The organism is Micromonospora sp. LOL_025 (assembly GCF_048060285.1).
GTDB lineage: Bacteria > Actinomycetota > Actinomycetes > Mycobacteriales > Micromonosporaceae > Micromonospora.
The window spans coordinates 1-43,171 of sequence record NZ_JBHMIR010000038.1; the positions used below are offsets into that span (position 1 = coordinate 1).

The window sequence follows — 43,171 nt, forward strand, 5'->3', positions numbered from 1 at the left end:
ACCACTACGCCCAGTGGGAGCAGCAGGCCGCCGACCTCGTCACCGAGCACTGGAACAGCTGACAGCAACACGTGAACAAGGCTGGCCGGCACCCCCACCCGGGGTGCCGGCCAGCGGCGTCTGCGTCGGTGGGCGCCTGTCAGCGGGGAGTCGTGGCGTGGACCCGGACGACCACGGCGGTGGCGTTGTCGTCGCCGCCGGCCTCCAGGGTGTCGTCGAGCAGGTCCCGCACCGCCTCGTCCGGTCGCGGCGCCGCCAGGAGTTCCCGCATCAGGTGATAGTCGACCTGGTCGCTGACGCCGTCGGTGCAGAGCAGCCAGACGTCGCCGGGGCGCAGCGACACCGCGAGCAGGTCCGCCTCCGGCTCGTCCGGATGGCCGGCGTAGCGGGTGAGCTGGTAGCGGGCGCGACGGGCGGCGGGGGAGTCGACCGGGTACCAGCCGTGCAGCACGCCCAGCCAGGCCGCCGTGTGGTCGACGGTGACGAGTTCCAGCAGGCCGTCGCGCAGCCGGTAGGCGCGGGAGTCGCCGAGCTGGACGAGCCAGCCCTGCCCTCCGTCGGGCTCCACGAGCAGGGCGGTCAGGGTGCAGCCGGTCAGCTCCGCCAGCTGCGCGCCGGCGGCGCGTACGGCTGACTGGACGTGGGCCACGGCGGCGCGCAACCGGCGCGCGTCGACCGCGGGCCAGGCGGCCGCGACCCGCGCGACGAGGGTGCCCATGGCCGTCGTGCCGGCGCGGCGGCTGCCCTCGCCGGCGCCCATGCCGTCGGCCACCGCGACGAACGGCAGTGCGGGGTCGATGTGCAGCACGTCGAAGTTGGCCGGGTAGCGGTTGCCGACCACGCTGCCGCCGGCGAACTCCAGCGTGACCTCGCCGAGCGGGAGACGGCGCACGTCACCGGGCACGGTTACCTCGGCGCGGCGGCCGGCGGAGGGGCACCGGCGGATCGTACTGCGGGTGCTCGGCGAAGGTGTTCCGGATTGCCACGCTCGCGGCCACTCAGTCGAGACAGAAGTCGTTGCCCTCGATGTCCTGCATCACGAGGCACGACTCGTTGTGGTCGTCGGCGAGCAGTAGTCGCACGCGTACCGCGCCGAGCGCGACCAGCCGTGCGCATTCGGTCTCGAGCGCGGCCAGGCGCTCCTCGCCCACGAGCCCGGTGCCGACCCGTACGTCAAGATGCAGTCGATTCTTGACGACCTTGCCTTCGGGTACGCGCTGGAAGAACAGTCGTGGCCCCGCACCTGTGGGATCGACGCAGGCGAACGCTGACCCCTGTCGCTCGGGCGGCAGCGCGCGGTCGAAATCGTCCCAGGTCGCGAACCCCTCCGGTGGCGGCGGTACGACGTATCCCAACACCTCGCACCAGAAGCGGGCGACGCGCTCGGGTTCTGCGCAGTCGAAGGTGACCTGGACCTGCCTGACCGACGCCATCGGCCCACCATAGCGGTGGGCCTTGATCGGGGGGTGTCAACATGGGTTGACACGGCGGCGATGTCAACGTAAGTTGACGACATGAGTCAGGCAACGGAACTCGCGGCGGCAGCCGGCAGCACCGACCCCCGGGTCGGGCTGCGCGCCGTCCGCGCGCTGCGCCGGTTGCTCGAACGGCTCGAGGTGGTCCAGGTGGACAACGCCCGTCGACAGGGCTGGTCCTGGCAGGAGATCGCCGACGAGCTCGAGGTCAGCCGGCAGGCCGTCCACAAGAAGCACGCCGGTCGTCCGGCCGTCGGATCCTCCTGGGAGGCGTGATGTTCGAACGGTTCACCGACCGGGCCCGCACGGTCGTGCGGCACGCCCGGGACGAGGCCCGGACCGAGGGCCGGCGGCCCGTCGGCACCGAGCACCTGCTGCTCGCCCTGCTCTCCGACGGCGACAGCCTCGCCGCCCGGGTGCTCGCCGAGGCCGGCCTGCGCGCCGACGACCTGCGGGCCCGCGTCCGCCGGCACACCGAGCGGGGAGCCACCGGCCTCGCCGACGCCGACGCCGCGGCCCTGCGCGAGATCGGCATCGACCTGGCGGCCATCGTGGCCCGGATCGAGGAGTCCTTCGGCCCGGACGCGCTGCGCGAGGCCGCGCCGGAGCCGCGCCGCCGCTGGGGTCGTCGGCGGTACGCGGGCGGCCCCTTCTCCCCGCGCGCCAAGAAGGTGCTGGAGCTGGCGCTGCGGGAGGCGTTGCGACTGCGCCACCGCCACATCGGCACGGAGCACATCCTGCTCGGCGTGCTCCGCGAGGGGCGAGGGCTGGGCGCCCTGGTGCTCACCGAGGCCGGAGCCGACCTCGACGACCTGCGCCACCGCGTGGAGACCGCCCTCCGTACCCCCGCCTGACCACCCACCCCGCCCCCGGGACCCGCCCGTCGATGATGAGGTTGGCGGTGTTGTCGATCTCCAGGACCGCGGTCAACTTCATGATCGACGGGTCGCTGGCGGGGCGAGGCGGGGCCGGGTGGGCGGGGGACAGCGCGGGGGGACAGCGCGGGGCGGGGGCAAACGTGTTTCCGCTGCGCGTAAGGTCACCGTCCGCCGGGTCGCTGCCGTGCCGGATCTGCTGCACACTGGCGCCGTGGATCCTCGACAGGACAAGCGACGCGCGGCGCACGACGGCGGTCTGCGCTCCGCCGTGGTGGTCAACCCGGTGAAGGTGGCCGATCTCGACGAGCTGCGGCGGACGGTCCACGACGCCCTCGCCGCGGCCGGCTGGCCCGAGCCGCTGTGGTTCGAGACCACGGTCGAGGACCCGGGCCGCGGCCAGACGCAGGAGGCGGTCGAGGCCGGCGTGGACGTCGTCTTCGCCTGCGGCGGCGACGGCACCGTGATGGCCTGCGTCAGCGGCCTGGTCGGCACCGACGTGGCGCTCGCCGTGCTGCCCCAGGGCACCGGCAACCTCCTCGCGGCCAACCTGGGCCTCTCGGGTGACCTGGCCGCCGGGCTGGAGGTCGCCGTCGAGCGGGGCCGCCGGCTGCTCGACGTCGGCGCGGTCGAGGACCACTACTTCACCGTGATGGCCGGTATGGGCTTCGACGCCCAGATGCTCGCCGACACCTCCGAGACCACCAAGAAGCGGATCGGCTGGCCGGCGTACGTGGTGGGGGCCGCCCGGCACCTGCGCGACCGGCCGATGAAGGTCTCCATCCGCATCGACGACCAGCAGCCGATCCGCCGCCGGGCCCGCTCCGTGCTCGTCGCCAACGTCGGTCGCCTCCAGGGCGGCGTGCGGCTGCTCACCGACGCCGAACCGGACGACGGCTACCTCGACGTCGCGGTGCTCACCCCGCGTACGCTGCGGCACTGGCTCGCGCTCGGCTGGGCGGTCGTCCGCAAGCAGGACCGCGTGCCCCGGATGGAGGTCTTCCGGGCCCGACGGGTGGAGATCACCAGCAACCGGGCCCAGCCGCGGGAGCTCGACGGCGACCTCATCGAGCCGGGTCGCACCCTCAAGGCCGAGATCCGGCGGCGGGCGCTGTGGCTCTGCGTGCCGCAGCCGGCGCAGGATCCCGACCTCGCCGAGGACGCGCAGGCGGCCGCCGAGCGTGGTGAGCAGCTCATCGAGGACGCGCGCCGTGAGTAGCACCCGGATGGTGCCGGAGACCCGGCTGATGCCCGACGAGGAACTCAACGCCGACGACGCCTGGCACACACTGCGCCGGCAGGGCGGCTGGCACCTGCTGCGTGACGCGTTCATCCGGTTCCGCTACGGCGACGGGTTCAGCCACTCGCGCGCCTTCGCGCTGCAACTCTGCCTCGCCGTGGTGCCGTTCCTGATCGCGCTGACCGGCCTGATCAGCGAACTCGGCGTGGAGGAGGGCGGCCGGGTGGTCGCCGACACGGTGCTCGCGCTCACCCCCGGGGCCAGCGAACCGATGGTGGCCGAGCTGCTCGGCGAGGGGGACCGCACCGAACGCGCCGGGGAGCTGGCGCTCAGCCTGGGCATGCTCACCGGCCTGGTCGCGCTGACCACCACCATGGCCCAGATCGAGCGCGGCGCCAACCGGATCTACGGCGTGGAACGCGACCGGCCCGCGCTGTGGAAGTACGTCCGCGCCAGCGTCCTCGCCCTCACCGCCGGCGTACCGGCGCTCACCGGGTTCCTGATCCTCGTCGGCGGCGGCCCGATGGGCGACTCGGTGCAGCGGCACTACGCGTGGGGCGAACTCGCCAACGGCCTCTGGAACGTGGTGCGCTGGCCGCTCAGCCTGGGCCTGACCGTCCTCGCCGTCGCGGTGATCTTCCGGCACGCCCCCCGCCGCAAGCAGCCCGGCCTGTCCTGGCTCTTCTTCGGCGCCGGCATCGCCACCGCGCTGTGGTGGTTGGCCAGCCTGCTGCTCGCCGCGTACGTGCGGTTCAGCGGCGGGTTCGGCCAGACGTACGGGGCGCTGACCGGGATGATGGCGCTGCTGCTCTGGGCCAACCTGACCGGCATGGCGCTCTTCGGTGGACTGTCCTTCGCCGCCCAGCTGGAGGCGCTGCGCATCGGGGTGCGCGAGCCCGCCCAGCCCGACCTCTGGGAGCCCGAGGCCCAGCGCCAGGAGATCCACGACACCGGCGAGATGAGCTCCCTGTAGCTCCGCATCGGACACCCCTCGGTGTACGCGGAGCGCCGATCGGGTAATGCGGCACGCCAGAAGCGAGAGGGAGGCTGCCGTGGGCGCGGTCAAAGAGGCGTTACGACGACCCTTGGGTCACTTCACCGAGCGGACCCTCGCCGGCCTGGCGATCGTGCTCGGTGCCGGGGTCGGTTTCGGGGTGCTCCTCGTCCTGGTCCGGACCCGGTGGTCCCCGCTCTACGACGTCGACCACGGCGTGGCCGCCTGGCTCAACGACCTGGTCGCCCCGCACGGGCCGCTGGTGACCGTGCTCAACGCGCTCACCGACCTGGGCGGGCGGGCGATCATCATCTGGCTGGTGTCGGTCGCCGTGGTCGGCCTGCTGATCCGCAAGCAGGGCCGGCTCGCGGTGTTCCTGATCGTCACCGGCGTCGGCGCCCTCGTCCTCGACCCGGCGCTCAAGACGCTGGTGGACCGGCTGCGCCCCGAGGTAGAGGTGCCGATCGGCACGTACGCCGGGGACAGCTTCCCCAGCGGACACGCGCTGGGCTCGATGGTCGCGTACGGGGCGCTGCTGCTGGTCTTCCTGCCGGCCATGTCGCGCCGCTGGCGCAAGCCCGCGATCGCCCTGGTCGCCCTCGTCGTGTTCCTCATCGGCCTGACCCGGATCGCGCTGGGCGTGCACTTCGTCTCGGACGTGCTCGGGGCCTGGCTGCTCGGCGCCGCCTGGCTCGGCGTCACCGCGTACGCCTTCCGGCTCTGGCGGCTGGAGCGCGGCCGGCCGGTCCCGGCGCTCAGCGACGGTCTGGAGCCGGAGGCCGCGCACGACGTGGCGCCCGCCCCCGACGAGGCGCACCTGCTGCCGCACCCCCGGGCCGCCGTGTTCGAGCTGATCGTCGGCTGGGTGCTGATCCTCGGCGCGCTCTACGGCTTCGGCATGTTCGTCAGCTACCACGCCGGCGGCACCTTCTTCGCCACCCTGGACACGGACGTGCCGAGGTGGTTCGCCGAGCACCGCACCCCCGGCCGGGACGACTTCAGCTACTGGTGGAGCAAGGTCGGCGACACCCATGCCATCCTGCTCATCTCGCTGGTCTTCTGCCCGCTCGTGCTCGCGGTGTGGCGGCGCTGGCGGCCGGTGCTGTTCGTGGCGCTGACCATGTTCGGCGAGCTGACCCTCTTCCTCGCCTCCGCCGCCGCGGTCGACCGGCCGCGCCCACCCGTCGGCAACCTCGACGGGCCGATGCCGACGTCCTCCTTCCCGTCCGGCCACATCGCCGCCACGCTCTGCGTCTGGGTGGCGATCGCGGTGATCGTCTTTCCGCGTACCGACCGGTGGTGGCGGTGGCTCTTCGTGGCGCTGGCGGTCGTGATGCCGGCCGGCGTGGCGATCAGCCGGATGTACCGGGGGATGCACCACCCCACCGACTTCATGGGCGCGATCATCCTCACCACCCTCTGGATCGGGCTGCTCTACTGGGTGGTCCGCCCCAACGAGGACCTGCGCGAGGGCAACCGGCCGAGCATCGAGTCCGAGGACGTGCACACCCTCGACGACGAGCTGGCCAAGGCCGCCCGGGCGGACTGACGCCGCCGATGCTGCGGGCGATGACCTGGAACATCCGGACCGGCGGACGGGACTCCGGCGGCGCCGACCGCCGGGACCGGCTGGTCCGGGTCGTCGCCGACGAGCGGCCGGACGTGCTGGCGTTGCAGGAGCTGCGGGGCTTCGACGCAGGCGGCGTGCTCGCCGACTTCGCGGGCCGGGTGGGGATGCGTCCCCACCTGGCCCGTTCCTGCTTCGGCCAGCCGGTGGCGGTGCTGCTGCGCCCGCCGCTGCGCGCCCTCGCCGCGACCCGGGTGCGCCGACCGTTCCACCACGCCGCGCAGCGGGTCACCGTGGCGACCAGCGCCGGCCCGCTGACGGTGCTGAGCGTCCACCTCGACCCGTACTTCGGGCTGCGGCGGCGCGTCGAGGCGGGCTGGGCCGCCGCCGCGCTGCGCCGCGCGCCGCGGGAACTGGGGCTGTTGGCCGGCGACCTCAACACCCTCGACCCGGTCGCCGACCACACCGAGCGCATCGCCCGGCTCCCGGCCGCGTACCGCCGCCGTCACCTGCGCCGGGACGGGCGGACGGTGGAGACCCGGGCGGTGGCCCGGTTGCTCGCCGCCGGCCTGGTCGACCTGTACGCGGCGGCGGGAGCACCCGACGGCGGGCTGACCGCGCCCACCCGGCACGGCGGCGGGGCGGAGTTCTCCGGGATGCGGCTGGACTACCTGCTCGGCACGGCGGCGCTCGCCGGCCGGGTGCGGGACTGCCGAGTGCTCCGGGGCGGCGAGACCGAGTACGCCTCCGACCACTATCCGGTCGTGGCGGACCTGGACCTCGACCCGGCCTGACGGCCTGACCGCCCGCCCTGTCGCTCCGCCCGCCTTGCCGGTCCGCCCGCCTTGCCGGTCCACCTGCCTTGCCGGTCCGGTCACCCGGCCGGCCCCAGTCCGTCCGGCGGGCCGCGACGGTGGGGCGTTGCCGGTGCGGACTACCGTGAGCCGGTGATCAACTCGCCGAGCCCGGAGCCGGGACGCTTCGGGTCGCCACCCGCTCCGCTGCTGGTCGCCGTCGCCCGGGGGATCGCGCTGGTCGTGGTGGTGCCCCTGCGGTTGGTCTGGGAGCTGGTCGTCGCCGTCGGTCGTTGGCTGCACCGCTGGCTGCTCGCGCCGGTCGGCCGGTTCCTGGACCGCTGGCTGCTGCGCCCGCTGGGCTGGCTGCTGCGGATCCTGGTGTGGGTGCCCCTGGTGTGGCTCGGCCGTGGCCTGGGCTGGCTGTCGCGGACGCTGATCTGGGTGCCGACGGTGTGGCTCGCCCGTGGGCTGGCCTGGCTGGCCCGGACGGTGGTGTGGGTGCCGCTGGCCTGGCTGGCGTACCACCTGATCTGGCTTCCGGCGCGCTGGCTGGCCCGGCTCCTCGCGCCGCTCGGCCGCCTGCTCGTGGCGGGGCTGGCGGCGGTGGGCCAGTGGCTGGCGGCGGCGGGCCGGGTGCTGCTGGCCGCGCTCGCGTGGGCCTGGTGGGCGGCCGGCCGGCTGCTCTGGTGGTGCTACGCGCTCACCCTGCGGCCGTTCGTGCTCGGGGCGGGCTGGCTGTGGCGGCACGCCGTCCGCCCGGTGGGGCGGGCGGTGGCCGCCGCGTGGCGGGCGACGGTGTCACCGGCCGTCCGTTGGGTGCGCCGCGCCGTCGTCGACCCGGTCCGCCAGGCGACCCGGGAAGCGCTGACCGCCCTCGGCCTGCGTGGCTGACCCACGCCGCCGGGGTTGAGCGGTGTCCGAGCGGGATCTCGGCGCGAAGCGCCCCGCCAGGGGCACTCCCGCGCCAAGATCGCCGGAACCGGAGCCCGGGCCGGAGCCGGAGTGCTACAGGAGCAGGTTGAGCAGGACGGTCAGGACGACCGACGCGACGATCGAGAAGAGGATCATCAGCAGGCAGCCCAGGCCGCCGCCGGCCGGACGGATCTCCGTGTTGCCGATACGCATGTCGTCACCTGTTCGTCAGCGAGGGGGCGAGAAGGGCGCGCACCGCGCCGGCGACCTGCGCCGGGGCGGTGGTCACGACGTTGTGCGCGGCACCCGGCACGGTGACCGTCCGGGCGTGCGGGACCAGCCGGCCGACCTGCGCGCGCCAGGACGGCGGCACGACCGGGTCCCGGGAGCCGGCCACCACCAGGGTGGGCGCGGCGATGCGGACCAGGTCCGCCTCGATCCCGTTGCGCACCGAGTGCGACAGCGTCGCGTGGACCCGCCAGGGGCGGGCGTCGAGGACGTCCCGGAGCAGGATCGGCGCCTGCAACGGCGCCTCCCGCAGGGTGTCCACCAGCCAGCGCCCGAACTGTCCCCGCCGGGAGCGGGCGGCGGGATCGCTGGTCGGGCCGGCGAGCACCACGGCCGCGACCGCGTCGGGGTGCCGGGCGGCCAGCGCCGCGACGACCTCCGCGCCGAACGAGTGCCCGAGCAGGCAGACGGGCGGCATCCGGTACGCGGCCAGCCAGGCGGCCAGGTGCGCGGCGTGCTCGCGGACGTCGTACGCGCGGCCGGGGCGCTCGGTCAGCCCGAAGCCGGGCAGGTCGGGCGCGTACACCGGGTGGGTGTCGGCCAGCGCGAGGGCGAGCGGGGTCAGGTAGCGGTGGGACACGGCCAGCCCGTGCACCAGCACGACCGGGGTGGCGGCGGTGCCGGGGTCGCCGGCGCGGCGGGTGTGCGTACGGAGCCCGTCGACCAGCCGCCACTCGCTGGTCAGGCCGGCGGCCGGCTTCGGGGCGGCCAGCGCGAGGCGCAGCTCCGCCGGACCGAACCGGCCCGGCGGGGTCACTTGGGGTCGCCTGCCCGGTGTCGCCCTCACAGCTCGCGCAGCCTCGGCAGGAGCTGCTCCTGCGCCCAGTCCAGGAACATCGGCTGCGTCTCGCCGCCCACCTGCACGATCGCCACGTGGGTGAAGCCGGCGTCGACGAACTTCCGGAACGCCTCGACGTGCCGCTCCACGTCGGGTCCGCAGGAGACTCCCTCGGCCACGTCCTCCTCGCGGACGAACTGGGTGGCGGCGGCGAACGAGTCCGGCCCGGGCAGGTCGGCGTTGACCTTCCAGCCCATCCCGAACCAGCGGAACTGGTCGTGCACGATCTTGCGGCACTCCGCCTCGTCCGGCCCGTAGCAGATGGCCACCTGCCCGTAGCGGGGCTGCCCGGCGCCGCCGGCCTCGTCGTACATCTCGATGATGTGCGGGTCCGGTTCGGTGGCGACGAGGCCGTTGCCGTACTCGGCGGCGAGGGTGACCGACTGGCGGCCGGAGGCGGCGACGGCCATCGGCACCGGGCGGGCCGGCCGGTCCCACACGTAGGCGTCGGGCACGTCGTAGTGGTTGCCCGAGAAGGTCAGCGTCTCCCCGTTGAGCAGGGGCCGGATGATCTGGAGGGCCTCCTCGAACATCTCGTGCCGCTGCTGCACGTGCGGCCAGCCGCCGACCACGTGCTCGTTGAGGTTCTCGCCCGCGCCCAGGCCGAGGGTGAACCGGCCGTCCGAGAGCACCCCGATCGTGCTGGCCTTCTGCGCCACGACCGCCGGGTGGTAGCGGCGGATCGGGCAGGTGACGAAGGACATCAGCTCCGCCCGGCTGGTGGCGTGCGCGACCGCGCCGAGCACCGACCAGGCGTACGGGGAGTGGCCCTGGGAGTCGAGCCACGGGTAGTAGTGGTCGGAGATGACGAGCTGGTCGAAGCCGGCCGCCTCCGCCCGCACCGCGTAGTCGACCAGTTGCTTCGGACCGGCCTGCTCGCACATCAGGGTGTAGCCGACGTTGACCATGGGTGTCTCCTTCCGACCCGGGCGGATCATCCCCGGATACCCCTGCCAGGTCGGGTCAACCCTCGCGTCCGGTGCCGGCAGCCCGCCGCTTAACCGGTTCATTGCGTGACCGGCCCGACGGGCCTACGCTGATCCCTGCGCCGCCGGGAGCCGGGCGGCGGCTGTCGGGCTGCAGCCGCCATCCCCTGTGACGTCCCACCCCCACCTGGGCAGCGGGGGTCCTCCCTCTGAGGAAGGCCATGAAGAAGAGACTCACCGCCGCCGGTGCGGCCCTGCTCGCGTTGCTGGTCGCCGTGCTGGCGTTCGGTCAGCCCGCGCGGGCCGCGACCGGCTTCTCCGTCGCCGACGGCAAGCTCTACGACGCCAACGGCAGCGAGTTCGTCATGCGTGGCGTGAACCACGCGCACACCTGGTACCAGCAGCAGACCAGTTCCTTCGCCAACATCAAGGCGCTCGGGGCGAACACCGTGCGGGTGGTGCTGGCCAGCGGCCAGCGGTGGGCGAAGAACGACACCGCCGACGTCGCCAACGTCATCTCGCTGTGCAAGGCCAACCGGCTGATCTGCGTGCTGGAGGTGCACGACACCACCGGCTATGGCGAGCAGAGCGGGGCGGCCACCCTCGACCAGGCGGTCGACTACTGGCTGAGCATCTCCGGCGCCCTCGCCGGCCAGGAGAAGTACGTCATCGTCAACATCGGCAACGAGCCGTACGGCAACCAGGGCTACGGCACCTGGGCGACCGACACCGCCAACGCGGTCAAGCGGCTGCGGGCCGGCGGCCTGACGCACACCATCATGGTCGACGCCCCCAACTGGGGTCAGGACTGGTCGTTCACCATGCGCGACAACGCCGCGTCGGTCTTCGCGGCCGACCCGCAGAAGAACACGGTCTTCTCCATCCACATGTACGGCGTCTTCGACACCGCCGCCGAGATCAGCGACTACCTCGGCCGGTTCCGGGCCGCCAAGCTGCCGATCGTGGTCGGCGAGTTCGGCTTCGACCACTCCGACGGCAACCCCGACGAGGACACCATCCTCTCCTACAGCCAGGCCAACGGGATCGGTTACCTGGGCTGGTCCTGGAGCGGCAACGGCGGTGGCGTCGAGTACCTCGACATGGTCACCAACTTCAACCCCGCCGCGCTGACCACGTGGGGCCAGCGCCTCTTCAACGGGGCCAACGGGATCAAGGCCACCGCGAAGGAGGCGACGGTCTTCGGCAGCACCCCGCCGCCGACCACCCCGCCGCCCACGACGCCCCCGCCCACCACCCCGCCGCCCACGACGCCCCCGCCCACCACCCCGCCGCCGTCCACCCCGCCGCCGGGCGGCTGCACCGCGACGTACACGGTGACCAACCAGTGGCAGGGCGGCTTCCAGGGCGAGGTGAAGGTGACCGCCGGCGCGGCGGCGATCACCGGCTGGACGACGAAGTGGACGTTCGCCAACGGCCAGACCGTCAGCCAGTCCTGGAGCACCGTCCTGAGCAGCAGCGGGGCGACCGTCACGGCCCGCAACGCCGACTGGAACGGCCGGCTGGGCGCCGGTGCCAGCACCAGCTTCGGCTTCATCGCCAGCTTCAACGGCACCAACGCCACGCCCGCGGTGACCTGCACCGCGAGCTGAGGTACCTCGTACGACCGGTGGCCGGGCCCGCACGGGCCCGGCCACCTCTCCCGCGGCGTCGTCGGGAGGTCGCGGGTTCCGGACGGGCGGCGTAGGGGACGGCGGGCGGGTGCCGCCCGGCGCTGATGACCGGCCACCGCAGGGCGAAGTGACCGGCCGCGGGCGGTCCCTGTGCGCGCTGTCGAGCTGCCCCCTTCATGAGACCGCCGGCCACCACGGACCCGGGACTCCCTGCCCCATCCGTGGGGGCAGCTCGACAGCGTCCGCACACGTACGCCGCGTCGTGCCCGTCAGTGCCCGGTCGGTCCGGTCGCCAGCCGGGCGGCGCGCACCAGCAGGTACCGCTGCTCGGGCAGGCTCGTGGTCAGGGCGGCGGCGGCCCGGTAGGCGGCCACCGCCCGTTCCCGCTCACCGGCCATCTCGTGCAGGTGGGCGCGGGCGGCGGGCAGCCGGTGGTGCCCGGCGAGCCGGGGGTCGGCGTCGAGGGCGTCCAGCGCCGCCAGGCCGGCGGCCGGGCCGCGCACCATGGCGGTCGCCACGGCGCGGTTGAGGGAGACGACGGGGTTGCCGGAGGCGCGCTCCAGCACCTCGTACAGGGCGAGGATCTGCGGCCAGTCGGTCTCGGCGGTGCTGGGCGCCTCGTCGTGCAGCGCGGCGATGGCCGCCTGGAGCTGGTACGGCCCGACCGGACCGCGCGGCAGCGCCCAGGTGACCAGGGCGACCCCCTCGTCGATGGCCGCGGCGTCCCACCGGCCGCGGTCCTGGTCGGCCAGCGAGATCAGCTCACCCGAGGGCCCGGTCCGCGCGGCGGCGCGGGCGTCGGTGAGCAGCATCAACGCGAGCAGCCCGGCGACCTCGGCGTCGTCGGGCAGGAGCGCGCGCAGGGCCCGGGTCAGCCGGATCGCCTCCTCCGACAGGTCCACCCGGCGCAGGTCGGCGCCCAGGCTGGCGGTGTGCCCCTCGGTGAAGATCAGGTAGAGCACGTGCCGCACGGCGGCCAGCCGGGCCTCCCGGTCGGCGGGCTCGGGCATCCGGAACGGGACGCCCGAGGCGCGGATGCGCTGCTTGGCGCGGCTGATCCGCTGGGCCATGGTGGCCTCGGGCACGAGGAAGGCGCGGGCGATCTCGGCCGTGCCGAGGCCGCCGACGGCGCGCAGGGTCAGCGCGATCGCCGACGCCGGCGTGAGCGTCGGGTGGCAGCAGAGGAAGAGCAGCGTCAGGGTGTCGTCCCGGTCGGCGGTCAGCTCCTCGTCCGGCGGCGGCGCAACGCGCCGGTCGTCCGGCTCGCGGCGGGCGACGAGGTCCTCACGCCGCCGCCGGGCCGTCTCGCCGCGGACCAGTTCGACCATCCGCCGGTACGCGACCTGGATCAGCCAGCCGCGCGGGTTGTCGGGCGTCCCCTCGACCGGCCACTGGGTGGCCGCCGCCAGCAACGCCTCCTGCACGGCGTCCTCGGCGGTGGCGAAGTCGCCGAACCGGCGGGTGAGCACGCCGAGGACCTGCGGCGCCAGCTCGCGCAGCAGGTCCTCGACGGGTGGGTCGGCGGCGGCCAGTCGTCACATCTCCTGCGGCGGCGCCGACATCACGGGGCGCACCTCGATCGGCATGTTCAGCGGCCGGCCGCCCGGGCCGGGCGCGGTGGAGATGTGCGCGGCGAGCGCGACGGCCCGCTCGGGGCTGTCGCAGTCCACGATCCAGAAGCCGGCGAGGAACTCCTTGGTCTCGGCGAACGGCCCCTCGGTGACCACGGGGGCACCGCCGGCACCCGCCCGGACGATCTTCGCCTGGGCCGGGGCGGCGAGCCCTTCGCCGCCGACCAACTCGCCGTCGGCGACCAGCTTCTCGTTGACCTCGCCCATGAACGCGACGTGCGCCCGGATCTCCTCGGGCGCCCACGTCTCGATCGGGGGGAAGTCCGTGCCGGCGGCGCTGAACTGCATGAGCAACATGTACTTCACGGCTGGCTCCTCACGACTGCGCACCATCATCGGTGCTCTCACCCGTCGGTAGAAGCCGGCACCCCGGTTCTCGACATCCCCGCCGGAGATTCTCCGAGAAATCTGCCCGCCCCTCAGCCGACGGCGGTGACCTCCAGCAGCACGGTCTGCTCGGGGTGCAGCGCGGGCATCTGGAGCCCGACGGTCGCCAGTACCGCGCCGCTCAGGGTGACGCCGCCGTCGGCCAGCCAGCCCGGGGCGGTCCGCTGGAGGGTCGCCGGCTCCGGCACTCCCGGAACGGGCCGCACCGCGTACCGCCGGCGGGGGGCGAGGCCGGGAACCCGGACGGGCCCGGGCGTCTGGGTCACCGAGGTGGCCAGCCGGGCCACGGCGTACACCGCGTGGGAACCGTCGTGGGCGACCACGCCGTGCGCCCAGACGGCCGGGTCGGGGTGGTCGACGCGGACCACCCGGCCGGCGTGCAGCAGCGGGCGGAGCCGCTTGTGCAGCGCGACCCAGGCGGCCAGCTCGCGGCGCCGCGCGGCGCCGATCGCGCCGATGTCCCACTCGATGCCGTGGTGGCCGAAGAGCGCGGTCGCCGCCCGGAAGCCCAGGTCGTGCACGCGGTGGGTGGTGTGCGAGCGCTCCGGCCCGATGTGGCTGCCGACCAGCTCGGGCGGGACCAGCAGCCCTGTCCAGCGCTGGATCGCCAGCCGTTCCAGGGCGTCGTTGCAGTCGCTGGCCCAGACCCGGTCGGTGCGCCGCAGGATCTCCAGGTCCACCCGGGCGCCGCCGGAGGCGCAGCTTTCGATCTCCACGCCCGGGTGGCGGCGGCGCAGCTCGTCGAGGAGCCGGTAGACCGCGAGGGTCTGCCCGTGCACGCCGGGGCGGCCGTGGTGCCCCGCCTCGGTCAGGTCCCGGTTGTGGTCCCACTTGAGATAGTCGACGCCGGGGTATACGGCGAGCAGCGCGTCCAGCCGTTCCAACAGGTGGGCGTACGCGGGTGGGTGGGCCAGGTCGAGCACCTGCTGGTGCCGCCACTGCGCGGGCAGCCGGCCGGGCGCCGACAGCACCCAGTCCGGGTGGGCGCGGAACAGGTCGGAGTCGGGACTGACCATCTCCGGTTCGACCCAGAGCCCGAACCGCATCCCGTTCCCGCGTACGTGGTCGACGAGCGGGTGCAGGCCGTCGGGCCAGACGGTGTCGTCGACGTACCAGTCGCCGAGGCCGGCGCGGTCGTGGCGGCGGCCCCGGAACCACCCGTCGTCGAGCACGAACCGCTCCACCCCCACCTCGGCGGCGTGGTCGGCCAGCGCGCGCAGCCGGTCCAGGTCGTGGTCGAAGTAGACGGCCTCCCAGACGTTGAGGGTGACCGGGCGGGGCGTGGCCGGGTGCTGCGGGCGGGCGCGCAGGTGGGTGTGCAGGACGTCGCTGAGCCCGTCCAGCCCCACGTCGGAGAAGACCGCGTGCAGCACGGGGGTGGCGTACTCCCCGCCGGGATCGAGCACCACCTCGCCGGGGGCGAGCAGCTCGCCGCCGCCGAGGACCGACTCGCCCGTCGGCCGCCGCTCGGCGAAGGTCACGTGGTCGCCGCTCCACGCCGTGTGCACCGCCCACACCTCGCCGTGGCCGAAGCCGAACCCGGCCGTGCCGGCGACCAGCAGCAGGGTCGCGTCGTGCCCGGTGCGGCCGTGCCGGCCCTCGCGTACCCAGGCGCCCATCGGCCACGGGTGCCGCTGCGGGGACCGTTCCCGGCACCACCGGCCGGTCAGGTCGAGCAGCTCGGTGGCGACCGGCGGCACCGGCAGGACGGGCGTCAGCTCCCGCAGCTCGTACGGGCGGTCGCCGGTGTTGCGCAGCCGGTGCCGCAGCAGCACCAGCCCGGTCGGGTCGAGCGTCGTCTCGACGGTCAGCGACAGCCCGGCGTCGGCGTCGGACGCCCGGACGGTGACCCGGGCCGGCGCGGCCGGGTCGTCGTCGGCCACGTCGACGCCGTCGATCCGGAAGGCGGTGGACCAGTCCCGGCGCTCGCGGTGCCCGGCCAACGCGGGCCGGCCGCCCCAGCCGGCCGACGCCTCCGGCAGCAGGGACAGCACCGTGGGCGCGTCGAAGCTGCTCGGCACGACCGGCGCGACGGTGGCGTCGACGAGGGCGGACAGGTCGCCGTCGGGAACCGGGCCGAGGTCGGCGCCCCAGTGCGCGACCCGGGGCAGCCCCGGGCCGCGTGCGTCGAGCACCAGGCTGGTCCGGGCGCGGCGGAGGTGGACGATGGTCATCCCTTGGAAGCCCCCAGCGTCAGGCCCCGGACGAACTGCCTCTGCAACAGAAAGAAGATCACCAGGGTCGGGATCGCGACCAGCACCGAGCCGGCCGAGACGAGGTTGTTGTCGGTGAAGAACTCGCCGCGCAGATTGTTCAGCGAGCTGGTCACCGGGAACTTGTCGCCGGTGCGCATGAGCACGGTGGCCCAGAAGAACTCGTTGTAGATCCAGGTCACCTCGAGGGTGGCCAGCGCGGCGAGCGCGGGCCGGCACAGCGGCATGGTCACCTGCCAGTACTGCCGCCAGACGCTGGCCCCGTCGACCATCGCGGCCTCGTAGAGGTCGCGCGGCAGCGCCTTCATGTAGTTGCTGAGCACGAAGACGCAGAAGCCGCACTGGAAGGCGACGTTGACCAGGATCAGCCCCCAGTAGCTGTCGTAGAGCAGCTCCGAGTCGCTCATGAACGCCGGCAGCGGCACCTGGGTGAAGAGCCGGAACAGCGGGATGAGCAGGGCCTGCTGGGGCAGCAGGTTCGCCGCGGTGAACAGGCCGAGCAGGACGACGTTGGTCCGCCAGCTGAACCGGGCGATGACGAACGCCACGCACGAGGCGAGGAAGAGGGTCAGCAGCACCGCCGGCACGGTGATGTAGACGGAGTTGAGGAAGTGCCTGCCGAACTCGGCGGTCCGCCAGGCGGTCACGTAGTTGTCGAGGGTCCACCCGCCGAGCGAGACGTAGCCGTTGGTGGCCGTGTACTCGTAGGAGCGCAGCGAGGTCAGCACGGCCCAGAGGATCGGGAAGAGCCAACCGACGGCCACCACCGCGAGGAACACGTGCAGCACCACCCGGGCCGGGCGCGGCGGCGGGCGGCGCCGGGTCGCGGGGGCGGTCCGGTTCTCCCGGGGCACTGTCGCGGTGCTCATCGGCGTCCCTCCCGCAGCACGGTCGCCAGGTAGACGGTGATGAAGACCAGCGAGACGACCAGCATGACGGTGGCCAGCGCCGAGCCGAAGCCGATCCGGCTCGCCTCGCCCACCACGTTCTGGGTGACCAGCGCGGAGAGCAGTTCCAGGCCGTTGCGGCCCTTGTTGATGACCCAGACCAGGTCGAACGCGCGCAGCGACTCGATCACCGTCACCACCAGCACGATGATGTTGATGGGCCGCAGCACCGGGAAGACCACCTGGAAGAACGTCCGGCCCTCCGACGCGCCGTCCACGGCGGCGGCCTCCCGCAGCGACGGGTCGACGCCCTTCAACCCGGCCAGGTAGAGCAGCATGATGTAGCCGACGTGCCGCCAGCCGGCGGCCACCAGCACGGCCCAGATGTTGACGTCCGGGTCTCCGTACCAGTCGACGTCGGTGCCGAGGACAGCGTTGACCAGGCCCTGGTCGCGGGAGTAGAGCAGCTGCCAGACGAAGCCGATCAGCGCCAGGGAGAGCACCACCGGCAGGTAGAGCGCGGTCTGGTAGAACCGGCTGCCGCGCAGCTCCTTGTCGAGCAGGACGGCCAGGAACATGCCGAACGGGGTGGCCACCACGAACAGCGCCGCCAGCCAGAGCAGGTTGTTCTGCACGGCCGGCACGAACGGCGGGTAGTTCCGGACCACGTCGGTGTAGTTGCGGCCGCCGACCCACTCGATGTCGCCGACCGGGCCGATGCCGTCCCAGTCGGTGCCGGAGAGCAGCACGGTGGCGCCCGCCGGCAGCCAGATCAGGCCGACGACGAGCAGCAGCGGTACGGCCACCATGAGCGCGACGACCACGCGGTCGGTGCGGGACAGCAGCCGTACGCGCCGGCGGCGACCACCCGTGGGGGTGACCGCGTCCGGCGGCGGCACGGCGCGATCCGCTTGGATCAGGGGCAGGTCGGACACGGAGCCCTCACCCTCTCGCCGTCAGTCGGTGAAGATCGACTTTTTCTGGTTCTCGATGCTGGACGTCAGCCCGTCGATGTCCTTCGGGTCCTTGATGAACTGCTGGAAGGCCGGGATGATCACCGTGGAGGCGAAGTCCGGGCGGGTGTCGCGGTCCAGGAACTGGGCGATCTCGGTGGCCGAGCCGACCAGTTCGGCGGCCTTCTTCTGCAGGGCGCTGTAGCCGCTGGTGTCGGCCTCGCTGTTGGCGACCAGCGTGCTCGGGTCGTTCGCGACGGTGATGTCCGCGGCCGCCTTCGAGCCGACATACTCCAGCAGCTTCCTGGCGTTGGCCTCCTGCTTCGGCTTGCGGGCCATCATGTAGCCGTCGATGGGCGCGTCCAGGGCCTTCGCCCCGATCGCCGGGTCGATCTCGGGGAAGGTGAAGAAGTCGAGGTCGGCCAGCTCGCTGTCGTCGAACTGCTGGCCGACGAAGAGGCCCAGCAGGTACATGCCGCTCTTCTTCTGCTGCAACGACTGGGCGGCCTCCTGCCAGGTCCGGCCGAGGCTGTCCGGCTGGTGCAGGGGCAGCAGGCCACGCCAGGTGTCGAAGACCTTCTTCACCTTCTCGGAGGTCCAGGACTCCTTGCCGGCCATCAGGTCGATGTGGAACTGGTAGCCGTTGATCCGCAGGTTGAGGATGTCGAAGGTGCCCATCGCCGGCCAGCCGTCCTTGTCGGCGAAGGCGATCGGGACGAGGCCGTCCTTCTTCATCTGCCCGGCGAGCGCGGTCAGGTCGTCGAGGGTCTCTGGCACCTGGTAGCCGTTCTGCTGCCAGACCGACCTGCGGTAGAAGACGGCCCACGGGTAGTACGACGACGGCACGAAGTACTGCTTGCCGTCGTCCCCGGTAGACGCCTTGCGGAACGCGTCGGACATCCCGGCGAGCCTGCCCCAGACGTCGCTGAGGTCGCTCGCGAGGCCCCGGGCGGCGAAGAAGCGCATCCGGTAGCCGGCGAACCACATGAACACGTCGTCCGGCTTGCCCTGGAGATAGTTGTTGATGTTCTCCTGGAACGTGTTGTGGTCGACCGTGTTGACGGCGACCTCGAGGCCGGACGAGGTCCGGAACCCGTCCATGACCTTCGCGACCACCTCCTTGGGCTTCGGGTCGGACTGGTTGGAGCCCAGCGACACCGTCTTGGCGCCGGACCCGCCGGAGTCGGAACCGCAGCCGGCGAGCAGGCCCGTGCCGAGCAGCGCGGTGGTGCCGGCCGCGCCGGCCAGCAGCGAACGGCGGTTGAGGCCGGCCACGGAGGGGGGTACGAGCCGCGCGAGGTATTCGGCTCGGGTGCGGGGGCGGGACATGGTGCCTCCTGCGGATGAAGAGGTGCCCGAGGGCCGTCGGTGGCGGTGCCCCGGCAATCGTGAACACACACCGGATCCACCGGTAATCCACATTGGCGAACACGAATTGCCAGTGGCGCCTCAAGCTACTCGTCCTCCGGGCGCTGTCAAGCGTGCGGCAGGGAACCGACAACCGGGCCGCGACAAGGGCGTCCGGCGGTAAACGTTGTAAAGATTATCGATGTTAGAACGTGTTGACTTGGTCGGCTTCGCCGGGCACGCTCGGCAACCATGGGGCAATGGCAGGGTGAGCAGATGTGGTTCGGCGCCGACTACAACCCCGAGCAGTGGCCCGAGTCGACGTGGGCGGAGGACGTCGCGCTGATGCGCCGGGCCGGGGTCAACCTGGTGTCGGTGGGGATCTTCTCGTGGGCGCTGCTGGAGCCCGCGCCCGGCGCGTACGAGTTCGGCTGGCTGGACCGGGTGATCGACGTGCTGCACGACGGCGGGATCTCGGTCGACCTGGCCACCGCCACCGCCAGCCCGCCGCCGTGGCTGGCCCACCGGCACCCGGAGACGCTGCCCCGGCGCGCCGACGGCGCGATCCTCTGGCCGGGCGGCCGGCAGGCGTACTGCCCCAGCTCGCCGGTGTTCCGAGAGCGGTCGCTGGCCCTGGTCGAGGCGCTCGCCACCCGCTACGCCGCGCATCCCGCGGTGGTCATGTGGCACGTCTCCAACGAGCTGGGCTGCCACAACGTGCACTGCTACTGCGACGTCAGCGCCGAGGCGTTCCGCCGCTGGCTGCGCGAGCGCTACGGCGACCTGGACGGGCTCAACGCCGCCTGGGGCACCGCCTTCTGGAGCCAGCGCTACGGCGACTGGGCCGAGGTCAACCCGCCGCGCACGGCGCCGACCTTCGCCAACCCCACCCAGCAGCTGGACTTCCTGCGCTTCTCCTCCGACGAACAGCGCGCCCAGCTGCGCGCCGAGCGCGAGGTGCTCACCCGGCTGGTCCGTCAGCCGGTCACCACGAACTTCATGATCAGCAACAAGTACCTGGACTACCACTCCTGGGCGTCCGACGTGGACGTCGTCGCCAACGACCACTACCTCACCGCCGCCGATCCGCGTGCCCACGTCGGCCTCGCCCTCGCGGCCGACCACACCCGGGGCGTCGCCGGCGGCGCCCCGTGGCTGCTGATGGAGCACTCCACCAGCGCCGTCAACTGGCAGCCGCGCAACGTCGCCAAGGCCCCCGGCCAGCTACGCCGCAACAGCCTGGCGCACGTGGCGCGCGGCGCCGACGGGGTGCTCTTCTTCCAGTGGCGGGCCTCCCGCGCCGGGGCGGAGAAGTTCCACTCCGCGCTGGTGCCCCACGCCGGCCCGGAGACCAAGGTGTTCCGCGAGGTGTGCCGGCTCGGCGCCGACCTCGCGGCCCTCGCCGAGGTGCGCGGCAGCCGCGTCGACGCCGAGGTGGCGATCCTGTTCGACTACGAGGCGTGGTGGGGCGCCGAACTCGACTCGCACCCCACCGTCGACGTCACGTACGCCGATCGCCTCGACGCGCTGCACGACGCGCTGTGGCGGGCCGGGATCACCGCCGACGTCGTGCACCCGTCCGCCGACCTGTCCCGCTACCGGCTGGTGCTGGCGCCCACCCTCTACCTGGTGCGCGACGCGCACGCCGCGGCGCTGCGCGCGTACGTCGAGGCCGGCGGCACCGCCCTGGTCACGTACTTCAGCGGCATCGTCGACGAGCACGACCACGTGCGCCTCGGCGGCTACCCGGGTGCGTTCCGGGAACTGCTGGGCGTCCGCGTCGAGGAGTTCTTCCCGCTGCGGGCGGGGGAGCGGGTCACCCTGGACGACGGTTCCGTCGCCGACGTGTGGACGGAGTGGCTGCATCCCGAGGGCGCGCAGGTGCTCGCCGCGTACGCCGACGGGCCCCTGCCCGGTGTGCCGGCGCTGACCCGGCACCCGGTCGGCGCGGGCGCGGCCTGGTACGTCGGCACCCGGCTGGACGCGGCGGCGACGGACCGGCTGGTCGCCCGGCTGGTGGCCGAGTCGGGGGTACGTCCGGCGGCGGAGGTCCCCGCCGAGGTGGAGGTGGTCCGGCGGCGCGCCGGAGACCGCAGCTGGCTCTTCGTCATCAACCACACCGACGCCGACGTCCGGCTCGACGTCACCGGCGTGGAGCTGCTGACCGGCACGAGCTGCGGCGGTGAACTGGTCGTGCCGGCCGGCGAGGTGGCCGTGGTCCGCGAGGGTCCGAGCACCGACGCGGCCCGGTGACGGCCCGAGGGAGGTCATCCGGATGCTGGCGCGACAGCGGCAGACCGCGATCCTCGAACTGATCCGGCAGCGTGGCGGCGTGCGGGTCAGCCACCTCGTGAGCCGGTTCGGCGTCTCCGACATGACGATCCGGCGCGACCTGGAGACGCTGGCCGAGCGGGGGCTGGTCGACAAGGTCCACGGTGGCGCGACGCTGGCCGGCCTCGGCTCCGCCGAGGAGCCCGGGTTCGCCGCCAAGTCGGCCCGGCAACAGGCCGAGAAGCGCGCCATCGCCGAGCGGGCCGCCGCCCTGGTCGAGCCCGGCATGGCCGTCGCGCTCTCCGCCGGCACCACGACCGCCGCGCTGGCCACCCTGCTCGCCGACGTACGCGGTCTGACCGTGGTGACCAACTCGATCCCGGTCGCCGACGCCCTGCACCAGAATCCCCGCGCCGACCAGACGGTCGTGCTGACCGGCGGCATCCGTACCCCCTCGGACGCCCTGACCGGGCCGGTGGCCGAGGCGGCGATCGGCTCCCTCAACGTCGATGTGCTCTTCCTCGGCGTGCACGGGATGAGCCCGCGCACCGGGTTCACCACCCCGAACCTGCTGGAGGCCGGGACGAACAGGTGCCTGATCGACGCGTCCCGGCGGCTGGTGGTGCTGGCCGACCACACCAAGTGGGAGACCATCGGGATGGCGACGATCGCCCCGCTGTCCGAGGCCGACATGCTCGTCACCGACGCGGGCCTGCCCACGCAGGCGCGCGCTCAACTCGCCGACCAGGTCGGCCAGCTGGTCGTCGTCGAGGCCGGCTGAGACCCCTCAGGTGCCGCGCGTGCCGCAGTCAGCGACCGCGCTCGCGATACTCCTGGGCCGACATGCCATACGTCGCCCGAAAGAGTCGACTGAAGTGCGCTTTATCCGGGAATCCCCATCTCGCGGCGATGGCCTGGATCGGCTGCCCTGCCTTCAACGGGGTGACCAGATCTCGGCGGCAGCGCTCCAGGCGCTGTCGCCGGATCAGTTCCGCGACCGTGAACTCCTCGCCCTCGAACAGGCGGTGCAGCGACCGCAGGGAGACGTGATGGGCGGCAGCGATCGCGCCCGGCGTCAACTCCGGATCGCCGAGGTGCTTGTCGATGAAGCTGCGGATCTTCATCCGCAGCGTGCGCTGGCGAACCTCGTTCGGGAGGATCTCCGCGGCATCCAGGCGCTGGGCCAGCGTGCCGGCCACCAGGTCCAGCGTCACCGCGCCCAGGACGGCGGCGTCGGAGGCCTGGTACTGCTCCGGATACGTGACGATTCGACGTACGAACTGGGCCAGCAGCGCGGCCATGCCCGTGTCGGACGGAATCGACGTGGCGAGCAACCGTCGGGCCTTTCCGCCGGCAGTGGCAACGTCTTGTGTGGGATCACGACGGAGATGGAGCCCGCGAGTCCCTGCCCCGTGGAACGGTGGCGACCGGCGAACGGCCTGCAGTTGTCCAGGAACGTGAACGACGCCGGCTCGACGGCCGAGTGGTTGCGATCCTGGCTGATGGCGCTGTCGCCCGCCGTCGTCAGGACGAACTGGTAGTTGTCCGGTTGGCTCGTGCGCACCAGTTTCGAGGTCCGCGTGGTGTCCAGGGTCGGGTATCGCAGTCCGGCCAGCTTCACGTTTCCGAGATCGACACTCTTGGCTTGCGCGACGAAGTCGTCCAGGTGCGGGCTGCTGATCCGGGTGGGAGCCGCCTCCGACTCGATCACCTCGTACCAGCAGGCGAACCGATCGCGTGGTGGAAACAGCGACGTGTCGAGAACCTGGCATGGCAGCACTCGTCACCTCCTCGTCCTCACGTCCGCCGATCTCTCTTCCGCGGGCCGGACCCGCTTGCGCCACCGCTGGCGGCGCCACACGGCGACTGTGACGGCCACGGCGACGAGCAGCGCGATGGCGCCCTTCCAGGCCCGCTCGAACCACCATCTGTCGCTGCCGAACGCCGCGTCGCCGGCCGCCATCAGCCACAACCCCACCCACGCCCACTGCCAGCCGCGCGGCCGGGAGAACTTTTCCGGCGGGTCGGAGAACGCGACGTACACCGCGACTGCGACGCCGATGACGACGATCAGCGGCATTCCGACGCGCGAGGTGGCCTCCCACAGCGACAGATCATGGCACCCCGTCGGCGTGGGCCACCAGGGCCGCTCCTCGCCCGCTCGGATCCGCCCCACGATACGGTTCGATCCGTGCTGCCCGGCCGTACCGACCGCCCCTTGGTCTTCCTCGACGTGGACGGACCGCTGATCCCGTTCAGAGCCCGGCCGGTTGAACGCAGGCGTTCCTCGGGCGGTGCGGTCGCGCCGCCGGACGGCACCGGCAACCCGCTGCTCGATCGGCTCGACCCGGACGACGGTCGCCGGCTGCTGGCCCTGGGCTGCGAGCTGGTCTGGGCGACGACGTGGACGGCGGAAGCGAACGAGATCGTCGCACCCCGGCTCGGACTCCCCGACCTGCCCGTCGTCGAATGGCCGGACGACGACGAGGAGCCGAGGCACGGGCTGCACTGGAAGACCGAGCCGCTGACCCGGTGGGCGGCGGGACGCCCGTTCGTCTGGCTGGACGACGAGACGACCGGTGCCGACCGGCGCTGGGTCGCGGCCCACCACCCGGCGCGGGCGCTGCTGCACCGCGTCGACCCGTACGTCGGGATCACCGAAGCCGACCTCTCCGCCGTCCGCCGGTGGCTCACCGCCGCCGACGGCGCCGCCTGATCGCCTGCTCGGTCATGCCGGCGGTCGTACGGCCGTCGGACCCGCCGCGGCAGGCTCGACTCCGCGTCGCGTGCGCCGGCCTGGGTGCTCTCGTCGGACCGCGCGCCTTCACAGGCACTTCACAGCGCCTCCGGTTAGGGTCCCGGGAAGTCAGCGACCGGCTCCAGGGTGGAGCGCGGTGTCTTTGCGCGGGAGTTCCGATGGTCTTCAAGAAGATGTTGAGCGCGTTCGGGGTGGGCGGGCCGAGCGTCGACACCGTCCTGACCAACCCGAACACCCGGCCCGGCCTGACCCTCGAGGGCCAGGTGAACCTGCTCGGCGGCGACGCGCCGGCCAACATCGAGCAGGTCGTCGTCGGCCTGGTCACCCGGGTCGAGATCGAGGGCCACGACGCCGAGTACGCCGGCGTCATGGAGTTCCACCGGCTGCCGGTCAGCGGCCCGCTCCAGCTCGCCGCGAAGCAGCAGCTCGCCATCCCGTTCCAGCTTCCGGTGCCGTGGGAGACCCCGATCACCGACGTCTACGGCCAGCGGCTGCGCGGCATGACGATGGGGCTGCGCACCGAGCTGGCCATCGCGCGGGCGGTGGACAAGGGCGACCTGGACCAGGTCAACGTGCACCCGCTGCCGGTGCACGAGCGGATCCTGGAGGCGTTCCAGCGGCTCGGCTTCCGGTTCAAGCACGCCGACCTGGAGCGCGGCCACATCCGGGGCACGCAGCAGACGCTGCCGTTCTACCAGGAGATCGAGTTCTTCGCCTCGCCCCAGTACGCGGGCACCATCAACGAGGTCGAGCTGACCTTCGTCACCAGCCCGCACGGCGTCGAGGTGATCCTGGAGTGCGACAAGCGCGGCGGGTTCCTCACCGCCGGGCACGACGCCTTCGGCCACTACCGCGTCGCGCACACGGAAGCCGACCGGACGGACTGGGTCCAGGTGGTCGACGGCTGGCTGCGGGAGACGACGTCCCGCTACGGCAGCCTGCGTGGCGCGCACGGGTTCGGCGGCCACGGGCACGGTCACGGGCACGGCCGGGGCGTCGGCATGGGCGGCGTCGTCGCCGGTGCCGCGATGGGAGCCGTCGGGGGCATGATCGTCGGTGACATGATCGGCGACGCCTTCGAGGGCGACGGCGAGGACTTCGGCGGCTTCGAGGAGTAGGACCACACACGACGGTGGCCTCCGGGACTGTCGTCCCGGAGGCCACCGTTTCTGGTGGAGCGGTGCCCGGTCAGTGCCGGGCCTTGCGCTCCTCACCACTGCGCCAGTTGCTGCCGGCCTTGGCCAGACCACGGCTACCCAGGTACCCGATCGTCAGCAGCGTGACCATGAACCAGGCGTTGTCGGCCCGGAAGATGTCCACGCCGGCCGTGTTCCGGCCGACCAGCTGCGAGGCGGCCAGCACGCCGATCACGGCCGCGATGTAGACCCAGAACTCGGTCGTACGCAGCGACGGCTTGGTCTCCGTGCCGGGCGCCTGCATGGCCTCCCGGTGCCCGTCGTGCATCATCGGCATCGGACGGGTGGGCGTCTCCTGCATGGCCCGGTCCTGCATCGCCCGGTTGGGCGCGTCCTGCGTCGGCCTGTTCATCGGCCGGGTGGAAGCAGCCTGCGTGCTCATCTTGTCCTCCTCAGGATGCGATGAGTCGTACCTGCGTTCCCTCGCCCCGCTACCGCGTGTCGGCCACGGCACGGTTCGCGTTCATGGCGGGGGCACCCGCCGTCTACCCGAGCCGCCGGGACCAGTAACCCCCACGACCCCCCGGATAACCCGACCCCGACCCCCGACGCCGAGGCCCTGCCGCAGGCCAGCGTCGATCATGCCGTTGTGGTGGGGGGACAAAACGCCCGAACGGGTATCTAACCGGCACCACGACTGCATGATCGACCGAGGTGAGACGTGGGGTGGGGGTCGGGGCGGGTTTGTCGGGCCGGGCCTCGGGCACGCAATCCGGACCGACACTTCTGCGAGGTGATGGACGTGCGTGAGGACGACATGCGACAGGAAGCCGCGCGGCAGGCCGAGGACCGGATCGCCGGCGGCGTGTACGGCGAGGGCGCCCTCGACGAGGTGACCGTGCCCCGCACGGACGTGCAGCGGGTCATCCAGGACGAGGACCCGGACGACCCCGCCCACGTCCCGATCGACCCGGAGGTGCTGCGGGACGGCGGACCCACCCGAGGGCAGGGTGCGGTCACCACGACCGGCGGTACCGCGGGCCCGGCCAGCGTGCGCAGGGTGGCGCGGCAGCCGGAGCGGCACCCCGGCAAGGTGGCCCCGACCACCACGGGCGACGCCACCACCGGCGGCCTGAGTACCCCGGCGAGCGGCTCCACGAGCGACCAGTCCGGAACCGCCAGCCAGGTCGGCGACTTCACCCCGGACTGACCGCCCACCCCGACTGGCAGGCCTACTCGGCCTGCCGGCCCCACCCCGCCGCCCGCCCCCCGCCCCCACCCGGCCCGACCCGTCCGGGTCGATCATGAGGTTGGCGGCAGCTGTAGAGATCCACACCGCCGTCAACCTCATGATCACCGGAGCCGGGAGCCGGGAGCCGGGAGCCGGGAGCCGGGAGCCGGGAGCCGGGAGCCGGGAGCCGGGAGCCGGAGCCGGAGCCGGAGCCGGATCCCGAGCCCGGAGGCGGGCGGCGGGCGGCGGCGGGCGGGTGGGGAGGGGGCGGGGGAGGCGGGGTGGGTGGGTCAGGTGGGGCGGAGGATGCCGAGGCGTTGCGTGGCGCGGGTGAGGGCGACGTAGAGGTCGCTGCGGCCCCGGGGTGACTCCGCCACGATGCGGTCGGGGTCGACCAGGAGGACCGAGTCGAATTCGAGGCCCTTGGCCTGGCCGACGGTGAGCACCACCACGCGGCTCTCCAGCTCCGGGTCCTCGCCGACGGCCGCCTCCGGCAGGGCGGCGGTGAGCGCGGCGCCCAGCTCGTCGACCCGGCCGGCCGGCACGATCACCCCGAGCCGGCCGTCGTCCAGGCCGGCGGCCTCCCGGGTGGTGACGGCAACCAGCTCCGCCGCCAGGTGCTCCGGCGCCACCGCGCGGTCCCACGGCGGCACTCCGCTGGAGCGTACGGAGCGAGGTGGGCGCAGTGCCGGGTCGATCTCGGTGAGCACGTCGGCGGCGACCGCCATGATCTCGGCCGGGGTGCGGTAGCTGACGGTCAGCTCCTCCAGCCGCCAGCGCTGCGCCACGTACGGCTCCAGCGCGTCGGCCCAGGACGGGGTGCCGGCCAGCGCGCCGGTCTGCGCCACGTCGCCGACGATGGTCATCGAGCGGCTCGGGCAGCGGCGCATCAGCAGCCGCCAGGCCATCGGCGACAGCTCCTGCGCCTCGTCGACGATCACGTGCCCGAACGCCCAGCGCCGGTCGGCCGCGGCCCGCTGGGCGGTGGTCAGCCGGTCCGCCTCCTCCTGCCGCTCCAGCAGCCGGTCGGCGTCGAGCAGGTCGGTGACGCCGAGGATCTCACCGCCGTCGGCCTCGTCCTCGACGTCGATGGAGCGGGAGCCCCGGGCGATCTCCAGCACGCCCTCGGCGTACTCCCGTTGCATGGCCCGGATCCGCTCCCGGCGGGCGGCGGCGGCCCGCTCGTCCTCGCCGAGCAGCTCGGCCGCCTCGTCCAGCAGCGGCACGTCGGCCGGCGTCCAGCCGCCCGGCTCGCGGTGCAGCCTGGCCCGCTCGGCGTCGCTGAGCATGGGCGCGGCGACGGCGATCCGCTCGGTGGAGGCGTACAGGTCGGCGAGCAGGCGCTGCGGGGTGAGCACCGGCCAGAGCTGGTCCAGCACGGCCCGCACCTCGGGCTCCTCGCGCAGCTCGCGGCGGATCTCCGCCACGTCGGCCTCGTCGAGCAGGTTCTCACCGCCCAGCGGGTCCGCGCCGATCCGCTCGGCGACCTGGGCCGCGAGGGCGTGGACGATCTCGACGTCGAAGAGCGCCCGGGCCAGGTTGTGCGGCCGGTCGGAGCGGCGGGCCCGGTCCCGGGCGGCGCGCACGGTCTCCGGGTCGAGCAGCAGCACCTCCTGCTGCGGCAGCTCGATCTCCAGCGGCTCGTCGGGCACCCACTGCCGGTCCCGGACGGCGGCGGTCAGCACCTCGACCATCACCGCGCGGCCCTTGAGCGCGGCGGTCGCGGCGGGCTCGGCGCGGCGGGCGCTGACCCCCGGGAAGAGGTCGCCCTGCGTCCGCAGGAGCACGCCCGTCTCGGCCAGCGCCGGGAGCACCTGGGAGATGTAGCGCAGGAACGTGGCGTTCGGGCCGACCAGGAGCACGCCCCGGGTGGAGAGCTGCTCGCGGTGGGTGTAGAGCAGGTACGCCGCGCGGTGCAGCGCGACGGCGGTCTTGCCGGTGCCGGGGCCACCCTGGACGACCAGTACGCCCGGCAGGTCGGCGCGGATGATCCGGTCCTGCTCGGCCTGGATGGTCTCGACGATGTCGCGCATCCGGCCGGTGCGCCCGGCGTTGAGCGCGGCGAGCAGCGACGCCTCGCCGGTCAGCTCCTCGTGCGCAGTGGGGGAGGCGGTGTCCAGGTCCAGGACCTCGTCGTCGAGCGCGGTCACCTTGCGTTCCCGGGTACGCAGGTGCCGCCGGCGGCGTACGCCCTGGGGGTTGGCCGCGGTGGCGAGGTAGAAGGCGCGGGCCGCCGGGGCGCGCCAGTCCATCAGCAGCGGGTCGTAGTCGCCGTCGGTGTCGAAGATGCCGATCCGGCCGATGTAGTGGGGGCCGCCGTCGTCGGTGTCGAGCCGGCCGAAGCACAGACCGCTCTCCACGGCGGAGAACTGCTCGACCTGACCGGCGTACATCCGCACCGCACTGTCGCGCTGGGAGAGTGCCTGGCGGGTGCCGCCGGTCGCCCGCAGCTCGTCGCTCAGCCGGCGGGAGGCCTGCTCACGCAGCTCGTCCAGCCGGCGGTAGAGCATCGAGACGTATTCCTGTTCGCGGCCGATCTCGTCATCGGGCTGCAATTCGGCGGAATCGGCGGAATGCCTTGACAAGCCGTCTCCCATTCGAGTAGCATCTCTCTCGGAACGGCTTTTGACAGCCGTTCTTTTTTGTTGCCTGAACTGAGAAAGATACCGTGCGCCGGCCGTCGCGACCAAGCGCGCCGGGCCACGCCACGACCCGACCCGCACAGACAGCGGGGGCCCGCCGCGTGGCGGGCCCCCGGACTGCCGATCCTCAGCCCCTGGCCACCTCGTAGAGCCGCTCCGGCGTCACCGCGCCGGCGATGAGCCGGCCGTCGTCGGTGAGCAGCGCGCTGAACAGCTTCCCGGTCAGCAGCCGCCCGCTGCCCCAGTCGCCGCTGACCTTCGGCAGCTTGCCGAGCAGCGCCGCCGGGTCGCCGGTCGACCCGTTCCCGGCGCGGCCGGGGGTTCCGGCCCGGTCGGCGGGCGCGCCGGCGCCGTCGAGCCGCGCGACCACCACCGTGGCCCAGCTCTCGCCGACGGTACGCACGTCCGGCCGCTCGCCGTGCGCGGGCCGCTTCCCGGGCGCGTCGGCGGGCTGCCTGCCGGCGGTCTCCTCGGTCACCTTCACCCCGGGCGGCGGGTTGAAGGTGAACTGGTCGGCGGCGGGCCGGGCGTACGACACCTGGGTGAAGGCCATCTCGAAGGCCGGCTTGTCGCTGCCGTCGGCGAAGACCTCGAAGCGCAGCGGCACGTGCTGGCGCGCGTCGATGGCGATGCGCACCTGGTGCACCAGCGAGGCGGCGTCGCGCGGGGCGAGCACCAGCTCGTAGGCGTCCCGGCCGGCGACCGTGGCGGACCGGCCGACGCTCACCTCGGTGCTCGGGCCGATCGCCGCCAGGGCCCGGTCGGCCGCCTCCCCGGGGGTGACCGGCAACTCCGGGGTCTCGGCCCCGGCGGCGCCCTCGGGCAGCGTGCGGTGGGTGGCGGTGTTGGACCGGCTGTTCCAGGCCCACACGTCGCGGCCGTTGCGGATGACGTCCCGCTCGCCGAGCGTGTCGACCAGCGCGATGCGCTGCCGGTCGGGCCCGGAGTGCCAGACCCGCAGCGTGTGCGTGCCGGTCAGCAGGCCGGCCGGACCGTCGCCGGCGACCAGGCCGGCCAGCGGCGGCAGGCCCAGGTCGGCGCGCTGCACCACCGTGCCGGAGAGCCCCTCCAGCCGGGAGGTCTGCAGGTCGACCAGGAGTTGGGCGGCGGTACGCGGCGGCAGGCTCGGCTCGGCCTGGGCGGCGAACGTGCCGAGCGCGGCGCCGCCGCCGATGACGGTCGCGACGGCGGTCACCGGGACCAGCCAGCGCAGGACGGGACGGCTCTTCAGGACGGACATGTGACACCTCCTGCCGGGCATCCTGCCCCCTGGACGCTGTGAGGGCGCTGAGGACGACCGTCCGACCGCCCGCGCGGGTGGCACCCTTGACCCCGTGCGGTTGCTGGTGGTGGAGGACGAGTCGCGGCTGGCGTCCGCGCTGCAACGGGGTCTGCAGGCCGAGGGGTTCGCGGTGGACGTGGCGGCGACCGGCCCGGAGGGGCTCGACGCGGCCCGGCACGGCGGGTACGACGCGATGATCCTCGACGTGATGCTGCCCGGCCTCTCCGGCTACGAGCTGGTCCGCCGGCTGCGCGCCGAGGAGCACTGGCTGCCGGTGCTCATGCTCTCGGCGAAGGACGGCGAGTACGACCAGGCCGACGGGCTGGACTGCGGGGCCGACGACTACCTCACCAAGCCCTTCTCGTACGTCGTGCTGCTGGCCCGGCTGCGGGCCCTGCTGCGCCGCGGCGCCCCCGAACGCCCCACGGTGCTCGCGGTCGGCGACCTGCGGCTCGACCCGGCCCGGCGGCGGGTCACCCGGGCCGACGCCGAGGTCGCGCTGACCAGCCGCGAGTTCGCGCTGCTCGACTACCTGATGCGCCGCCCCGGCGAGGTGGTCTCCAAGACGGAGCTGCTCGACCACGTGTGGGACGCCAGCGTCGAGACCGCACCCAACGCGGTCGAGGTCTACGTCGGGTACCTGCGGCGCAAGATCGGCCGGGAGCGTCTGGAGACGGTCCGGGGCGCCGGCTACCGGCTCGCCCCGTGACGCGGGGGCTGCGCGGGCGCCTGCGGGCCGCGCTCGGGCTGCGTGGGCGGCTGATGGTGGTCGGGGTGCTCGGGGTGTCGGGGGGACTGGCCGTCGGGGGGCTCGTCCTGCTCGCCGTGCTGGGCTGGGCCCTGCAACGCGCCGTGGACACCGAGGCGTTCCGGACCGCCGACGCGGTGGCGCTGCTCGCCGCCGAGGAGGTCCTGCCCGATCCGCTGCCGGTGGCCGGTGGGCAGGTCCGGGTGCAGGTGATCGACGCCGAGGGCAGGGTGCGGGCCGCCTCGATCGACGCCGACCGGCTGGTGCCGATGGTGCCGCCGGACCGGGTCGACGCCGGCGCGCGGCAGCGGCTGACGGTGTCGGGGGAACGGGTCGGGCTGACCGGGCCGGTGCGGGTGGTGGCCGTACCGGCGGGCACCGCCGCCGACCCGCGCACCGTCCTGGTGGCCCGGTCGCTGGCGGACGTACGGCACAGCGCGCACGTCGTCCGGACCATCCTGCTGGTGAGCTTCCCGCTGCTGGTGGCGGTGCTCGCCGCCGTGGCCTGGCGGGTGGTCGGCGCGACCCTGCGCCCGGTGGAGGCGCTGCGTCGGGGCGCCGAGGAGATCACCGGGCGGGACGGGGGCGGGCGGCTGCCCGTACCGGCGTCGCAGGACGAGATCCATCGGCTGGCGGTCACGCTCAACGGGATGCTGGGCCGGCTGGAGTCGGCCCGGGACCGGCAGCGGGCGTTCGTCGCCGACGCCGCCCACGAGCTGCGCAGCCCGCTGACGAACATCCGTACCGAGCTGGAGGTCGCCCGGCGGCTCGCCGACCGGACGGACTGGACGGCGGTGTCGGCGAACCTGCTCGCCGACACCGAGCGGCTCGGCCGGCTCGTCGACGACCTGCTGCTGCTGGCCCGGCTCGACGAGCGGCCGGCGGCGCGGGCCACCGGGCCGGTCGAGCTGGGGGCCCTGCTGGCGGCGGTGGCCGCCCGGTACCCGTCGCCGCCGGTGCGCCTCGACGCGCCGGCGACGCCGCTGTGGACCGAGGGCGATCCCGACGAGCTGCGCCGGATCCTGACCAACCTGGTCGACAACGCGGTCCGGCACGCCCGAGGCGAGGTGGTGCTGGCAGCCGGGCCGGCCGCCGACCGGGCGAGCGCCGACGGGCCGGCCGCCGACCGGGCGGGCGACGGCGGCGGCACCGTCGGCGAGGGCGACGGCCGGCCCGCCGGCCGCCCGGACAGCGGGGCCGGGACCGCCGGCCGGGGGGCCGGTGTGGTGGCGTACCACCTGGTGACGGTGACCGACGACGGGCCGGGGATCCCGGCCGCGGACCGGGAGCGGGTCTTCGGCCGGTTCACCCGGCTCGACGACGCCCGCGCCCGGGACGACGGCGGCGCCGGCCTCGGCCTGGCCATCGTGCGCGAGCTGGTCCGCCGGGCCGGCGGCGGCATCGTCCTGACCGACGCCCACCCCGGTCGGGACGGCGGCCCGGGGCTGCGGGTACGGCTGCTGCTGCCGGCCCTGCCCGACGCGGAGCGGCCCTGACGGACGCGGCTGCGCGGGGCCGCCGGAGGACCGTCAGCCGCGGCGGGTGCAGACCTGCTGCGCGCGGGCGATCGTGTCGGTCGACCACACGACCGCGACCGTGAAGCAGTAGTCGGTGCTGCGGTTCAGGCCGTAGACGACGAAGGCGGTGGTGCCGGCGGGCAGGTTGGCGAAGGCCGTCTGCGCCTGGCCGACCCGGCCGCCCGAGATGACCACCGGGCCCTCCCCGCCGGCCGGGTACGTCCAGCGCAGCGCCACGTTGTCGCGGTTGTCCCGCAGCGTCACCGAACCCGGCGGGCTGCCGGGGGAGGCCACGGCCCCGGCCGTCGGGCCGGCGGCGGGCGGGGCACCCGTGCCGGCCGGGTCCCCGGCCCGGGTGGAGGCCGGCGCGCCGGTCGCGGCCGGGGGCGCCGGGTCGGGGTCACCGTCCACCCCGGCCACCCCGGCGATCACCGCGGCCGTGCCCAGCAGCACCACCACGACGCCGCCGACGACGAGCGGCAGCAGCCGGTTGCCGCGCCGCGACGGCGCGCGGTGCACCGGCACCGGCAGCAGCCGCGACGGCTGGTAGGGCTCCTCGGGCGCGCCGGGCTGGCGGACCCGGTGCACCCCGTCGGCCTCGTCGGTGGCACCGCCGGCCAGGGGGACGACCGCCGGCGGCACGGCGCTGTCGGCCGGCCCGTCCCCGGCGTCGGCCTCCGGTGGCCACCAGCCGGGTGGCGGGTCCTCCGTGGGCTGCCGGGGCGTCGGCACCACGTGCGGCGCCCCGGCGTACGGGTCCGGCTCCGCCGGGCGGTAGCCCGGCTGTGAGGGGTGCTGCGCCGTCGTCGGCCCGTCGCCCGGGGGCGGGGTGCGCGCGGACGGCACGATCGGGCCGTCCCGGCCGACGGGTGCGGTGTCGGCGCAGACGTGGTCCGGGTTGGCCGCCGCCCGGGCCAGCGCCGCCACCTGCGCCGCCAGCGGGTCGTCGGCCGGCAGGTGCTGCCGGCACAGCTCCCGGGCGAGCGCCAGGTTGTCGTGCGCCTCGGCGAACTGCCCGCAGTCGCGCTGCATCGCCCCGAGCCGGGCCAGCATCTTGATGCCGCTGGGGTGCCCGTCGCCGTAGACCTCGCGGTGCAGCTCCCAGGCGTCCTGCAGCCGGTCGCGGGCCACCTGGCACTGGCCGCGCGCGTACTCCACGGTGGCCAGGTCGGCGTGGGCGGCGAGCACCCGCAGCGACTCGGGACCGTCGAGCGCGGTCAGCTCGATGATCACTTCCTGGTAGAGCCGGGCGGCGCGGGACCAGCTGCCGACCCGGTGCAGCACCGCCGCGAGGGTGGCCGCGGCGGCCACCGTGCGCTGGTCGGAGCGACCGTGCAGCCGGGTCGCGGCCGCGTACGCGAACGCGGCCCAGCCCCGGGCCGAGTGCGGCTCGCCGAGGGCGACCAGCACGCGGGCCTGGAGGCTGGCGGCCTCGGCCAGCTCGGGTGTCGCGTTGGCCGGACGCGGGTCGGCGTCGGTCAGCGCGTCGGCGAGCAGCCGCTGGGCGCCGGCGAGGTCGCCGGCGGACACCAGGTGGTGCGCCTGGTCAGTCAGATCACCGAAGCCGGAAGGCACGCCCCATCGTGCTCATCCGACAACGGTAAGTACAAGACCCGAGCGGGAGTGTATTGGTCAAGAACCGGTCAGGTGTGCGGCGAGCGTCTCGCTGATCCGGCGCAACTGGTCCACCTGGGCCGGGGTCAACGCGTCGAACAGGTGCCGGCGTACGCCCTCGACGTGGCCGGGCGCGGCGGCGGCGAGGGTGGCGAATCCCTCGTCGGTGAGGACGGCGATCTGCCCGCGCCGGTCGGTGGGGCACTCCTCGCGGCGGACCCAGCCAACCGCCTCCAGCCGGGCCACCGCGTGCGAGAGCCGGCTGCGCGAGGAGCCGCTGGCCTCGGCGAGGTCGCTCATCCGCAGCCGCCGCCGCGGCGCCTCGGAGAGCCGGACCAGGATCTCGTAGTAGGCGTGCGGCATCCCGGCGTCGCGCTGCAGCTCGCGGTCCAGCGCCTCCATGAGCGCCCGGGAGGCGGTCAGGTACGCGCGCCAGGTGCGCTGCTCGTCGGGATCCAGCCAGCGGGTCATGACGCCCATCATACGCCAAATAGTTGAACGTTCAACAAAGCCGCGCTAGCGTCGGTGGCATGGGAATCCACCGCCTCAACCACGCCGTGCTCTACGTCAGTGACCTCGCCCGCAGCGTCGCCTTCTACCGCGACGTGCTGGGCTTCCGGCCGATCCCGATGACGCCGGACGGCTTCCGGGGCGCCGCCTTCCTCCAGGCGCCCGGCTCCACCAACGACCACGACCTCGGCCTGTTCGAGGTCGGCGCGGGCGCCGGCCCCTCCACCGCCGGCCGCGGCACCGTCGGGCTCTACCACCTGGCCTGGGAGGTCGACACCCTCGACGAGCTGGAGGTGACCGCCCAGCGGCTCGCCGCCGCCGGCGCCCTGGTCGGCGCGTCCGACCACGGCACCACCAAGAGCCTCTACGGCCAGGACCCGGACGGGCTGGAGTTCGAGGTCGTCTGGCTGGTGCCCGCCGACCGGCTCGACGACGCCGCCCTGGCCGCCCGCAAGCGGATCGGCCGGCTCGACCTGGACGCCGAGCGGCGGCGCTACGGTGGCCAGACCCGGGGCGGCGTGGGCGTCTCCGTCCCGGCCTGACCCGACCGGGATCCGACGCCGCCCGCCGCGACAGGTCCGGGGACCGGACGCCGCCCCGACCGCGCGCCGCGCCGTCGGGTCCGGGAGGGGGAGCTGTGCCCGGCCCGGGACGGGCGTGCGGTAGAACGGCAGCATGCCGACCGACGCCGTCCTGCGCGAGCTGCTCGTCCGACACCTGGAGACCTGGCTGCCGGGGGCGCTGCACCGCGCCCGCCGGGCCACCCTGGCCCTGGCGTACGCCGGCGGCGACGCCGGCTCCGCGGAGGCCGCGCTGCGGGTGGTCGCCCGGCACGCCGACCGGCTGCGGGGCCACCAGCTCACCGTGCTGGTGCTCGCCGACGGCACCGAGGAGCTGCCGGCCCGGCTCGGCGCCGTGGAGGCGGAGCTGCCGGCGGGCGTCGCCGTGCACCTCGTGCCCGGCGGCCCGGCCCGGCTGCCGGTGGCGGTCAAGGCGGCCGGCGCGGCCGGTGCGCCCCTGCTGTCCGTCGTGGACGACGACGTCGCCGATCCCGCCGTGCTGACCGCCGCCGCGGTCGGCAAGCCGGCGGACGTGCTGCTCGCCACCGCCGCCGGCACCCCCGCGCGCGCCGCCCTCGCCGACGCCGGGTTCCCGCTGACGACCGAGGTGGAGCTGGTGCCCGCCGACGGGGCCCCGGCGCGGCTGCTCGCCTTCGCGACCGGGTCGGACAAGAGCCTGGAGGCGTTCAAGGAGGCGCTCTGGGCGGTCGACGGTGCCGCCGGCGTGCGCTACCGCGACCCGGCGGGGCGGCTGCTCGACGTCGTCCCGGCCCCGGAGCCCGGCCCGCTGCGCCGCGAACTGCTGGCGGAGCTGGCGCGCTCCGGCCCCCGTACGGTCACCGAGCTGCGCCGTCACGCCCTCACCGCCACCGTCTACCGGTCGTCCGACGCCGTCCGGGCGCTGACCGGCCTGCTCGACGCGGGGGAGGCGGCCCGCGACCCGGAGCACGGCCGGCTCGGCGGCGACGTGGTCGTCTCGGCCCGGAAGGACGCGACGGCGTCCTGACGCGAACGCCGAGCGGGGTGCCGGTGAATCACCGGCACCCCGCTCGACCTCGGGACCTCACGCCCGGGACTTGTCCTGCTTCCAGGACAGCGGACCCGGCAGGTCGACCCGGTGCGCCTTGGCCCGCGAGTTCCAGGACCAGCGACCGATCTTGATGCTCCAGGAGGAGAAGCCGTTCTCGGTGAAGTTCAGGATGATCGGACCGTACTTCTTGCGCTTGCGGAACATCAGACCCATCGTCGGACTCCCTTCGATTCCCTTCCCTGCCCTGTCGAACCCGAACATGCCCGGATCGCCGAATCGTGAAACCCTGCCCGTCCCCGGTGGACGGTGCCGAGGGGCGGTGCCGGCCCCTGTGCGCCCGAGGGCGCGCCGAGTCCCACCCGTCGGCATAGGGGTTCGCGACGGTGTTGGCCGACGTCGATCCCGCCCCCCGGATAGGGGCATTGACCGGGGCCCCGGCCCCCGGCAGCATGGGGCGATGACGCAGCGGGACGATCTTCCCCACGCGGCTCGCCCGCCCGTCGACGCAGGGCTGCCCCGCACCCCCGGCGCCCGCCCCGCCCCGGAGCCGGCGTGACCACCGTGGAGTGGTCCCGGCAGGGCGGTGCAGACCTGCTGCCGGTGGACCGGGACCTGTTCCGGGCGCTGCTGCGCCGGCAGGCCGCCACCGTCACCGTCGTCACCACCGTCGCCCCGGACGTCGCCGCGCCGGCCCGCCCGGACGGCTCCGGCGAGCCCGTCCGGGCCGGCTTCACCGCCACGTCGTTCACGTCGGTCTCGCTGGACCCGCCGCTGGTCTCGTTCTGCCTCGGGACCGCCTCGTCGAGCTGGCCCGTCTTCGCCCGGGCCGAGCACGTCGCGGTGCACCTGCTCGGCGCCCACCAGCGGGAGGCCGCCCGGGTCTTCGCCACCGGCGGGATCGACCGGTTCGCCGCCTATCCGCACTGGACGCCGGGGCCGTTCGGCGTGCCGCTGCTGACCGGGGCGCTGGCCCGGCTGCTCTGCCGGGTCGCGCACCGGGTGCCGGTCGGCGACCACACCCTCTTCGTGGCCGAGCCGCTCGCGCTGGGTGGCGGCGAGGACGGGGACCCGCTGGTGCACCACCGGGGCGGCTACACCACGACGGGCACGCCGGCCCGGCCCTGACCCGACCGGGCCACACCCTCGCCACGCGCAGGCAGGCGTGGTCCACGCGGCCGGGCACGCCCTTCGGCGGCGGACGCGCCGCCGGTCAGCGGTGACGGGCCACGCCGCCGGTGACCGGGGCGGCGTCAGGCGGGGGCGCGGTCGACGACGAGCACGCGGGTCATGCCGCCGTCGTCCTCGGCGATGTCGCGCTCGTGCACGAACCCGATCTTGCCCAGCAGCGCCAGCGAGGCGTGGTTGGCGTCGGCGACCGTCGCGTACACGCGGGGCAGGCCGAGGGTGTCGAAGCCGTAGCGGACCAGGGCCCGGGCCAGCTCCGTGCCGAGACCGGCGCCCCAGGCCGGCTTCGCCAGCGCGTAGATGATCTCGTGACCGTCGACCTGGTCCGTCCGCTTGATCTCGGCGTGCCCGACGTAGCGACCGTCGCGGCGCACCGCCCAGACGTCGAAGAGGTCGTTCGCGTAGACCTTCGTGAACACCCGCCCGAAGAGGGCGCCGGCCTCCTCGGCGCTCAGCGGGCCGTCGCCCATGAACCGGCCCACCTCCGGGTCGGCGAGCAGGGACACGGCGTCCTCGGCGTCGTCCGGCCGGTAGGGCTCCAGGAGCAGGCGGTCGGTGTGCAGGACGGGGGTGGGCATCAGCGCGGCTCCCAGGCGTCGGGCAGAGCCGTCAACCTACGAACGTGGGCGGGCAGCCGGCCACTGATTATCTCCGCGAGGCTCACCTCGTCGACCACCCGTCGCACGGCGGCCCGCACGGCGACCCAGAGCCCGGGCAGGTGCTCCGCCGCGCCCTCGTAGCTGGTCTCCTCCGGGCGCAGCCCGCGTACCCCGGCCAGCGGACCCTCGACCGCGCGCAGCACCGCGCCGACGGTCACCTCGCGCGGCGGCCGGGCCAGCGTGTAGCCGCCCTCGGCGCCGCGCTGCGCCCGGACGATGCCGGCCCGCCGCAGGTCGGCCAGGACGGCCTCCAGGAACTTGCGCGGCATGTCCTGCTCCGTGGCGATGGCCTGGGTGGACAGCAGCCGAGGGTACGCGGTGGCGAGGCTCAGGGCCGCCCGTACCGCGTAGTCGCCGCGCGCGGAGATCTGCACCCCGACATCATGCCCCGCGCGGCCGGCCGGTCGCGTCGGCGGGCGGGCGGGGACGGACCACCGGCCCGGGTGCCGGCTGCTCACGGGCCGCGCGGAACGCGCCCGGGCTCACCCCGACCTCCCGGGTGAAGAACCGGCCGAAGTTCGTCGGCTCGGAGAAGCCCAGCCGCCGGCCGATCCGGGCGATCGGCTCGTCGGTGGCGGCCAGCAGCCGGCTCGCCTGGAGGGCCACCCGCTCGTCGACCACCTGCTTGGCGCTGCGCCCGGTCACCGCCAGACAGGCCCGGGTGAGCGTACGCACCGAGCAGCCCAGCCGCGCGGCGTAGTCCTCTACCCGGCGGGTGTGCTGGTAGCCGCGCTCGACCTCGCGGCAGAGCCGGTGGAAGGTGGCGGCCTCCGCCCGGGTCGCCGGGTGGGCGCGTTCGGGCAGCAGCGACAGCCGGAGCAGCAGCACGGCGAGCTGGTGACGGAGCAGTCCGCGCGCGGCGGCCACCCCCCGGTGCCGCTCGCAGTCCACCGCCAGCTGGCTCACCTCGTTGATCACCGCGTCCTCGTCCTCGCCGGCGAGCTGGAGCCACGCCGGGACGGCGTCCGGGTCGACGTCGAGCCCGCGCAGCGCCGCCGGGTCCCAGCGCACCACCGTCGCGTCGAGCTGCGGGCCGGCGCAGCGCAGCACCTGGCCGGCGCGCACCCGCAGCAGGGTGCCGGGTCGGCACGGCAGGGCGCGGAAATCCAGCTCGGCCGTGCCGTGTCCGCCCGTGGTCAGCACGAGCAGGTCCTTCTCCAGCAGCACCGGACGACGCCAGCGCGGCTCGGAGGCGAGGTCACCGAGGGCGACCGTGTCGATCTCGGCGGTGGCGGTCGCCGGGTTGCCGGGCGGAGCGGGGGAGAGCTGACCGGAAGAGACCATCGCCTGCGACGGTAGCCCGGGGCGACGACCAATGCATCCCGGGAAGGCCGCCCAGGCCGGCGGCGGGCCGGTCACACCGTGGCCCCGGTCCGCCGGCCGATCGGCGCGCCGGCCGCGCGGGCGACCGGCGGGGGTTGTCGAGGTCGGCGGGGCCGGGCTACGTTACCGAGCGGTAGCGCCGTCCGGTCGAGGCACGGCCGGAGCCGGTCCGCGCCGGTCGGGCCGCCCCGCCCCGACGGCCCCGGCCGACTCGCGATGGGATGGGCATGACGGATCTGTTCTCGGTCGAAGGCAAGACGGTCCTGGTCACCGGCGGCTCGCGGGGGATCGGCCTGATGATCGCCCAGGGCTTCGTCCGGGCCGGCGCACACGTGATCATCTCGTCCCGCAAGGCGGACGTCTGCGAGGCCGTGGCCAAGGAACTCTCCGCCGAGGGGCGCTGCGAGGCCATCCCCGCCGACCTCGGCGACGACGCCGGCGCCGAGGGCCTGGCCGCCGCCGTCCGGGAGCGGTACGACCGACTCGACGTGCTGGTCAACAACGCGGGCGCGACGTGGGGCGCGCCGCTGGAGTCGTACCCGGAGAGCGCGTTCGACAAGCTCTGGGCCGTCAACGTCAAGGGGGTCTTCCGGCTCACCACCGCGCTGCTGCCCGCGCTGCGCGCGTCGGCCAGCGCCGACGACCCGGCCCGCGTGATCAACATCGGCTCCATCGACGGCATCCGGGTGCCGATGATGGAGGTGTACGCGTACTCGGCGACCAAGGCCGCCGTGCACATGCTCACCCGCAGCCTGGCCCACCAGCTCGCCGGCGAGCAGATCACCGTCAACGCGATCGCGCCGGGGCCGTTCGAGAGCAAGATGATGGCGTTCGCGCTGGACGACCCCGCGTCCCGGGCCGCCATCGAGGGGCAGGTGCCGCTGGGTCGGATCGGCCGGCCGGAGGACATGGCCGGCACCGCGATCTACCTGTCGTCCCGCGCCGGCGCGTACCTCACGGGTGCGGTGATCCCGGTCGACGGCGGCATCACCACCCACGGCTGAACCGGCGAAGGGCGGGAGGCGGTGCGCGTACCCCCTGGTGAGCCGGGGCCGCGCGGACTCGGCAGATCCGCGCGGCCCCGGACGGCCGGTGTGGCCGGTGGTTCAGCGACCGGCGAGCAGCCGGCTCACCGCGGTGTCGACGTCCAGGTGCTCGGCCTCGCGGCCGCGCGGGACGACGACGTAGGTCCGGCGCAGGAAACGCACCAGGACGCTGCGCGGCACCTCGAACAGGGCGTTGCCGTCGGGCGACGACAGCGCCAGCGCGACGAAGTCCCCGCGCGGGGTGGCCCAGGGCCAGACCCGCACGTCCCCGATGCCGGCCGGCTCGTCGAGGCCCGTGACCAGCAGCTCCCGGGCGAACGACCAGCTGACCGCCTCGCCGCCGGCGGATTCGGCGTGGAACAGGACATGGACCGCATACGGATCAGCAGGGTCGTAACGCAGACTGGCACGCACCGGCAAGGCGGTGGCGTCAGGTGCGACGAGCCTTAGCGACGTCTCGACCTCTACGGTCGTCGGTCGGATGACACTCATGGACGATCTCCCCCCGGCACCGCTGCGGAACGCGCGTGTCCCGCTTTTCCCATACTCAGGTGCTACTCCTGGCTACGCTCCGCCATACGCTGACTTCACCCAGTGGTGGGAAGGGGGTCGGAAAGGCCGCGTGAATGTGAAGATTCATGTAGGATTTCCGGTTCTGCCCAGTGCGTGATCCCGCCCGGCATCGGGTGGTTCAGTCGTCGACTTACTCCGGTAACGTCCAGTCGGCCGTTGCAGTGACGGGCGCGAGCCACACTGGGGGAGGAAATGGTTACGAAACGATCCTCAGTGGATCCGATGGCAGTGCCGGGCCCGCCGAACGTCGCGGCCCGGGCAGCCGAAAGGCGGGGGTACGGGGTGCCGATGGAGCAGCACGACCGGCCCGGCCGGCCGGCGACCGACCGGGATGGCGCCGGCGGCACGGCGTTGGCCGAGCGGCGGCAGCGACCCCGCTGGCGGCAGCGGCTGGGCACCACCCTCGACCTGATCCGGGCCAACCCGACCGGACGGGTCGCCCTCAAGATCTTCATCGCCATCGCCGGCGCCCTCGTCGTCACCATCGGCATCGCCCTCATCCCGCTGCCGGGGCCGGGCTGGCTGCTGGTGATCGCCGGCCTCGGCATCTGGGCCGTCGAGTTCCACTGGGCCCGCCGGCTGCTCGGCTTCACCCGCCGGCACGTGCACAACTGGACCCAGTGGGTGAAGGACCGCTCACTGACCGTGCGCTTCCTGCTCGGCTCCGTCGGCCTGGTCTTCGTCGGCTCGGTCGTCTGGCTGTCGCTGAAGTACAGCTTCGGCATCGACGTGGTCGCCGAGGCGCTGCACTACCTGGCGACGCACTGACCCGGCGCTCCGCCGGGTCGACCGACTGCCGCGCGGCACGCGGACCCCGGATTTCCGGTCCGGTCCCTCGATCAGGTAGAGTCATCGGCGCTGAGGGCGATTAGCTCAGCGGGAGAGCGCTTCGTTCACACCGAAGAGGTCACTGGTTCGATCCCAGTATCGCCCACGCAGGTCAAAGGCCACTTCCCGGCTTCGGAGGTGGCCTTTGTGCTGCCTTTGCTGCCGACGGCGCAGACGGTGGGCTGGCCGGGGCGGCAGCGGTCGGTATGACCGTCTTCCGGACCACGGAGCACAACCACATCGACCCGGGCTGGGGCGGGCCGGCTTTCGCTACTTGGGCGACCTGCCCGTCATACTCCGAGAGCCATTCAAGATCATGGAGCCGTCCGGGGCACACGCGGGGCACAAGGCAAACGGCCCTCGTCTGTTTCGTCAGGGCATGCCCGCGTATCGGAGTGGGAGCGGCGTTCGGGGTCTACGCCAGGCCACGTAGGCCACAATGGCGAACGTGACCAAAAGTGCCGCCGCAACGAGGATGATCAACCATCCAGACTGGTCGTCGGACTCGCGCACCCTCAGGCAAGGGTCGCTCTTGGCAAGGCGGACGCGGATGCGATCACCGGTACTCACAGCCCGGTTCGCGTCGACCGTGACGCGCATCAGTGATTCGCACATCTCGCCCTGATTTGTAATGAACTGAACTGTCAGATAGGTCCTTGCTCCGCGTTGCTCGACATCCAGCACCTCAGCGACTGCCTCTGATCCCTGACGCTCGTCTACGACCGACCATGTGGCTAGCGCTGTGAGCACAAGCGCAAAAGCCAGGCCGAACGCCGAGAACACCCGCAATAAGGTTCGGCTTGGCCGTCGTCGCTGCATGGTCGGGACTCTAGAAGGGGGCAGCAATAGGTAAGCAACGCTACTGGCGCGGCCTGCAATGGGCCCCTGTCGCGGGGCGAGGGCTGCGTCGACAGCAGTGCTGACAGCGACCAGCCCAGACGACAGCGGTCGCCGTCGGTTGTCTGCGGACGTTGCCTGAGGTGACGGACGCGCACAGTCACGGGGCGGACGGGGTGCCCCAAGACCTACAAGCGGGAGGTCGACGGTCCGTTGGACGCGAGATACTGGCCGCCCACGGACCCGAGTGCGATTGCGATGTAAGTCGGAGCGGCGGCCAGGGCCAACACAACGGCGTCGCCGACAAGGCTGTGGTGGGGTGAGTTCGACCATGTGCCGGCGTAGAAGCTGCCGAGCAGCGTAAGCGCTGCCCACCAGGCCGGCCGCTCACTAAGGGACGTCTCGTAACTCTGTGGGCAGTCCAGGGTGGAGCATGGCGTGATGCAGGTGATCACGGCAG

General features: G+C 73.8%; 44 protein-coding genes, 1 tRNA gene and 2 pseudogenes. 22 read left to right on the forward strand and 25 right to left on the reverse strand.

From position 1 onward, the window contains the following. Positions 1–139 precede the first annotated feature (139 nt). Both ACFHW0_RS28440 and ACFHW0_RS28445 read right to left on the reverse strand, forming a co-directional pair. Positions 140–892: a PP2C family protein-serine/threonine phosphatase gene (locus ACFHW0_RS28440; RefSeq protein WP_416612545.1), complete on the reverse strand. Its 753-nt coding sequence runs from the start codon at positions 890–892 to the stop codon at positions 140–142. A gap of 106 nt (positions 893–998) precedes the next feature. Next, positions 999–1,433: a VOC family protein gene (locus ACFHW0_RS28445; protein ID WP_416612547.1), complete on the reverse strand. Its 435-nt coding sequence runs from the start codon at positions 1,431–1,433 to the stop codon at positions 999–1,001. Between the two features lie 81 nt (positions 1,434–1,514). Here ACFHW0_RS28445 and ACFHW0_RS28450 point away from each other — a divergent pair, with 81 nt between their 5' ends. From ACFHW0_RS28450 to ACFHW0_RS28480, 7 genes are all read left to right on the forward strand, one after another. After that, positions 1,515–1,751: an HTH domain-containing protein gene (locus ACFHW0_RS28450; protein ID WP_089001290.1), complete on the forward strand. Its 237-nt coding sequence runs from the start codon at positions 1,515–1,517 to the stop codon at positions 1,749–1,751. Beyond that, positions 1,751–2,329, forward strand: a complete 579-nt coding sequence (locus ACFHW0_RS28455) for a Clp protease N-terminal domain-containing protein (protein WP_416612549.1) — start codon at positions 1,751–1,753, stop codon at positions 2,327–2,329. Before ACFHW0_RS28450 ends, ACFHW0_RS28455 begins: the two co-directional genes overlap by 1 nt. 235 nt (positions 2,330–2,564) lie before the next feature. After that, positions 2,565–3,569 (forward strand): diacylglycerol/lipid kinase family protein, encoded by a 1,005-nt coding sequence (locus ACFHW0_RS28460; RefSeq protein WP_416612551.1) that lies wholly within the window; start codon positions 2,565–2,567, stop codon positions 3,567–3,569. Continuing rightward, complete coding sequence (locus ACFHW0_RS28465) at positions 3,562–4,563, forward strand: YihY/virulence factor BrkB family protein (protein ID WP_416612553.1); 1,002 nt, start codon at positions 3,562–3,564, stop codon at positions 4,561–4,563. The genes ACFHW0_RS28460 and ACFHW0_RS28465 overlap by 8 nt, the downstream gene beginning before the upstream one ends. Before the next feature lie 79 nt (positions 4,564–4,642). After that, positions 4,643–6,133: a phosphatase PAP2 family protein gene (locus ACFHW0_RS28470; RefSeq protein WP_416612556.1), complete on the forward strand. Its 1,491-nt coding sequence runs from the start codon at positions 4,643–4,645 to the stop codon at positions 6,131–6,133. 8 nt (positions 6,134–6,141) lie between these two features. Further along, positions 6,142–6,945, forward strand: a complete 804-nt coding sequence (locus tag ACFHW0_RS28475) for an endonuclease/exonuclease/phosphatase family protein (RefSeq protein WP_416612558.1) — start codon at positions 6,142–6,144, stop codon at positions 6,943–6,945. A gap of 153 nt (positions 6,946–7,098) precedes the next feature. Then, entirely contained in the window at positions 7,099–7,839 is a 741-nt protein-coding gene (locus tag ACFHW0_RS28480) for a hypothetical protein (RefSeq protein ID WP_416612560.1), read from the forward strand. Positions 7,840–8,077: 238 nt separating this feature from the next. Here ACFHW0_RS28480 and ACFHW0_RS28485 read toward each other — a convergent pair whose 3' ends face one another. Then, on the reverse strand, positions 8,078–8,905 hold the full coding sequence (locus tag ACFHW0_RS28485) for an alpha/beta fold hydrolase (protein ID WP_416612561.1): 828 nt from the start codon (positions 8,903–8,905) through the stop codon (positions 8,078–8,080). 26 nt (positions 8,906–8,931) lie between these two features. Next, the gene (locus ACFHW0_RS28490) at positions 8,932–9,894 is read right to left on the reverse strand and encodes a TIGR03557 family F420-dependent LLM class oxidoreductase (RefSeq protein ID WP_416612563.1); all 963 of its coding nucleotides are present in this window, start codon (positions 9,892–9,894) and stop codon (positions 8,932–8,934) included. Positions 9,895–10,133: 239 nt separating this feature from the next. Between ACFHW0_RS28490 and ACFHW0_RS28495 the strand changes: the two genes are divergently transcribed. Then, complete coding sequence (locus tag ACFHW0_RS28495; protein ID WP_416612565.1) at positions 10,134–11,522, forward strand: cellulase family glycosylhydrolase; 1,389 nt, start codon at positions 10,134–10,136, stop codon at positions 11,520–11,522. 290 nt (positions 11,523–11,812) lie between these two features. Here the strand turns inward: ACFHW0_RS28495 and ACFHW0_RS28500 are convergent, their stop codons facing one another. From ACFHW0_RS28500 to ACFHW0_RS28525, 6 genes are all read right to left on the reverse strand, one after another. After that, entirely contained in the window at positions 11,813–13,075 is a 1,263-nt protein-coding gene (locus ACFHW0_RS28500) for an RNA polymerase sigma factor (protein WP_416612615.1), read from the reverse strand. 3 nt (positions 13,076–13,078) lie between these two features. After that, positions 13,079–13,471, reverse strand: a complete 393-nt coding sequence (locus ACFHW0_RS28505; RefSeq protein ID WP_416612617.1) for a YciI family protein — start codon at positions 13,469–13,471, stop codon at positions 13,079–13,081. A 122-nt stretch (positions 13,472–13,593) separates the two neighbouring features. Next, the gene (locus tag ACFHW0_RS28510) at positions 13,594–15,735 is read right to left on the reverse strand and encodes an alpha-galactosidase (RefSeq protein WP_416612567.1); all 2,142 of its coding nucleotides are present in this window, start codon (positions 15,733–15,735) and stop codon (positions 13,594–13,596) included. Beyond that, complete coding sequence (locus ACFHW0_RS28515) at positions 15,732–16,643, reverse strand: carbohydrate ABC transporter permease (RefSeq protein ID WP_416612569.1); 912 nt, start codon at positions 16,641–16,643, stop codon at positions 15,732–15,734. The genes ACFHW0_RS28510 and ACFHW0_RS28515 overlap by 4 nt, the downstream gene beginning before the upstream one ends. Further along, a complete protein-coding gene (locus ACFHW0_RS28520) occupies positions 16,640–17,596 on the reverse strand; it encodes a carbohydrate ABC transporter permease (protein WP_416612571.1) in 957 nt (318 codons plus the stop codon). The genes ACFHW0_RS28515 and ACFHW0_RS28520 overlap by 4 nt, the downstream gene beginning before the upstream one ends. Before the next feature lie 21 nt (positions 17,597–17,617). Continuing rightward, positions 17,618–18,943, reverse strand: coding sequence for an ABC transporter substrate-binding protein (locus ACFHW0_RS28525; RefSeq protein WP_416612573.1), 1,326 nt, complete (start codon positions 18,941–18,943; stop codon positions 17,618–17,620). A gap of 270 nt (positions 18,944–19,213) precedes the next feature. Here ACFHW0_RS28525 and ACFHW0_RS28530 point away from each other — a divergent pair, with 270 nt between their 5' ends. Next, entirely contained in the window at positions 19,214–21,214 is a 2,001-nt protein-coding gene (locus ACFHW0_RS28530; RefSeq protein ID WP_416612575.1) for a beta-galactosidase, read from the forward strand. A gap of 22 nt (positions 21,215–21,236) precedes the next feature. Then, entirely contained in the window at positions 21,237–22,013 is a 777-nt protein-coding gene (locus ACFHW0_RS28535; protein WP_416612578.1) for a DeoR/GlpR family DNA-binding transcription regulator, read from the forward strand. 28 nt (positions 22,014–22,041) lie between these two features. Here ACFHW0_RS28535 and ACFHW0_RS28540 read toward each other — a convergent pair whose 3' ends face one another. From ACFHW0_RS28540 to ACFHW0_RS28550, 3 genes are read right to left on the reverse strand one after another with little or no spacing between them, the layout of a single operon-like run. Further along, a complete protein-coding gene (locus ACFHW0_RS28540) occupies positions 22,042–22,533 on the reverse strand; it encodes a helix-turn-helix domain-containing protein (RefSeq protein WP_416612579.1) in 492 nt (163 codons plus the stop codon). Further along, positions 22,443–23,012, reverse strand: coding sequence for a hypothetical protein (locus tag ACFHW0_RS28545; protein ID WP_416612581.1), 570 nt, complete (start codon positions 23,010–23,012; stop codon positions 22,443–22,445). Before ACFHW0_RS28545 ends, ACFHW0_RS28540 begins: the two co-directional genes overlap by 91 nt. 3 nt (positions 23,013–23,015) lie before the next feature. Then, positions 23,016–23,408, reverse strand: a complete 393-nt coding sequence (locus ACFHW0_RS28550) for a hypothetical protein (RefSeq protein WP_416612583.1) — start codon at positions 23,406–23,408, stop codon at positions 23,016–23,018. Between the two features lie 15 nt (positions 23,409–23,423). Here ACFHW0_RS28550 and ACFHW0_RS28555 point away from each other — a divergent pair, with 15 nt between their 5' ends. Beyond that, on the forward strand, positions 23,424–23,948 hold the full coding sequence (locus ACFHW0_RS28555; protein ID WP_416612584.1) for an HAD domain-containing protein: 525 nt from the start codon (positions 23,424–23,426) through the stop codon (positions 23,946–23,948). 200 nt (positions 23,949–24,148) lie between these two features. Further along, positions 24,149–25,108: a sporulation protein gene (locus ACFHW0_RS28560; protein WP_416612586.1), complete on the forward strand. Its 960-nt coding sequence runs from the start codon at positions 24,149–24,151 to the stop codon at positions 25,106–25,108. 70 nt (positions 25,109–25,178) lie between these two features. Here ACFHW0_RS28560 and ACFHW0_RS28565 read toward each other — a convergent pair whose 3' ends face one another. Next, positions 25,179–25,568 (reverse strand): hypothetical protein, encoded by a 390-nt coding sequence (locus ACFHW0_RS28565; protein ID WP_416612588.1) that lies wholly within the window; start codon positions 25,566–25,568, stop codon positions 25,179–25,181. Positions 25,569–25,928: 360 nt separating this feature from the next. Between ACFHW0_RS28565 and ACFHW0_RS28570 the strand changes: the two genes are divergently transcribed. Further along, entirely contained in the window at positions 25,929–26,336 is a 408-nt protein-coding gene (locus ACFHW0_RS28570; RefSeq protein WP_416612589.1) for a hypothetical protein, read from the forward strand. A 311-nt stretch (positions 26,337–26,647) separates the two neighbouring features. Here the strand turns inward: ACFHW0_RS28570 and ACFHW0_RS28575 are convergent, their stop codons facing one another. Next, positions 26,648–28,954, reverse strand: coding sequence for a HelD family protein (locus ACFHW0_RS28575; RefSeq protein ID WP_416612591.1), 2,307 nt, complete (start codon positions 28,952–28,954; stop codon positions 26,648–26,650). Positions 28,955–29,126: 172 nt separating this feature from the next. Continuing rightward, positions 29,127–30,239, reverse strand: a complete 1,113-nt coding sequence (locus ACFHW0_RS28580; protein WP_416612593.1) for a LolA family protein — start codon at positions 30,237–30,239, stop codon at positions 29,127–29,129. A 94-nt stretch (positions 30,240–30,333) separates the two neighbouring features. On the opposite strand from ACFHW0_RS28580, the gene ACFHW0_RS28585 reads away from it, so the two are divergent. The 3 genes and pseudogenes from ACFHW0_RS28585 to ACFHW0_RS28595 form a co-directional block, all read left to right on the forward strand. Further along, positions 30,334–30,990, forward strand: a complete 657-nt coding sequence (locus tag ACFHW0_RS28585; protein WP_357876174.1) for a response regulator transcription factor — start codon at positions 30,334–30,336, stop codon at positions 30,988–30,990. A gap of 53 nt (positions 30,991–31,043) precedes the next feature. Next, positions 31,044–32,147: pseudogene (locus ACFHW0_RS28590) on the forward strand (histidine kinase dimerization/phospho-acceptor domain-containing protein); the annotation flags it as partial. A gap of 111 nt (positions 32,148–32,258) precedes the next feature. Next, positions 32,259–32,525: pseudogene (locus ACFHW0_RS28595) on the forward strand (ATP-binding protein); the annotation flags it as partial. A gap of 33 nt (positions 32,526–32,558) precedes the next feature. Here the strand turns inward: ACFHW0_RS28595 and ACFHW0_RS28600 are convergent. Beyond that, the gene (locus tag ACFHW0_RS28600) at positions 32,559–34,121 is read right to left on the reverse strand and encodes a tetratricopeptide repeat protein (protein ID WP_416612595.1); all 1,563 of its coding nucleotides are present in this window, start codon (positions 34,119–34,121) and stop codon (positions 32,559–32,561) included. 57 nt (positions 34,122–34,178) lie between these two features. Beyond that, positions 34,179–34,640, reverse strand: a complete 462-nt coding sequence (locus ACFHW0_RS28605) for a MarR family winged helix-turn-helix transcriptional regulator (RefSeq protein WP_416612619.1) — start codon at positions 34,638–34,640, stop codon at positions 34,179–34,181. Between the two features lie 50 nt (positions 34,641–34,690). On the opposite strand from ACFHW0_RS28605, the gene ACFHW0_RS28610 reads away from it, so the two are divergent. Next, positions 34,691–35,212 (forward strand): VOC family protein, encoded by a 522-nt coding sequence (locus ACFHW0_RS28610; protein ID WP_416612597.1) that lies wholly within the window; start codon positions 34,691–34,693, stop codon positions 35,210–35,212. Between the two features lie 133 nt (positions 35,213–35,345). Next, on the forward strand, positions 35,346–36,236 hold the full coding sequence (locus ACFHW0_RS28615) for a hypothetical protein (RefSeq protein WP_416612599.1): 891 nt from the start codon (positions 35,346–35,348) through the stop codon (positions 36,234–36,236). A gap of 57 nt (positions 36,237–36,293) precedes the next feature. Here the strand turns inward: ACFHW0_RS28615 and ACFHW0_RS28620 are convergent, their stop codons facing one another. Beyond that, positions 36,294–36,473 (reverse strand): DUF4236 domain-containing protein, encoded by a 180-nt coding sequence (locus ACFHW0_RS28620; protein WP_007075522.1) that lies wholly within the window; start codon positions 36,471–36,473, stop codon positions 36,294–36,296. Positions 36,474–36,812: 339 nt separating this feature from the next. Between ACFHW0_RS28620 and ACFHW0_RS28625 the strand changes: the two genes are divergently transcribed. Continuing rightward, positions 36,813–37,385: a flavin reductase family protein gene (locus ACFHW0_RS28625; RefSeq protein ID WP_416612601.1), complete on the forward strand. Its 573-nt coding sequence runs from the start codon at positions 36,813–36,815 to the stop codon at positions 37,383–37,385. 125 nt (positions 37,386–37,510) lie between these two features. On the opposite strand, the gene ACFHW0_RS28630 is transcribed toward ACFHW0_RS28625, so the two are convergent. The 3 genes from ACFHW0_RS28630 to ACFHW0_RS28640 are packed head-to-tail and all read right to left on the reverse strand — an operon-like array spanning position 37,511 to position 39,388. After that, entirely contained in the window at positions 37,511–38,023 is a 513-nt protein-coding gene (locus ACFHW0_RS28630) for a GNAT family N-acetyltransferase (RefSeq protein WP_416612603.1), read from the reverse strand. Next, on the reverse strand, positions 38,023–38,478 hold the full coding sequence (locus ACFHW0_RS28635; protein ID WP_416612605.1) for an RrF2 family transcriptional regulator: 456 nt from the start codon (positions 38,476–38,478) through the stop codon (positions 38,023–38,025). Before ACFHW0_RS28635 ends, ACFHW0_RS28630 begins: the two co-directional genes overlap by 1 nt. A gap of 7 nt (positions 38,479–38,485) precedes the next feature. Further along, the gene (locus ACFHW0_RS28640; RefSeq protein ID WP_416612607.1) at positions 38,486–39,388 is read right to left on the reverse strand and encodes a helix-turn-helix transcriptional regulator; all 903 of its coding nucleotides are present in this window, start codon (positions 39,386–39,388) and stop codon (positions 38,486–38,488) included. Positions 39,389–39,654: 266 nt separating this feature from the next. Between ACFHW0_RS28640 and ACFHW0_RS28645 the strand changes: the two genes are divergently transcribed. Beyond that, the gene (locus ACFHW0_RS28645) at positions 39,655–40,431 is read left to right on the forward strand and encodes a glucose 1-dehydrogenase (protein WP_416612609.1); all 777 of its coding nucleotides are present in this window, start codon (positions 39,655–39,657) and stop codon (positions 40,429–40,431) included. A 102-nt stretch (positions 40,432–40,533) separates the two neighbouring features. On the opposite strand, the gene ACFHW0_RS28650 is transcribed toward ACFHW0_RS28645, so the two are convergent. Continuing rightward, entirely contained in the window at positions 40,534–40,965 is a 432-nt protein-coding gene (locus ACFHW0_RS28650) for an SsgA family sporulation/cell division regulator (protein WP_067311359.1), read from the reverse strand. A 303-nt stretch (positions 40,966–41,268) separates the two neighbouring features. On the opposite strand from ACFHW0_RS28650, the gene ACFHW0_RS28655 reads away from it, so the two are divergent. After that, on the forward strand, positions 41,269–41,814 hold the full coding sequence (locus ACFHW0_RS28655; protein ID WP_416612620.1) for a TIGR02611 family protein: 546 nt from the start codon (positions 41,269–41,271) through the stop codon (positions 41,812–41,814). Positions 41,815–41,908: 94 nt separating this feature from the next. Next, positions 41,909–41,980: transfer RNA gene (locus ACFHW0_RS28660), tRNA-Val, on the forward strand. 266 nt (positions 41,981–42,246) lie between these two features. Here the strand turns inward: ACFHW0_RS28660 and ACFHW0_RS28665 are convergent. Both ACFHW0_RS28665 and ACFHW0_RS28670 read right to left on the reverse strand, forming a co-directional pair. Then, positions 42,247–42,693 carry a DUF3592 domain-containing protein gene (locus tag ACFHW0_RS28665; RefSeq protein WP_416612611.1) on the reverse strand — a complete coding sequence of 149 codons (447 nt, stop codon included), beginning with the start codon at positions 42,691–42,693 and terminating at the stop codon, positions 42,247–42,249. A 206-nt stretch (positions 42,694–42,899) separates the two neighbouring features. Beyond that, the coding region (locus tag ACFHW0_RS28670) for a hypothetical protein (protein ID WP_416612613.1) at positions 42,900–43,171 on the reverse strand (272 nt) is incomplete at its 5' end.

Coding starts and splice junctions, on each gene's coding strand:
- ACFHW0_RS28560 (WP_416612586.1), top strand. CDS start 24,149: ATGGTCTTCAAGAAGATGTTGAGCGCGTTCGGGGTGGGCGGGCCGAGC.
- ACFHW0_RS28620 (WP_007075522.1), bottom strand. CDS start 36,473: ATGGGTCTGATGTTCCGCAAGCGCAAGAAGTACGGTCCGATCATCCTG.
- ACFHW0_RS28450 (WP_089001290.1), top strand. CDS start 1,515: ATGAGTCAGGCAACGGAACTCGCGGCGGCAGCCGGCAGCACCGACCCC.
- ACFHW0_RS28665 (WP_416612611.1), bottom strand. CDS start 42,693: ATGCAGCGACGACGGCCAAGCCGAACCTTATTGCGGGTGTTCTCGGCG.
- ACFHW0_RS28640 (WP_416612607.1), bottom strand. CDS start 39,388: ATGGTCTCTTCCGGTCAGCTCTCCCCCGCTCCGCCCGGCAACCCGGCG.
- ACFHW0_RS28505 (WP_416612617.1), bottom strand. CDS start 13,471: ATGTTGCTCATGCAGTTCAGCGCCGCCGGCACGGACTTCCCCCCGATC.
- ACFHW0_RS28565 (WP_416612588.1), bottom strand. CDS start 25,568: ATGAGCACGCAGGCTGCTTCCACCCGGCCGATGAACAGGCCGACGCAG.
- ACFHW0_RS28645 (WP_416612609.1), top strand. CDS start 39,655: ATGACGGATCTGTTCTCGGTCGAAGGCAAGACGGTCCTGGTCACCGGC.
- ACFHW0_RS28615 (WP_416612599.1), top strand. CDS start 35,346: ATGCCGACCGACGCCGTCCTGCGCGAGCTGCTCGTCCGACACCTGGAG.
- ACFHW0_RS28580 (WP_416612593.1), bottom strand. CDS start 30,239: ATGTCCGTCCTGAAGAGCCGTCCCGTCCTGCGCTGGCTGGTCCCGGTG.
- ACFHW0_RS28445 (WP_416612547.1), bottom strand. CDS start 1,433: ATGGCGTCGGTCAGGCAGGTCCAGGTCACCTTCGACTGCGCAGAACCC.
- ACFHW0_RS28630 (WP_416612603.1), bottom strand. CDS start 38,023: ATGCCCACCCCCGTCCTGCACACCGACCGCCTGCTCCTGGAGCCCTAC.
- ACFHW0_RS28540 (WP_416612579.1), bottom strand. CDS start 22,533: ATGGCCGCGCTGCTGGCCCAGTTCGTACGTCGAATCGTCACGTATCCG.
- ACFHW0_RS28515 (WP_416612569.1), bottom strand. CDS start 16,643: ATGAGCACCGCGACAGTGCCCCGGGAGAACCGGACCGCCCCCGCGACC.
- ACFHW0_RS28650 (WP_067311359.1), bottom strand. CDS start 40,965: ATGAGTGTCATCCGACCGACGACCGTAGAGGTCGAGACGTCGCTAAGG.
- ACFHW0_RS28575 (WP_416612591.1), bottom strand. CDS start 28,954: ATGGGAGACGGCTTGTCAAGGCATTCCGCCGATTCCGCCGAATTGCAG.
- ACFHW0_RS28535 (WP_416612578.1), top strand. CDS start 21,237: ATGCTGGCGCGACAGCGGCAGACCGCGATCCTCGAACTGATCCGGCAG.
- ACFHW0_RS28530 (WP_416612575.1), top strand. CDS start 19,214: ATGGGGCAATGGCAGGGTGAGCAGATGTGGTTCGGCGCCGACTACAAC.
- ACFHW0_RS28475 (WP_416612558.1), top strand. CDS start 6,142: ATGCTGCGGGCGATGACCTGGAACATCCGGACCGGCGGACGGGACTCC.
- ACFHW0_RS28455 (WP_416612549.1), top strand. CDS start 1,751: ATGTTCGAACGGTTCACCGACCGGGCCCGCACGGTCGTGCGGCACGCC.
- ACFHW0_RS28610 (WP_416612597.1), top strand. CDS start 34,691: ATGGGAATCCACCGCCTCAACCACGCCGTGCTCTACGTCAGTGACCTC.
- ACFHW0_RS28490 (WP_416612563.1), bottom strand. CDS start 9,894: ATGGTCAACGTCGGCTACACCCTGATGTGCGAGCAGGCCGGTCCGAAG.
- ACFHW0_RS28655 (WP_416612620.1), top strand. CDS start 41,269: ATGGCAGTGCCGGGCCCGCCGAACGTCGCGGCCCGGGCAGCCGAAAGG.
- ACFHW0_RS28495 (WP_416612565.1), top strand. CDS start 10,134: ATGAAGAAGAGACTCACCGCCGCCGGTGCGGCCCTGCTCGCGTTGCTG.
- ACFHW0_RS28605 (WP_416612619.1), bottom strand. CDS start 34,640: ATGGGCGTCATGACCCGCTGGCTGGATCCCGACGAGCAGCGCACCTGG.
- ACFHW0_RS28525 (WP_416612573.1), bottom strand. CDS start 18,943: ATGTCCCGCCCCCGCACCCGAGCCGAATACCTCGCGCGGCTCGTACCC.
- ACFHW0_RS28510 (WP_416612567.1), bottom strand. CDS start 15,735: ATGACCATCGTCCACCTCCGCCGCGCCCGGACCAGCCTGGTGCTCGAC.